59 protein-coding genes, 1 tRNA gene and 1 pseudogene (1 of these 61 running past the window's edge) are annotated in these 57671 nt (G+C 40.7%); 29 read left to right on the top strand and 32 right to left on the bottom strand.

All coding sequences use genetic code 11. The annotated features are described in order from the left end of the window. The 5 genes from mnmE to K1F36_RS10630 form a co-directional block, all read left to right on the top strand. Positions 1-649, top strand: the end of a protein-coding gene (mnmE, locus tag K1F36_RS10650; protein WP_220113802.1) for a tRNA uridine-5-carboxymethylaminomethyl(34) synthesis GTPase MnmE. 722 nt of this gene lie to the left of the window's left edge; the window shows 649 of its 1371 coding nt (coding positions 723-1371); the start codon falls outside the window, past its left edge; it ends in the stop codon at positions 647-649. A 141-nt stretch (positions 650-790) separates the two neighbouring features. Continuing rightward, on the top strand, positions 791-1954 hold the full coding sequence (locus tag K1F36_RS10645; protein ID WP_220113801.1) for a tyrosine-type recombinase/integrase: 1164 nt from the start codon (positions 791-793) through the stop codon (positions 1952-1954). A gap of 312 nt (positions 1955-2266) precedes the next feature. Beyond that, positions 2267-2548, top strand: coding sequence for a helix-turn-helix domain-containing protein (locus K1F36_RS10640; RefSeq protein WP_220113800.1), 282 nt, complete (start codon positions 2267-2269; stop codon positions 2546-2548). Between the two features lie 58 nt (positions 2549-2606). Further along, positions 2607-3812 carry a primase-helicase family protein gene (locus K1F36_RS10635; RefSeq protein WP_220113799.1) on the top strand — a complete coding sequence of 402 codons (1206 nt, stop codon included), beginning with the start codon at positions 2607-2609 and terminating at the stop codon, positions 3810-3812. A gap of 205 nt (positions 3813-4017) precedes the next feature. After that, a complete protein-coding gene (locus K1F36_RS10630; RefSeq protein WP_220113798.1) occupies positions 4018-4911 on the top strand; it encodes a toprim domain-containing protein in 894 nt (297 codons plus the stop codon). On the opposite strand, the gene K1F36_RS10625 is transcribed toward K1F36_RS10630, so the two are convergent. The 3 genes from K1F36_RS10625 to K1F36_RS10615 all read right to left on the bottom strand — a co-directional run bounded on the left by K1F36_RS10625 (position 4894) and on the right by K1F36_RS10615 (position 6718). Beyond that, positions 4894-5490 (bottom strand): BfmA/BtgA family mobilization protein, encoded by a 597-nt coding sequence (locus K1F36_RS10625; protein WP_220113797.1) that lies wholly within the window; start codon positions 5488-5490, stop codon positions 4894-4896. The genes K1F36_RS10630 and K1F36_RS10625 overlap by 18 nt on opposite strands. A 374-nt stretch (positions 5491-5864) precedes the next feature. Next, the gene (locus tag K1F36_RS10620; protein ID WP_220113796.1) at positions 5865-6314 is read right to left on the bottom strand and encodes a JAB domain-containing protein; all 450 of its coding nucleotides are present in this window, start codon (positions 6312-6314) and stop codon (positions 5865-5867) included. A 59-nt stretch (positions 6315-6373) separates the two neighbouring features. Beyond that, positions 6374-6718, bottom strand: coding sequence for a single-stranded DNA-binding protein (locus K1F36_RS10615; RefSeq protein WP_220113795.1), 345 nt, complete (start codon positions 6716-6718; stop codon positions 6374-6376). A 631-nt stretch (positions 6719-7349) separates the two neighbouring features. Here K1F36_RS10615 and K1F36_RS10610 point away from each other — a divergent pair. From K1F36_RS10610 to K1F36_RS10585, 7 genes and pseudogenes are all read left to right on the top strand, one after another. Then, positions 7350-7601, top strand: coding sequence for a type II toxin-antitoxin system ParD family antitoxin (locus tag K1F36_RS10610; RefSeq protein WP_220113794.1), 252 nt, complete (start codon positions 7350-7352; stop codon positions 7599-7601). After that, positions 7594-7893, top strand: a complete 300-nt coding sequence (locus K1F36_RS10605; RefSeq protein WP_220113793.1) for a type II toxin-antitoxin system RelE/ParE family toxin — start codon at positions 7594-7596, stop codon at positions 7891-7893. The genes K1F36_RS10610 and K1F36_RS10605 overlap by 8 nt, the downstream gene beginning before the upstream one ends. Before the next feature lie 456 nt (positions 7894-8349). Beyond that, positions 8350-8520: a helix-turn-helix domain-containing protein gene (locus tag K1F36_RS10600; RefSeq protein WP_220113792.1), complete on the top strand. Its 171-nt coding sequence runs from the start codon at positions 8350-8352 to the stop codon at positions 8518-8520. Beyond that, positions 8492-8584, top strand: a pseudogene (locus tag K1F36_RS20135) (transcriptional regulator); the annotation flags it as partial. The gene K1F36_RS10600 and the pseudogene K1F36_RS20135, both read left to right, overlap by 29 nt. A gap of 137 nt (positions 8585-8721) precedes the next feature. Further along, a complete protein-coding gene (locus K1F36_RS10595; protein ID WP_220113791.1) occupies positions 8722-9009 on the top strand; it encodes a DUF6922 domain-containing protein in 288 nt (95 codons plus the stop codon). A gap of 631 nt (positions 9010-9640) precedes the next feature. Then, positions 9641-9973 (top strand): DUF3291 domain-containing protein, encoded by a 333-nt coding sequence (locus tag K1F36_RS10590; RefSeq protein ID WP_220113790.1) that lies wholly within the window; start codon positions 9641-9643, stop codon positions 9971-9973. Positions 9974-10208: 235 nt separating this feature from the next. Then, complete coding sequence (locus tag K1F36_RS10585) at positions 10209-10769, top strand: PepSY domain-containing protein (RefSeq protein WP_220113789.1); 561 nt, start codon at positions 10209-10211, stop codon at positions 10767-10769. A 63-nt stretch (positions 10770-10832) separates the two neighbouring features. On the opposite strand, the gene K1F36_RS10580 is transcribed toward K1F36_RS10585, so the two are convergent. Together K1F36_RS10580 and K1F36_RS10575 are read right to left on the bottom strand one after the other, a co-directional pair. After that, positions 10833-12230, bottom strand: coding sequence for a M20/M25/M40 family metallo-hydrolase (locus K1F36_RS10580; protein WP_220113788.1), 1398 nt, complete (start codon positions 12228-12230; stop codon positions 10833-10835). Then, positions 12227-13111: a PPK2 family polyphosphate kinase gene (locus K1F36_RS10575; RefSeq protein ID WP_220113787.1), complete on the bottom strand. Its 885-nt coding sequence runs from the start codon at positions 13109-13111 to the stop codon at positions 12227-12229. The genes K1F36_RS10580 and K1F36_RS10575 overlap by 4 nt, the downstream gene beginning before the upstream one ends. 183 nt (positions 13112-13294) lie before the next feature. Between K1F36_RS10575 and K1F36_RS10570 the strand changes: the two genes are divergently transcribed. Beyond that, positions 13295-14005 carry a hypothetical protein gene (locus K1F36_RS10570; protein ID WP_220113786.1) on the top strand — a complete coding sequence of 237 codons (711 nt, stop codon included), beginning with the start codon at positions 13295-13297 and terminating at the stop codon, positions 14003-14005. On the opposite strand, the gene K1F36_RS10565 is transcribed toward K1F36_RS10570, so the two are convergent. The 10 genes from K1F36_RS10565 to K1F36_RS10520 all read right to left on the bottom strand — a co-directional run bounded on the left by K1F36_RS10565 (position 14006) and on the right by K1F36_RS10520 (position 23475). Further along, positions 14006-15169, bottom strand: coding sequence for a sigma-54-dependent transcriptional regulator (locus tag K1F36_RS10565; protein WP_108246513.1), 1164 nt, complete (start codon positions 15167-15169; stop codon positions 14006-14008). It abuts the gene before it with no gap. A gap of 11 nt (positions 15170-15180) precedes the next feature. Continuing rightward, positions 15181-16002, bottom strand: coding sequence for a DUF6268 family outer membrane beta-barrel protein (locus K1F36_RS10560; RefSeq protein ID WP_258539025.1), 822 nt, complete (start codon positions 16000-16002; stop codon positions 15181-15183). An 80-nt stretch (positions 16003-16082) separates the two neighbouring features. Next, a complete protein-coding gene (locus tag K1F36_RS10555; RefSeq protein ID WP_220113785.1) occupies positions 16083-16970 on the bottom strand; it encodes a mechanosensitive ion channel family protein in 888 nt (295 codons plus the stop codon). Positions 16971-16976: 6 nt separating this feature from the next. Further along, positions 16977-18314 (bottom strand): ABC transporter permease, encoded by a 1338-nt coding sequence (locus K1F36_RS10550; protein WP_220113784.1) that lies wholly within the window; start codon positions 18312-18314, stop codon positions 16977-16979. Next, a complete protein-coding gene (locus tag K1F36_RS10545; RefSeq protein ID WP_220113783.1) occupies positions 18304-19242 on the bottom strand; it encodes an ABC transporter ATP-binding protein in 939 nt (312 codons plus the stop codon). The genes K1F36_RS10550 and K1F36_RS10545 overlap by 11 nt, the downstream gene beginning before the upstream one ends. A 182-nt stretch (positions 19243-19424) precedes the next feature. Continuing rightward, the gene (gene dnaJ / locus K1F36_RS10540) at positions 19425-20540 is read right to left on the bottom strand and encodes a molecular chaperone DnaJ (protein WP_220113782.1); all 1116 of its coding nucleotides are present in this window, start codon (positions 20538-20540) and stop codon (positions 19425-19427) included. A 6-nt stretch (positions 20541-20546) separates the two neighbouring features. Then, entirely contained in the window at positions 20547-21122 is a 576-nt protein-coding gene (locus K1F36_RS10535) for a nucleotide exchange factor GrpE (RefSeq protein WP_220113781.1), read from the bottom strand. A 136-nt stretch (positions 21123-21258) separates the two neighbouring features. Next, complete coding sequence (locus tag K1F36_RS10530) at positions 21259-22203, bottom strand: TIGR01777 family oxidoreductase (protein WP_220113780.1); 945 nt, start codon at positions 22201-22203, stop codon at positions 21259-21261. A 133-nt stretch (positions 22204-22336) separates the two neighbouring features. Further along, on the bottom strand, positions 22337-23002 hold the full coding sequence (gene mnmC2, locus K1F36_RS10525; protein ID WP_220113779.1) for a tRNA (5-methylaminomethyl-2-thiouridine)(34)-methyltransferase MnmC2: 666 nt from the start codon (positions 23000-23002) through the stop codon (positions 22337-22339). Beyond that, positions 22999-23475 (bottom strand): DUF4920 domain-containing protein, encoded by a 477-nt coding sequence (locus K1F36_RS10520; protein ID WP_220113778.1) that lies wholly within the window; start codon positions 23473-23475, stop codon positions 22999-23001. Before K1F36_RS10520 ends, mnmC2 begins: the two co-directional genes overlap by 4 nt. A 106-nt stretch (positions 23476-23581) precedes the next feature. Here K1F36_RS10520 and K1F36_RS10515 point away from each other — a divergent pair, with 106 nt between their 5' ends. Next, the gene (locus K1F36_RS10515) at positions 23582-24649 is read left to right on the top strand and encodes a branched-chain amino acid aminotransferase (protein ID WP_220113777.1); all 1068 of its coding nucleotides are present in this window, start codon (positions 23582-23584) and stop codon (positions 24647-24649) included. Between the two features lie 34 nt (positions 24650-24683). Here K1F36_RS10515 and K1F36_RS10510 read toward each other — a convergent pair whose 3' ends face one another. Then, a complete protein-coding gene (locus K1F36_RS10510) occupies positions 24684-25070 on the bottom strand; it encodes a pyrophosphohydrolase domain-containing protein (RefSeq protein ID WP_220113776.1) in 387 nt (128 codons plus the stop codon). A gap of 543 nt (positions 25071-25613) precedes the next feature. Here K1F36_RS10510 and crcB point away from each other — a divergent pair. The 4 genes from crcB (at position 25614) to K1F36_RS10490 (ending at position 29097) form a co-directional block, all read left to right on the top strand. Further along, positions 25614-25982: a fluoride efflux transporter CrcB gene (gene crcB / locus K1F36_RS10505; protein WP_220113775.1), complete on the top strand. Its 369-nt coding sequence runs from the start codon at positions 25614-25616 to the stop codon at positions 25980-25982. Positions 25983-26254: 272 nt separating this feature from the next. Further along, the gene (locus K1F36_RS10500; RefSeq protein ID WP_220113774.1) at positions 26255-26593 is read left to right on the top strand and encodes a P-II family nitrogen regulator; all 339 of its coding nucleotides are present in this window, start codon (positions 26255-26257) and stop codon (positions 26591-26593) included. A gap of 34 nt (positions 26594-26627) precedes the next feature. Next, complete coding sequence (locus K1F36_RS10495) at positions 26628-27908, top strand: ammonium transporter (protein WP_220113773.1); 1281 nt, start codon at positions 26628-26630, stop codon at positions 27906-27908. Positions 27909-28059: 151 nt separating this feature from the next. Beyond that, positions 28060-29097: an outer membrane beta-barrel protein gene (locus tag K1F36_RS10490; protein ID WP_176620592.1), complete on the top strand. Its 1038-nt coding sequence runs from the start codon at positions 28060-28062 to the stop codon at positions 29095-29097. 56 nt (positions 29098-29153) lie between these two features. Here the strand turns inward: K1F36_RS10490 and K1F36_RS10485 are convergent, their stop codons facing one another. From K1F36_RS10485 to K1F36_RS10475, 3 genes are all read right to left on the bottom strand, one after another. After that, positions 29154-29792 (bottom strand): DUF1684 domain-containing protein, encoded by a 639-nt coding sequence (locus tag K1F36_RS10485; protein WP_220113772.1) that lies wholly within the window; start codon positions 29790-29792, stop codon positions 29154-29156. A gap of 56 nt (positions 29793-29848) precedes the next feature. Continuing rightward, entirely contained in the window at positions 29849-31276 is a 1428-nt protein-coding gene (locus K1F36_RS10480; RefSeq protein WP_220113771.1) for an alpha/beta hydrolase, read from the bottom strand. Positions 31277-31337: 61 nt separating this feature from the next. Then, on the bottom strand, positions 31338-31790 hold the full coding sequence (locus tag K1F36_RS10475; RefSeq protein WP_207032543.1) for an Lrp/AsnC family transcriptional regulator: 453 nt from the start codon (positions 31788-31790) through the stop codon (positions 31338-31340). A 122-nt stretch (positions 31791-31912) separates the two neighbouring features. Here K1F36_RS10475 and K1F36_RS10470 point away from each other — a divergent pair, with 122 nt between their 5' ends. Further along, on the top strand, positions 31913-32314 hold the full coding sequence (locus K1F36_RS10470) for a hypothetical protein (RefSeq protein ID WP_220113770.1): 402 nt from the start codon (positions 31913-31915) through the stop codon (positions 32312-32314). A 3-nt stretch (positions 32315-32317) separates the two neighbouring features. Here K1F36_RS10470 and K1F36_RS10465 read toward each other — a convergent pair whose 3' ends face one another. Beyond that, complete coding sequence (locus K1F36_RS10465; protein ID WP_220113769.1) at positions 32318-35776, bottom strand: methylmalonyl-CoA mutase family protein; 3459 nt, start codon at positions 35774-35776, stop codon at positions 32318-32320. A gap of 142 nt (positions 35777-35918) precedes the next feature. On the opposite strand from K1F36_RS10465, the gene purU reads away from it, so the two are divergent. The 4 genes from purU to K1F36_RS10445 all read left to right on the top strand — a co-directional run bounded on the left by purU (position 35919) and on the right by K1F36_RS10445 (position 40648). After that, positions 35919-36767, top strand: a complete 849-nt coding sequence (gene purU, locus K1F36_RS10460) for a formyltetrahydrofolate deformylase (RefSeq protein WP_220113768.1) — start codon at positions 35919-35921, stop codon at positions 36765-36767. Between the two features lie 62 nt (positions 36768-36829). Then, entirely contained in the window at positions 36830-39118 is a 2289-nt protein-coding gene (locus K1F36_RS10455) for a glycoside hydrolase family 65 protein (protein WP_220113767.1), read from the top strand. Between the two features lie 119 nt (positions 39119-39237). After that, positions 39238-39939 carry a DUF4197 domain-containing protein gene (locus K1F36_RS10450; RefSeq protein WP_220113766.1) on the top strand — a complete coding sequence of 234 codons (702 nt, stop codon included), beginning with the start codon at positions 39238-39240 and terminating at the stop codon, positions 39937-39939. Between the two features lie 517 nt (positions 39940-40456). Continuing rightward, positions 40457-40648, top strand: coding sequence for a hypothetical protein (locus K1F36_RS10445; RefSeq protein ID WP_220113765.1), 192 nt, complete (start codon positions 40457-40459; stop codon positions 40646-40648). Between the two features lie 16 nt (positions 40649-40664). Here the strand turns inward: K1F36_RS10445 and pyrF are convergent, their stop codons facing one another. The 9 genes from pyrF to K1F36_RS10400 all read right to left on the bottom strand — a co-directional run bounded on the left by pyrF (position 40665) and on the right by K1F36_RS10400 (position 49604). After that, positions 40665-41486, bottom strand: coding sequence for an orotidine-5'-phosphate decarboxylase (gene pyrF / locus K1F36_RS10440; RefSeq protein ID WP_220113764.1), 822 nt, complete (start codon positions 41484-41486; stop codon positions 40665-40667). A gap of 42 nt (positions 41487-41528) precedes the next feature. Then, positions 41529-42605 (bottom strand): peptide chain release factor 1, encoded by a 1077-nt coding sequence (prfA, locus tag K1F36_RS10435; RefSeq protein ID WP_220113763.1) that lies wholly within the window; start codon positions 42603-42605, stop codon positions 41529-41531. A 69-nt stretch (positions 42606-42674) separates the two neighbouring features. Next, positions 42675-43970, bottom strand: a complete 1296-nt coding sequence (locus K1F36_RS10430) for a DUF3570 domain-containing protein (RefSeq protein ID WP_220113762.1) — start codon at positions 43968-43970, stop codon at positions 42675-42677. A gap of 27 nt (positions 43971-43997) precedes the next feature. After that, positions 43998-44207: a DUF4266 domain-containing protein gene (locus K1F36_RS10425; protein ID WP_207032553.1), complete on the bottom strand. Its 210-nt coding sequence runs from the start codon at positions 44205-44207 to the stop codon at positions 43998-44000. Positions 44208-44219: 12 nt separating this feature from the next. Further along, positions 44220-45215 (bottom strand): FAD:protein FMN transferase, encoded by a 996-nt coding sequence (locus K1F36_RS10420; protein ID WP_220113761.1) that lies wholly within the window; start codon positions 45213-45215, stop codon positions 44220-44222. Then, the gene (locus K1F36_RS10415) at positions 45212-45649 is read right to left on the bottom strand and encodes a thioredoxin family protein (RefSeq protein WP_220113760.1); all 438 of its coding nucleotides are present in this window, start codon (positions 45647-45649) and stop codon (positions 45212-45214) included. The genes K1F36_RS10420 and K1F36_RS10415 overlap by 4 nt, the downstream gene beginning before the upstream one ends. Positions 45650-45669: 20 nt before the next feature. Next, positions 45670-46110, bottom strand: coding sequence for a QcrA and Rieske domain-containing protein (locus tag K1F36_RS10410; protein WP_220113759.1), 441 nt, complete (start codon positions 46108-46110; stop codon positions 45670-45672). A gap of 48 nt (positions 46111-46158) precedes the next feature. After that, positions 46159-47337: an AIR synthase related protein gene (locus K1F36_RS10405; protein WP_220113758.1), complete on the bottom strand. Its 1179-nt coding sequence runs from the start codon at positions 47335-47337 to the stop codon at positions 46159-46161. An 80-nt stretch (positions 47338-47417) separates the two neighbouring features. Next, the gene (locus K1F36_RS10400) at positions 47418-49604 is read right to left on the bottom strand and encodes a glutamine synthetase III family protein (protein ID WP_220113757.1); all 2187 of its coding nucleotides are present in this window, start codon (positions 49602-49604) and stop codon (positions 47418-47420) included. Between the two features lie 211 nt (positions 49605-49815). Between K1F36_RS10400 and K1F36_RS10395 the strand changes: the two genes are divergently transcribed. Beyond that, positions 49816-50826, top strand: coding sequence for a glutamine synthetase beta-grasp domain-containing protein (locus K1F36_RS10395; RefSeq protein ID WP_220113756.1), 1011 nt, complete (start codon positions 49816-49818; stop codon positions 50824-50826). 64 nt (positions 50827-50890) lie between these two features. Here K1F36_RS10395 and K1F36_RS10390 read toward each other — a convergent pair whose 3' ends face one another. Then, positions 50891-51829 (bottom strand): calcium/sodium antiporter, encoded by a 939-nt coding sequence (locus K1F36_RS10390; RefSeq protein WP_220113755.1) that lies wholly within the window; start codon positions 51827-51829, stop codon positions 50891-50893. A 151-nt stretch (positions 51830-51980) separates the two neighbouring features. Between K1F36_RS10390 and K1F36_RS10385 the strand changes: the two genes are divergently transcribed. The 3 genes from K1F36_RS10385 to K1F36_RS10375 all read left to right on the top strand — a co-directional run bounded on the left by K1F36_RS10385 (position 51981) and on the right by K1F36_RS10375 (position 54722). After that, the gene (locus tag K1F36_RS10385) at positions 51981-52340 is read left to right on the top strand and encodes a BlaI/MecI/CopY family transcriptional regulator (RefSeq protein WP_108246475.1); all 360 of its coding nucleotides are present in this window, start codon (positions 51981-51983) and stop codon (positions 52338-52340) included. Next, positions 52340-54055 carry a M56 family metallopeptidase gene (locus K1F36_RS10380; RefSeq protein ID WP_220113754.1) on the top strand — a complete coding sequence of 572 codons (1716 nt, stop codon included), beginning with the start codon at positions 52340-52342 and terminating at the stop codon, positions 54053-54055. Before K1F36_RS10385 ends, K1F36_RS10380 begins: the two co-directional genes overlap by 1 nt. Positions 54056-54578: 523 nt before the next feature. Next, positions 54579-54722, top strand: coding sequence for an SsrA-binding protein (locus tag K1F36_RS10375; RefSeq protein WP_220113753.1), 144 nt, complete (start codon positions 54579-54581; stop codon positions 54720-54722). Here the strand turns inward: K1F36_RS10375 and K1F36_RS10370 are convergent. Then, positions 54719-55231, bottom strand: a complete 513-nt coding sequence (locus K1F36_RS10370; RefSeq protein WP_176620609.1) for an adenine phosphoribosyltransferase — start codon at positions 55229-55231, stop codon at positions 54719-54721. The genes K1F36_RS10375 and K1F36_RS10370 overlap by 4 nt on opposite strands. A 62-nt stretch (positions 55232-55293) precedes the next feature. Between K1F36_RS10370 and K1F36_RS10365 the strand changes: the two genes are divergently transcribed. Together K1F36_RS10365 and K1F36_RS10360 are read left to right on the top strand one after the other, a co-directional pair. Continuing rightward, positions 55294-55367, top strand: a tRNA-Arg gene (locus K1F36_RS10365). Positions 55368-55590: 223 nt separating this feature from the next. Next, positions 55591-56826, top strand: coding sequence for a site-specific integrase (locus tag K1F36_RS10360; protein ID WP_220113752.1), 1236 nt, complete (start codon positions 55591-55593; stop codon positions 56824-56826). A 364-nt stretch (positions 56827-57190) separates the two neighbouring features. Here K1F36_RS10360 and K1F36_RS10355 read toward each other — a convergent pair whose 3' ends face one another. Continuing rightward, on the bottom strand, positions 57191-57610 hold the full coding sequence (locus tag K1F36_RS10355; protein WP_220113751.1) for a hypothetical protein: 420 nt from the start codon (positions 57608-57610) through the stop codon (positions 57191-57193). Between the last annotated feature and the right edge of the window lie 61 nt (positions 57611-57671).

Genomic DNA, 57671 nt, shown 5'->3' with positions numbered 1-57671 from the left:
GCTCAACGAGGAAAGAGCCATAGTAAGCGAGATTGCAGGTACCACTCGTGATACCGTCGAAGACCATATCAGCATCAAAGGCATCAATTTCAGGTTTATCGATACCGCAGGAATCAGGGAAACTGTTGATATTGTTGAAAAAATTGGGATTGAACGCACCTTCGACAAAATTGAAAAGGCCCGTCTCATCATTTACCTTTTTGACGGGATGGAATTTGACAAAGCAGAACTCGACCTGATTCAAAAACGCTACCCTAACAAACAATTGTTGCCAATCTGCAATAAAATGGATTTGCTGAGCCTTGGGCAGAAAGAAAAAATAACATCCGAAATACCCAATGTACTATTCCTTTCAGCAAAATTTAAAGAAGGGATTCCCGAACTTGAAAGCAAGCTTCTTTCTTTGGTGGATTCAGGGGCATTGAGCGGCGATACCACCATCATTACAAATAGTCGACACTACGATGCGCTATTGAAAGCTTTGGAAGAAATCCAAAAAGTAAAAGAAGGTTTGGACATGGAGCTTTCCAGTGATTTGATGGCCATCGATATTCGACAGGCACTCTATCACTTAGGGGAAATTACGGGAAGCGTTACCACTGATGACCTTTTGGGCAACATTTTTTCCAATTTCTGTATCGGCAAATAAGCGCCAATTTTTTTTGATTTAATTTGATTCGATTTGATGCTATATTATTAGTTATCAACACTTTATATTATAACTTTTTTGCCAACATCTTCCTTACTTACCCCTTTTTTAAGTAATTTTTACACCTCATTTACACCTCAAATGAAAATACACCTCAAAAAGAAAAAACTCAAAAGTGGAAAAACGAGCCTTTATATTGAATATTATAAAGGTCATAAAAGCACCTCCAAGAATAAAATTAAACATTTTCGAGAATTTGAATATCTAGATCTTTATTTAATAAATGACCCCCAAACAGCTCAAGATAAAAGGACCAATAAGGAACAACTAGAATTGGCCAAGAAAATCCTGGCGATCCGAAAAGCTGAAGTCTATCAAGGAAAATTCAAAATACAGAACAACTTCAAGGGTAAAACAACATTTCTTTCCTATTATGAACTTAAAAAAGAGGAACGCTATGAGACCAAGGGCAATTATGACAACTGGGATGCCGCTCAAAAGCATTTGGAAAAGTACTGTCCCGAACACATCACATTCCATGATGTCGATGTGGATTTCATAAAAGGCTTTAGAAAGTACCTGGACACTGTAGCGGTCACCAAAAGTGAGAAAAAATTATCCCAGAATACCAAGCATACCTATTTCAATAAGTTCAAGGCTTGTCTCAGGGCAGCATTCGATGAGGGATTCCTAAAAGAGAATTTGGTAAAAAAGGTCAAAGGATTTACCATGGCCGAATCTACCAGGGAATACCTCACTTCCCAAGAGCTTCAGAACCTGGCAAGAACAGAATGCAGATTCCCAAAGCTCAAACGCGCCTTCCTCTTTTCAGCCCTTACCGGAGTCAGATGGTCGGATATTAACAAACTCAAATGGGAAGAAGTACGTGATGAAGGGACCGATCAATCGGGAAGACCTATGTACCGTATTGTGTTCAAACAAAAAAAGACCGATGGAGTGGAATACCTATATATATCGAAACAGGCAAGAGATTTATTGGGTGAACGACGGAAACCCGAAGACAGGGTGTTCACTGGGCTCTGCTACAGTGCCCATATGAACATTCAGTTATTAAAATGGTGCATGCAAGCGGGAATCACCAAACATATTACTTTCCACTCCGCAAGACATACCAATGCTGTCCTACTATTGGAAAACGGTGCGGACATATACACGGTATCCAAGCGATTGGGCCACAGGGAAATCAGAACCACCCAAATCTATGCCAAGATCATTGATGAAAAGATGAAGCAAGCAGCGGAGATGCTTCCCAAGTTGAATCTGGAAACCATGGGATTGTCCTGAATTTAATTCCCGAATTTGGTCCTTATGTCCTTGAACCAATCCCTTATGCCCAAAAAATATATGTGATTCTATAATTACCTTGTTGATAACTCATACTTTTCAGCCCAACCCCTGATTATTTTTGTTGGACATTGAGGTCATTTATATTCAAACGACACCAAAACAATACAACTTACTGTATATCTGTATTTTGTGAATATTTTCACCAATGCCCACATATTTTAAACTGCCTTTTCTCCCTACCTTTATCTACAGAATTCTACCATAGGAAACAAAGCGCTTTGTTCATTTTGAATTTTTAAATCCGAAAAAATGAACAATATTGAATTAAACGAGAAACTCAACAACATCGAACGTCTTTTGTTGGGATCAAAAAAGGTACTCACTTTTGACGAGGCCTGTGACTACACAGGGATATCCAGAAGTTATCTCTACAAACTGACCGCCGCAGGTAAAATACCCCATAGCAAGCCCAACGGAAAGTTGATTTATTTTGACATCGATCGTCTCAACAAATGGCTGTTGAGAAATGATAGAAAATCCACCTGTGAAACCAACGACCAAGCGGTTGAATATATCCTGAGAAAGGGATAGCCATGTTTCATATCAACACCTCATGCTATTTCTCCAAATAGCTAAAAAATCATTACATATGAAAAATATTCCCTACATCAGGGTTGGGACCACTTTTTACAAGTTGGTCAGAATACCCACCATATCGGGACATTTCAATGAGCTACTGGTACCATGGAACGAACACATCATCAAACAGGACCACGGAAAGGATTATTTAAGCAATGTCCCAAAATACGATGGGTTCGCCTGTATTCCCAGCCATGTTGATTTCAAAAAAGAACACCATGGGTTTTACAATACCTACTCACCATTGGAGCACGAGCTCCAAGCCGGGGACTTTCCACATACCCTGTCCTTATTGAAACATATTTTTGGACATCAATTGAAATTGGGACTGGACTATCTGCAGTTATTGTACCAAAAACCTGTCCAGATACTTCCAATTCTGTGCCTGGTTTCCAAGGAAAGGAACACTGGGAAAAGTACCTTTCTCAAATGGCTCAAGGAAATTTTCGGGAATAACCTGACCTATCTGACCAATGACAGTTTCGGAAGTCAGTTCAACTCGGATTGGGCCAACAAACTATTGATTTGTATTGACGAGGTGTTGTTCAACAAAGAGGAACTCACCGAGCGCATCAAGTACCTGAGTACCACCAACCGAAACAAATTGGAGGCCAAGGGCAAGGACAAAAGGGAAGTGGAATTTTTTGGCAAGTTCATCCTTTGTAGCAATAACGAGGATAACTTTATCAAGATCGATGCCCATGAGACCAGGTTCTGGGTACGAAAAATACCACCATTAAAAAAAGAAGATACGGAGTATTTGGAACAATTAACAAAAGAAATCCCTACCTTTTTACATCACTTGACAAAAAGAAAGCTCCATTCCCTGCAACGATCACGGATGTGGTTTTCCCCAAAGGAAGTATATACCCCAGCATTAAAGAAACTGGTGTACAACAACCGTAATCGTGTAGAAAAGGAACTGGCCAGCCTCTTGGTCAGTGCCATGGAAAAATTTGATGTGGACTCAGTAGACCTCTGTCCCATCGATGCCCTACACCTGCTCAATCGGACAAGGGTCAAGACCGATCTGACCCAACTGAGGAGGCTGTTGAAGAAAGATTGGAAACTGGACAACCAGCCGAACTCCAACAAGTACCAAAAAATAACCATCTGGAACAACGGTGAGATCAATGCCGAAGATGCCAAAGGGAGGTACTTTACCATTAAAAAGGAATTTTTGGTCCAAAATTTTGATGATTTGATGACAGATTGAGAAAATCCCAATGTTTATAATGGTTTAGGCTATCATCACTTTATCATCATTTTGTCATCAAAATAAAAAATGATGACAGGGCCCATGAAGAAAAAAAATAAAACGATGAACCGATGATAAAACGATGACTTGGGAACCATCAGTGTTAATAGGACTCCCCAAAGATTTGTCATCAAATCATCAAAAATCACCCAACAACAAAGCCATGAAAGAAAAAAGAATGAACTGTGAAACGGCACGCAATCTTTGCATCTTATCTGCATTGGCGGATATGGGACATTTCCCGACTAGGGAATCCAAAAGGGAAGCATGGTTCCTCAGTCCTTTTCGAAAGGAGACCAAAGCTTCTTTCAAGGTCTCCAAAGTCCTGAACAGGTGGTATGACCATGGGGAGGGCGTTGGTGGAAACCTAATTGACCTGATGACGAGAATTACCGGTTCTTCCGTGTCCGAGGTATTGGAACTATTGGATGAAGGTTCATATTCCATGTCCCCTGCCCCGATAAAAGCAACGGCCAAGACCAAGAAAGGCATCATCGTTGGGGAAGTAATGGATATATGCCAACCTGCACTAGTGCAATATCTAGAGCATAGGTGTATCCCAATGGCCATTGCACGTTCCTATGTAAAGGAGGTTCATTTCAAAATGGGCAACCGGGATTTTTTTGCCATCGGCCTCGAAAATAGAAAGGGAGGATGGGAGCTCCGAAACAGCTTTCAAAAACTATGTTCCTCACCCAAGGCCATAACCTATATTAAAGAGGATAGAAAGTATTTAGCAGTTGTCGAGGGCATGTTCGATTTTCTATCACTAAAGGCCATTGGCCCGGCATGGTTGGTGGATTCGGACATAGTGGTCTTAAACTCCCTTGCTTTCGCCAACAACCTGAAAGGATTCATTGATGGTTACACTCACTGTAAGCTACTCTTGGACAACGATGGCGCCGGGGATAGCATGACCAAGTCTTTATTGGAACAGCATAGCAAATTCAAGGATGGAAGGGAACTATTTTGCGGGTTCAAGGACCTGAATGAAAAACTCCGATATGATCATTTGATGAAAATTGAAAAGGGAGTGGGCTTAAACCATATCCTTTAAATTTTTAAGCTTTCTTTTATATTTTTCAATTGCTCCAGGATTCAGGTCCATGATCAAATGTTTCTTAACCAATGGGTTTCTGCTCTCCACTACATGGTCAAGGACATGCCCAAAGTCACTTTTCAACTCCTCCAATTGCTCCTCCAAACGTTCGAATCTTATCCTCGGAACGGTAATCTCCCCATCAAAGGATTCCGGTTCCAAAGGCTTCCTGGTCTCCGTCAGTTGCTGTTCGATAAAGTCAAAATCATTGTCCAGTTCTTCCCCATTGGATTCCAGTTCCTGTTCAAAGAGCGCCTGGATCATACTGACCGTGGGCAGGGTCTGTTCCTTTTCGATGCTCCGCATGATGGCGACCATGGCATTGAAGCGGCGTTTGATCAGGTATTTGAGGCTGGCGATGGTCTCGTGCATCCATTCGTCCGGGGAGATCCCGTTATGTTCAAAAAACTCCACCATGGCCAACAGGGTCAGGGATTGGGAATGTCCATGTCTCCTGCAAAACCTTCGATACTTTAGGGCAATCGAAATTTTGATGCTCAGGCAGGTAAACTGCTCTTTTTCATAACCTATATCCATTTTTCCATTAAAAATTCCTTGGTTTTACTGGGCCCAGTGCATTTTTCCATTAAAAACAACCGGGCAGCTAATTTTCAATTTTCGAAAACACCCCATAAACAGGGACCTTGCGGAGCAAATATGATCGGTGGGACGCGTGAGCGTGCTACCCTCTTGCTCCTCCTTTTTGTCCCGCAAGGACAAAAACGCATCGCACTGCCCCTGAAAAAAAGGGCTTGACATATTCTTTGATCAATGGTACGGTCTTTTGGAAAGTCAAATCAGGAAATATTGCCGTACATTATTGGTTCACCATAAAGTTATGTTTTATTATAAAAAAAACCCAATCATAATGATTGGGTATGATTGTTCTTAATTGTTCGAACGGTCCTAGATTACATAAGCCCATGATCGGCAAAACTGTAATAATTGCCATCGGGGGCCAGGATAATATGGTCCAATACCTGGACATCGAACAATTGTGCCGCCCGTTGGATCTTTTGGGTCAATTGTTTGTCCATTTCACTGGCCTTCAACTGTCCCGATGGGTGGTTATGGGTCAGGATGATCCCCACGGAAAGCGTCTTGAGCACTATGGCAAAAAGGATGCGCATATCCACCAATGTTCCCGTGATACCACCATGGGACAATGGATAGATTCCTTTGACTTTATTGGAGCGGTTCAGCAATACGATCTTAAAAGTCTCGTGTAACCCAATGGTGTCCGCGTCCCAATTCCTGTACAAGAGTTGGGCCATCTCTTTGGAGTTCGTAATGGAGAGTGATTTCAGGGTACCAAGTTTTTCCCTATAACTTATCTGTATTTCGTTGACTTTGTGTTCCATGTTTTAGCCCTTGAAAGTTGAAAGAAAAAGCGCCCCATGGTTTGGGGCGCTTCCATCTTCTAGTCCTCATTGTTGCCTCCCAACAATAAGATCTCACTCACCACAACCTCGGTCACATAGCGTTTGTTACCTTCCTTATCTTCGTAGGACCTGTAGGTAAGTTTTCCCTCGACGGCAATTTCCTTGCCCTTGGTCACGAATCCCTCAACGATGTCCACCAGTTTTCCCCAACCGATCAGGGTGTGCCATTCGGTGTTGGTGATACGTTCTCCTTCGGCGTTTTTGTAATGGTCGTTGGTGGCCAGGTTCACCCGAACCATGCGCTTTCCGTTCTCAAAATCAGTGATTACCGGGTCCTGTCCAACGTTACCGATCAGCTGTACTTTGTTGCGTAAATTTCCCATGCTTAAAAGTTTATAAGATTAATAATTGTCCCTTAATTGCTTTGGTTGTTGTTTTCCAAATTTTAAGGGGGCGTTCGTTTGGTTTCCTTCGTGCACAGCACAATGAAAGAAGGGGGTTCTGTCAAGGCTTTTGACAAAAAATTGGGAGGGTACATAACGTAGTAAAACCCTTGGGTTTTCAAGGAAATGGATACCCTATTTGTTGGCAAAACAGGGCCTGGCCTTGAGAGGTTCCACAAGGGCCTTTGGGAATTCCATCTGACCCAATGGCAAGTGAGCGAACGGGAAGTTAAGCGAGTGAAGTCATTGGTGTCCTGATTGGAAGTTCCCAGGCACTGCCCTGTTTTCCGATGCCCCGGAAAACAAACTAGGGCTTCTTTTATTATAACCCCTTAAAATTTGATGGTGACATAACAGAATTTAAGTCTCTAATCGGTTAGTTTCAAAATAGGTATTTCAAATGGAGAGTATATTAGAATCCATTGTTTTCGCACTATTTTGAAAATTAATTAATCTGGCTTTTTTGAGCTTCCTGTGGAAAACGAGTCCTGATTATTATAAGATGCAAGTCTCAAGGTGTAATTTGCGAAAAATACCAAAAATTGGTATTTTTGAAGTAGAAATAGAAATTATGAGCAAGAACACATCAATATCACTTGGAAATTACTTTGACCAGTTTGTCAGTAACCAAGTTTCTGCTGGACGTTATAAAAACGTAAGTGAGGTAATTAGAGCTGGACTTCGACTTTTGGAAAACGAGGAAAGTAAAGTTATTGCGTTGAGAAACGCTATTCAAGAAGGAATTGACAGCGGAATTGCGCACGATTTTGACCCAGACAAACATCTTCAGGGATTAAAAGCTAGACGCAAAAAGAATGTCTAAATATGAACTGACCAATAAAGCGGTTGAGGATTTGACTGGAATTTGGGAATACACAATTGAAAAATGGTCAGAACAACAAGCTGATAGATATTATAATTTACTATTGGACAGTTGTCAGGATATTGCAGATAATCCCGAATTAGGGAAAAATTATGACGGAATCACAAATGACTTATTCGGACTTAAAACTAGTAGACATATAATTTTTTACAGGAAACGAAATGATTTCCCCATAGAAATTACGAGAATTTTACACGGACAAATGGATTTGAAAAATAGAATAACCGAATAAAGGTTTATCTGGCAATGATGGTACCATTCAATTTATCATTCTAATTGTGTAAGATACCGTTTGCCTAATAAAGGCACAAATAAGCCAACTATTAGAAAAGGCATACAATTTCAGAACATATACAAAACATTTTTAATGAATACCAACTGGATTATCAACTGGTAGTCCTGAAATCCTGGTCTACCATTGAGCATGATGACATTGTGGAAACGCCCGACATTGTATACCACTCTGGTCGGATAATATTGAGCACTCCTAGACTCAACACACAAACCTAACATTCAAATCACTACGGCCAAATATTCCATGGCTCAAACTTTCCGATTTTAATGATCCCGACCATCCTACTCATCAAAACTCTGCTTTATCAAGCTGAAGACAATTTACCTTTGATGTTGGAAAGGTCTAGAAATGGATTTACCATAAAATGTAAACAAAATTGTTTATATATGTGGTATGGTAAGTTATGCGGAAAAATATAAAGGAATACACCAAGGATTGATTCTGGAAAGGGAATTGAAGAAAAAATCGTTAAAGCAACGTCCATTCGCCTTGTCCATAAATGAACATCCGCAAACCATTAACGCCATTGTCAAGGGAAGAAGAGGAAAACAAAAAGCTTTATGAACGTCTTGTTCAAGCGGAAAAAGATAAGGTTAGTTACTTGGAAAAGCTTCTTAACAAAAAATGATTCTGCCTCGCTCAGCATCGTATCATTACCGTATTTTTTCGCATCATATCGTTTCATTAATTCATTTGACAATATGACCATGGCACTGAATTTGATGGATTTACGTTAAATAAGAAATTGATTTTTACCTTTACGTCATGAACAGAAGGCAAAATATAACCGCTATTTTCCCAAAACACCTTTTTTGGGAAGTGGATATGACCAGGTTAAATCCTCAAAGGGATAAAAACCTCATTATCCCCAGAGCTTTATTTGCCTCTACCGAAGATACTTTTATTGATGATATTGAGCATCTGGAAGAACTATATTCTAAAAATGAGATTTTACAAACGCTACGAAGCACCAAAGAACGTATCAGTAACACGGTTTGTGAATTGGTTGCCAAAAGATACCACGCCAAATCCTTCGCTCGCTTTGCTTTATGAGTGCCGTTAGTCCTGCACTTGCCAAAACCATAACAGAACTACAACTACTCAAAACCCTTGGGAAGTTTGGGCCTTCATAAAAGGAGGATATTCAGGGGCACATGGACAAGTTTAGGCAAGCCCGATAAACCTCCCAATAGGAATTAGACTTAGTTCAATACTGTAGTTGCTCCATAAATAAGGTGAATTTATTTATAACATAAACATAGCTTTGACTTCCTTACGCTCCATAGCAACCAGACCAAATTATTTTTTTATAGAAAATTCCTATATTCATAAATGTTCGAATAAACGATAACTGTACCATATCATAGAATAACAAATCAATTACAACTATTGCAAAACGGTTTTAATCAACTTAAAAGATATCAACAAGGTTTGATTTTCTTAACTTTTTTACACCCCTTTTACACCTCAAACTCTGGGAACCCCCATAAAATAAGGAAAAGTACATATGTATCGGGAAATAAGGCACGAGTGGCAATTCGAGCCCACCACCATCCGGTTTTGAGCACATTTCTATTCCAAGCGTAACTTTTTCAAGTGTGGTTTAGCTCTATTTTTCAACAAAACGTATATTTACCCCTGTTGCGCCGACCCCGTTTTTTAACAAACACAAATACATCTATTGATGAGAGCAACCATTACGTCCATTGAATTAAAAGGGCCGTTCAAATTCTTTGCACTATCGGCAACTGCATTAAAAATTCTAAAACAACTAAAATCTACCCATTGCAAGGAATTCAAAAAAAAGGGGATCTGGACCACACATTACACCATGACGCTCTGGAACACAGAAGAGGAATTGAAAGAGTTTGCCCGTAGCGGTGCACACCTTGAAGCCATGAAAAACAGCGGAAAGATTGCTAAGGAAATACGTACCATTACAATTGATACCGAGGTACTTCCGAATTGGTCTGCAGCAAAAAAACTGCTTGAAAAAGGAAAAGTGCGGAAGTTTTGAAAAATTACGGGAAAGTAACTTTGTACTGCTCTTTCTTGATGTATGGGCCGAATTGACCGTGGGTGTATTCAGCACCCCATTTGCTCTCAGTTAGTATTTTTAAAAGGTTCTTCCAGCTTAGCATCATTACATTCAAAAATTTATGTTAAATACGGACTTGTTCCCCAAAATCTGACTGTGACACGTATTATCCTTCCATAAATTTTAATGATCTTTAGGATTTTTAATAGGACGAATGGGCAAAAGGAAGAAGCAAGCCAAAGTATTACGCATATTTAGAAAAGTACACCGAACCACAGGAGCATTATTATTCATTTTTTTCTTTTTTATTTCTATATCCGGACTCATCTTGGGATGGAAAAAGAATTCCAACGGATATATTCTCCCCAAGACACAAAAAGGTACAACTGCCGACCTAAAAAAATGGCTGCCCGTTGACAGTCTTCATACCATAGCCATCAATACAATTCAAAATGAGTTTAGGGACAGAACTTTTGAAGTTGATCGTATTGATATTAGAAAGGAAAAGGGCTCTGTAAAATTTATTTTTGTCGACTCCTTTTATGAAATCCAGTTGGATGGTGCTAATGGCAATGTACTCTCCATCGGAAAAAGACGGTCTGATTTTTTGGAAAACGTTCACGATGGCTCTATTGTGGACGATTATCTAGGCTCCAATGGGTATATTAAATTGGTTTATACAACTGTAATGGGCGTTTCCCTATTTATTTTTACCGTAACCGGTTTTTGGCTTTGGTACGGACCAAAACGAATGAGAAAAGCCAGCAAAGCGTAATTCTTACCAAAAAGAAAACCGTTCAAACATAGTGATTAAACTGCTTAATTTTAGTTTTATCTTTTATCCCTTGATTTTTTTCACAGGAACCGTACCGTATTTATCGATAAGATAAACAAGGCTGGCCATGGTAGCAGCACCAAGTTCCAATTCGCGCTTGTTCACATGCTCAAAAGTATCATTTTCCGCATGGTGATGATCAAAATAGCGTTGGCTGTCAGGTCTGAGTCCGGCCAAGACCATTCCTTCCTCCTTTAATGGCCCTATATCCGCACCACTGCCGCCTTCATAAAACATATGAATCAAATACGGCTCGAATAAGTCTCGCCATCCTTGGATCTGCTTTAGGTTTTCTTCGGAAGCGTCTATGGAAAAACCTCTTGGAGTGAAGCCTCCTGAATCACTTTCCAAAGCAAATATGTGGTCTTCTCCTTTATTTCGAGCCACCTCGGCATACTTATTACCGCCTCGCATACCGTTTTCCTCGTTCATGAACAGCACCACGCGCAAAGTACGTTTTGGTTTATAGCCTGTTTCTTTTAACAGCCTTAGAACATCCATACTTTGAACACAGCCTGCACCATCGTCGTGCGAACCGTCACCCAAATCCCAAGAATCCAAGTGACCTCCTACAACCATAATCTCTTTGGGATATTCACTGCCTGTAATTTCTCCGATAACATTGTATGACTGTACATCTTCAAGCTGCTTACAGTTTTGTTTAAAGTAAAACTTGGCATTCGGATTCAATTTAATGGTCGCACTCAACAAATCTGCACCATTGGTACTGATTGCCGCCGCCGGTATACGCTTATCTACTGGAGTATCACCATATCCCATGGAGCCGGTGTGCGGATAATCGTCCAAACGAAGGTTCATAGAGCGAACAATCACACCAAGGGCACCATATTTTCCAGCCTCAGCCGCACCTGAATAGCGTTGGTCCACACATCCTGAATAGGCAGAAAAGGTGTTGATCATGGTAGGATCCATTGGGCGATTGTAGAAAACTATTTTTCCTGCGATTTTGTCTCTCCCAAGTTTCTCAAGGTCTTCAATTCCATTTACCTCGATTACACTAGCTTTTAATCCCCCGGAGGGTGTTGCCACAGAACCGCCAAGTGCGCAAATGGGCACATTGGTGGTTAATCCTGGCTTGTTTTCGATATATGCAAACTCAGGAACTCCCCTCACCCATTTAGGAACCATTACCGGCTGTAACCAAACCTTGTCAAGTCCCAGAGAGTCCAATTGAGCCTTTGTATAGTCGACCGCCTGCTGCGCCTGCACGGACCCGGAAAGCCGCCCACCAATTTGATTGGACAAATAGTTGAGCCAATCGTATGCCTTACCATTGGTCAATGCTTCATCATAAATTGCTTTTAATTGCTTTTCGTCTTCAGTTTGAGAAAAAAAGGGTGTGCTGACCAACAAAAAGGCCAGTATCAGAACAGTTCTCATGTAGTTTCTTTTTCCAGTTCTTGTTTAAAGGTTTCTAAATTAGCCTTTATTTCATCGTCCAGCTCAGGTTCCTCTATATCTTTGTACTTTTTTAACGCTTCCATCATTATGGAGGCCACAATTAAACGAGCCGCACTTTTATTGTCCGCTGGAATTACGAACCATGGCGCATGTTCCTTTGAAGTTTTGATCAGGGCTTCCTCATAGCAAGCCCGATATTTATCCCAAAGTTTTCGTTCCTCAAGGTCGCCTGGCGAAAATTTCCAATTCTTTTGTTTTAATTCAATTCTTCGTAAAAGACGCTGTCGTTGTTCCTCTTTGGATAAGTGAAGGAAAAATTTAAAAATTATGGTTCCATTATCGGAGATATGCTTTTCAAAATCATTGATTTGATTGTAACGTTTTTCCCAAAACTCATCATCAATATCCTCTACCGAATCAATCTTTGGAATGTTCTCGCCCAAAATATATTCAGGATGCACCTTGGTGACCAAAACATTCTCATAGTGTGTTCGGTTAAACACAGAGAATTTTCCTCTTTCGGGCAAAGCAACGTAGTGTCGCCAAAGATAATCGTGCTTTTTCTCTTTAGTTGATGGCACTTTGAAGCTATGCACTACCACTCCCCTAACATTAAAATCTTTGAACACTTCCCTAATCAAGCTATCCTTGCCCGCAGTATCCATTCCCTGCAAACAGACGAGGACCCCATATTTTCCATGGGCATAGAGTGTATCTTGAAAATCCCCAAGGTCTTTTCTGATATTTTTCAACTCCTTTTTAAGCTTCTTCTCGGATTCGTTAAAGTCCTCGTAGGTATCTATTTCGGACAACTTTTCTTTGCCGGTCACTCTATAATCCTCTGTATTGATTTCTTTCATAGGATTGAATATAATTCATTTTGACTACTCATTCAACCCAACCATAACTTAAAGATGTAATTCATCGATACTTTTACCTCTTATACCTTAAGATGGTTATTTAATCGATCTATTTGCCCTTCAAAACCATGAAAATGTAACTTTATGGAAATCAATACGCAAAGTCCCAAATCCTAAAGCGTTATGAAAAACAATAAGATTATCCTACTTGTAGTCTTTGTCATCGGCTTGCTTATTCTATGGCTTATGGCTTCCTTTACCACCCCTGCAAATGCTTGTGAATATGCAAGTTCCAACATAGAATACATTAAAAACAAGATTGAGGATGCGGTGATGGCCGACGATTTAAACATGGCCAAATATCATGCTTACAAAGCCCTGAACGGCATTGAAAAAACCAAGGACAATTTCTTGGACTGCGGTTGCGAGGGAGCTATAGAAAGTCTGGAATTGACGCAGGATTATTTAAAAACAGCTACCAAAGCTAATGTCCTGGCCAAATCGAAATTGGTTTTACACAAAGCCTTGGAACGCACTATTATTGGCATCAATGTTCTTAAAGAGTTTGAACAGGAAACATCCAGCGATTACGGAAGCAATGTACTGGTTATGAACACTACAGATGTACTTGATTTCAATCATGGTATGATGCTTACCCAAGGTGCATCCATAAAAAAACAAGTTCACCAGTGCTTATTGAGTTTTCAATCTTCCTTGGACAAAGTAGTTTCTGATGTGGATTGTAAAGATGCACGTAGGTTCGTTACCAACATTTATGAAGAAGCACGGCTGACGTTGTTGAACACCAATTTATCCCAACACAAAAAGGAATACCACCAAAGGGTAAAAACTTTGGCAAAAGAGGCATTGGATAGCCTTGGAAATTGTAATTGATTATTTACTGGCGAACAGCTTTACATCCTCTTCCGACACTTCCTTCCCGCCCAATATGATCAATCGCTCCACTACGTTACGAAGTTCACGAACGTTCCCGGTCCAATCATAACTTTTGAGCAATTCCACGGCTTTTTTGGAAAAACTCTTTTGTCCTGTACCCTGTTCTGCAGCGATTTTTGTAGAAAAATGTTCTATGAGCAAAGGAATGTCATTACGCCTTTCGTTCAAGGCGGGGACCTTTATCAAAATTACTGCTAAACGGTGGTATAGGTCTTCTCGGAACTTTCCCTCTTCTATTTCCTTCTTTAGATCTTTGTTGGTCGCGGCCAATACACGAACATCGACTTTAATATCCTTATCGGAACCAACACGCGAAATCTTGTTCTCCTGCAATGCCCTTAGCACCTTGGCCTGCGCCGAAAGGCTCATATCCCCGATCTCGTCCAAAAAGATGGTTCCTTTATTGGCGGCTTCAAATTTGCCTGCACGATCTTTAACGGCTGAAGTAAATGCCCCTTTCACGTGACCGAACAATTCACTCTCTATCAATTCAGAAGGAATTGCTGCACAGTTTACTTCTACAAAAGGGGATGATGAACGTGGGCTTTTTTCGTGGACCCAATGTGCCACCAGTTCCTTACCTGTTCCGTTGGAACCTGTAATCAAAACACGTGCATCGGTAGGCGCCACCTTTTCTATCATTTCTTTTATCGCTTCGATTTCCTTGCTCTCTCCGATCATTTCGTAATTCTTGGAAATCTTTTTCTTGAGCACCTTGTTCTCAACTGCCAATTCCTTTCTGTCCAAAGCATTCCTTACGGTGGTAAGCAATCGGTTCAAATCTGGCGGTTTGGAGATGTAATCGTAGGCTCCCAACCTCATGGTATTCACTGCCGTATCCAGGTCACCATGGCCCGATATCATGATAAAAGGTATCTCTGGCTTTATTTTTTTGGCAGCTTCAAGAACTTCTACCCCATCCATTTTTGGCATTTTGATGTCACAGAGCACAAGGTCAAAATCTTCTTTTTTGATAACATCTATTCCTGCTAGGCCATCCTCTGCTTCTACCACATTGTAGCTATCGTTCTCTTCGGCCAGTATTTTAACCAATACTCTTCTAATTGCCGATTCATCTTCTATTACCAAAATTTTTGACATATGCTGCTTTTTTAAAATATTCCGATCTTGAAGCCTGTCCTAATATAAAAATTTGGGTCTTTATTGAACAAAAATACTTCTCCTCTTTCTTTGTTCCGTAATTTTCCTTCTTGTATCAGGGTAGTCCCTGCTATTGCAAAAAAGGAAATACTTTCCGTAACATTATACTGATATCCCAAACTCCCGACCAATGTATTAAACGATATCCGTGATGCTACCGATCCATTATCCAAAACAATATCGTTTTGCAAATTCATAAAATAACCATCCAAGAACGATGCCAACTCAAAACTGTGCTTTTTATCCAGATGATATTTTAGGTTGGATTTTGGCACCCCCAGTACAAACGACCAATCTGGATGAAACCTTCTATAATAATGTATAAGGGGTAATGGCACTGGAACTCCTGCAGTGCTATTATAGGTTAATCCCAAAACGATCCTAAAAGGCTTATCCGCCTTCGGTTTCTCTTTCCAAAAGGCCGCCGAGGCATTCATAAAAAAATCTTCCTTAATTATCCCATCCAACAGATTGGATGCAATGCGCGGGGTCAAGATTGTCACCAAGTTCCAATCTTCGTTCCATTTTTTTATCAACCCCAAATTGAAATCAATGATATGGAACCTGATCATCTCCTTCTTATCAAAAGGAAGATCGGCAGTATATCCCATATCAAAACGGTTATATTCACCACCTATGGCCAAATATTCATCCTTTTCGTTGAGTTTTATTGGAACATTGAGGAGGGCTTTGTACCGTTGGGTCTTTACTCCACTTTCATTTTCTGGTATGTTTAGGTATTCCAATCTAAAAATATCCGTGCTTTGTGCCAATAGGCTTTGGCTACAAAGTATTACAACGAAAGCGAACCACTTCCAAATTGTAGTATGGTGACTTGATTTTTTTATGTCTTTTATTGTTTGGGCTGAATAATATGTATATCTCGTTGTGGGAACGGTATACTAACGTTGTTTTCTTTGAATTTGGTATTTATTTTATAGCGCATCTCACTTTTTATGCGCGGGTCCCTAAAGGTATCATTCGTAAAAAAATAAATGGAGAAAACCAATGCGGAATCCCCAAAATCCTCGAACAGAACAAAGGGTTTTGGATTCTTGAGTACTTGCTTTTGTGTATTGGCCACCTCTTCCAAGATTTTGGTCACAAGGTCGACATCACTACCGTAGGCAACACCGACAGTTACTTTCTCTCGGGTGGTTCTATGGTTTTGCGTATAGTTGTAAACAATATCGCTGATAAATTTATGGTTGGGAAGAATCAATACTTTGTCGTCCCGGGTTATTGCCCTTGTGGTTCGGAGTTTAATCTCGAACACCTTGCCTACTTTACCATCGACCTCTACTACATCACCAACCTGTAGGGACTTATCAACTATAATAAAAATACCTCCAAGAATATCCTTGAACAATTCCTGTAAAGCAAGACCCAAACCAACAAACAGTGCTGCGGATGCCGTAATTACCAAGGTTATGTCCACCCCCGCCGCACTTAGGGTCACTAAAACGGCAATAAGGTAAATCACATAGTTGATGAACTTAAAGACACTGGTAAACTTATGCTTGTCCTCTTGCTCCATTTTGCGCGTAAATATCAAGCGCAACCACTTTAACAAGAACTTTGTCACCACAATGGTAACCGTTAATAATAACAAAAGCCCAATGGTAAGATCTATGGATTTGTCCCCAGTGCCAATATGGAACCCAAGATCCAAAAAATCCTTTATGGACCCCCAGAGATCCTCGGTGATTATTTCTTTTATTTCTTCTGCACCGTCTTGCATACTATTCTAATATCTCAACCATTTTATCAATTCTTTATACGTTGGCTTTTTTCCATACATTAAAATACCTGTTCGGTAAATCTTTGCCGCTAGGGATACAATACCCAAAAAGGTAACGATCAATAGAAAAACGGACAACAAAAACTGCCACAAAGGTACTCCTCCTTCACCTATCCCCCCTGGCAAACGCATCAGCATAACAATGGGTGATGTTAACGGAAACAACGAAAAACCTACAGCTATTGGACCATGAGGGTTGCTAAAAACGGAAAAGAACCCGACATAAATAGCCAACATTAAAGGTAATATAATAGGAAAGATAAATTGTTGTGTATCCGTTTCATTATCCACGGCCGCTCCAATGGCTGCGTAAATGGAACTATAAATAAGGTAACCAAGTACAAAATAGATAAAAAACGATACAATGAGCAAGGCCCAAGGAATATCATAAATTTCCTTGGCGTACATCATCATATCGCTGTCCATTCCGCCAAACTGAGACATTCCGGCCGCTCCCGGGGTCATAATGCCATCGTTTGAAAGCGCGCTAAGGTCAATACCAAAAATCAGCACAGTCATAAACAACAATGCCGAAGCTGAAATGATCCAAATGGAAAACTGGGTGATTCCGGCCAAGGAATTTCCGATAATCTTACCGAGCATCAGTTGGAACGGTTTCACTGAAGAAATTATCACTTCAATGATTCTGCTCGTTTTTTCCTCGATAACGCTACGCATCACAAAACCTCCGTAGATAATAATGAACATCATGATCGCGTAGCCAAATCCGCCTCCGATAAAGGCTTTGATCTCGTTGATACCACGCATACTTTTTTCGCCATCAAACGTGGAGAGGTTGATTTCAAACGGTTTTTCTACCGTAGAGAACTGTTCGGAGGTGACCCCCAATTTTTGGAGTCTATCTTGCCTTAACTGATTTTGAAAAACATCCTCAAGCTCCTTGGTAATCGATGTATTGGGATTGTCCTTGGTAAAAAGATAGGCAGAACTAGATACTTCTTCCACCGTTTTCCCCTCGGGAATGTATAGCAGTCCATAATATTCCAATGCATTGGTTGAATCCTTTGCCTGCTCCAAGGTCAAATTATCCATATGCACGTAGGAAATATTTTTGGAAGGATAGAATTCGCTCTGGAAAAAAGAACTTTTGTTCAAAACACTCACTACCCTGGTTTCGTCATCATTTACTTTGGCCAAAAAAGCAATGAGCACAATCATCCCTACCATTAAAAGTGGGCTCAAAACAGTCATAACAATAAAAGAACGGTTGCGCACTTTGGCCAAATATTCTCTCTTTATGATCAACCCAAGTTTACTTGCCATTGTCCTTGTTGTTTACGGTTTGAATAAATATGTCGTTAGCAGATGGAATGGTCTCTTCAAATCTGTTGATGTTAGCAACTTTGGATAGTTCTGTTAAAATATCGCCTGTGTGCCTCGATGCCAACTGTACTTTAAAATTCAATTGGTTTTCAATGGGGTCTATTTCTGAAGAAAGGATATTGAACTTTTCCTCCAAGGATTTCAAAAAGTCTCTAGGATCCTTTTGCATCTGAACTCCAACATTGAAAATATTGTTTTTATATGCTTTTTTGATGTCCGACAATTTCCCATCCAAGATTTTTTCGGACTTATGAATAAGGGCAATGTACTCACAAAGCTCTTCCACGGATTCCATCCGGTGCGTGGAAAAAATAATGGAGGTTCCGTTTTCCTTTAATTGAAGAATCTCGTCTTTGATGATGTTGGCATTTATGGGGTCAAAACCACTGAAAGGTTCATCAAAAATCAACAATTTGGGTTCATGGAGTACGGTAACAATGAACTGGATTTTCTGGGCCATCCCTTTTGAAAGCTCCTGAATCTTCTTGTCCCACCAATCACCAATATCCAAACGGTCGAACCAGTATTTGAGCCTTGTTTTTGCTTCACTTTTGGACAACCCCTTTAGCTGTGCCAAATACAATGCCTGCTCACCCACCTTCATACTTTTGTACAGTCCTCTCTCCTCAGGCAAGTATCCTATGGATGCAATATGCTTTGGGGCCAAGGGCTCTCCATTAAGCAAAATCTCACCTGAGTCTTGATGCGTGATTTGATTGATTATTCTGATAAAAGAGGTTTTACCCGCCCCATTCGGACCCAAAAGTCCGTAAATGCAATTCTTCGGGATTTGAAGTGAGATGTTGCTCAACGCAGTGTGATTACCATATGTTTTGGTCACATTTTTGGCAACAAGGATATAATCCATGTAAACTATTTTTTCAAAGATATGTAATTGCTAGCTACCTGTTTTCCCATAAAAACAAAAACCCACCCTTAACAAAATCAAGGATGGGAAAAAAATTGCTATGAAAAAGAAAATTAGATATCGGTTACCCAACATCAGTTCCAAATATACGTTTTTTATTTAAACAGAAGATTTTTTTTCTTTTAAGAGAACATATCTTTCACTTTCTCAAAAAAGGATTTGTCCGATTTTTCAGGTTTTGGGGCAAAGTTTTCATCATCCTGCATACGCTCAAAAAACTCCTTTTGCTCTTTGTTTATGCTCTTTGGCGTCCAAACATTCACATGAACCAGCAAATCTCCGGCTCCATAACCGTTCAAACTGTTGATACCCTTTCCTCGAAGTCTTAAAATTTTTCCGGATTGCAGACCTGGCTCCAATTTTATACGGACTTTTCCTCCTATGGCGTCAATTTCCTTGGAGCTACCTAGAACCGCTTCTGGAATGCTTATATATAAGTCGTAATGTAAATTGTCTCCTTCGCGCTTTAGGGTATCGTGTTCAACGGTTTCTATGGCCACCAGCAAATCTCCTGCGATACTGTTCCCCGGGGCATCGTTTCCTTTTCCGGTAACTTTGAGCTGCATACCATCCTCAACACCTGGTGGAATTTTGATGGATACGGTTTCTTCCACCACCTTGAGTCCCTGTGCATCGGCATCGGAAGGCTTTTTATCTATTGACTGACCGGCTCCACCACAAGTGGTACAGGTAGTCGCTGTTTGCATTCTACCCAAGATGGTGTTGGTGATTTTTGTAATCTGTCCCGTACCATTACAGGTTGGACAGGTTTTATAGGTTACGCCATCCGCTTGGAGCTTTCTACGCACCTTCACCTTTTTCTCGACGCCATTGGCAACTTCTTCCAAGGTTAACTTTACGCGAATACGCAAGTTACTGCCCTTGGCTCTACGCTGTCCGCCGCCAAAGCCGCCAAATCCGCTGAATCCGCCGCCAAAAGCTCCTCCAAAAATATCACCGAACTGACTGAAGATATCGTCCATATTCATACCTCCGCCACCAAATCCTCCACTACCATCGAAGGCGGCATGGCCAAATTGGTCATACTTTGCCCTTTTGTCAGGGTTGCCCAACACCTCATATGCCTCGGCAGATTTCTTGAACATTTCCTCCGCCTTGGTATCTCCTGGATTTTTATCCGGGTGGTACTCAATGGCCTTTTTTCGGTAGGCTTTCTTGATTTCTGCAGCAGAGGCTCCTTTGGAGACTCCTAATATTTCGTAATAATCTTCCTTCATACAACTTTAGTTTCCAACAACAACTTTAGGATGTCTAATGATTCGGTCTCCCAGTTTAAACCCTTTTTCCACTACATCTATGATCTTCCCTTTCATTTTCTTGTCAGGTGCAGGTATTTGGGTGATGGCATCGTGCACTTCTGCATCAAATGCATCCCCTGGCTCTACTTCAACCTGCTCAAGACCTTTGTTCTTAAGGGTTTCCCTAAATTTATTACTGATGAGTTCCACTCCTTTGAACATCTCTTTGTCCTCAGATTTGGAAAGTTCTTTTAATGCACGGTCAAAATCATCCAAAATGGGGAGCATGGCCACTATTACTTCTTGTCCAGCAGTCTTGAACAAATCCATACGCTCCTTGGAGGTTCTTCGCTTGTAATTTTCAAATTCCGCAAAAAGCCTCAAGAATTTCTCTTTTTCTTTGGCCAAATCTTCGCGCAATTTTTCCTCTTCCGAAAGCTCCTCCTCGTTTTGTTCCGCGTTTTCTGCCTCTATATGTTCTTCGTTCAGCTCAGTACTCTCTTCGGTTTGCCCTTTTTTAGGCTCATCTTCCATTTCCTCAACCTTACTTTTATTGCTCATGTTGTATTGTTTTATTCTGATTTGAAGTGGCAAAAGTACTGCCAATTGTATAAAAATGTCAAAATGTCACCGCAAAACATAAAAAAAGCCGCCTAAGCGGACTTTCTATATTTAAATATGTTGAAATTTAAACGTATTAAGCTTCAACGGATGCAGGAATTCCTTCCTCTTGTGAAGCATATAAATTTTTAAGTGCCTGACAGATATTGGCATATTGAAAAGCAAAACCTTCCTCTTCAATTTTTTTTCCACTTACCCTTTGGCTGGCCAATAATAAAGTGGACATGTCGCCCAACAATGCTTTTAGAATGAAAGCGGGCACATTTGGCAACCACAGGGGACGATCTAAAATTCTTGCCAATTCCTTGGTCAGCTTAGTGTTTGTTACCGGATTTGGCGCCACAGCATTGTAAACACCGGTAAGATTGTTCTCAACGGCAAATACAAACATTTGTGCCAAATCTTCGATATGAACCCAAGATTGCCATTGATCCCCTGTACCAATCGGTGCTCCAACAAAGTTTTTTACGGGAATGGCCATTTTTGGCAATGCTCCCCCTTCTGAAGAAAGAACAAGGCCTATTCTTATTTTGGTGACATCGATTCCAAGCGCCATAAAAGTATCGGCCTCTGTCTCCCATTTTGTCACGACATCTCCCAAGAAACCATCGTCTACCTTTTTGGTATCCTCATCAAAATACTCACAAAGAGAGTCCGGGTAAATACCTATTGCAGATGCAGAAACAAGGCATTCCACCTCCTTATTGCCAGACTTTTCCAAACCCTTTTTCAAGGTTTGAAGGCTATTGATCCTACTGGAAAGCACTCTCTTTTTATGTTGGGGAGTCCAACGTTTGGCAATACTTGCGCCGGCCAAATTAATGATGGCCTGAACATCATGAAAACAATCCAAATCAATCTCTCCTTTGTTCGGATTCCAATAAAATCCTTGGAAATCTTCGGAAGAATCTATCTTATCTTTGCTTGTAGTCAAATAATTTACTGGAATACCCTTTTGGTGCAACACCTTTACTATGGCTTGCCCCACCAGTCCAGTAGCTCCTGTTATCAACACCTTCATATATCATCCTTTTGTACAAAGTTATAGGTTTAATTGACTGTTTATGAGACCTTAATTTAGGTTTAACATATTTGTTTAAACTTTAGATCTATTTATGACACTAAAAGGATAAAACTTAACAGCTTATTGGCATTTATGAGGTTTTTAGGGCTCTGAGCATTTCTCTTTTGCCGGGCGGTCCGGGCAATCGCTCCACGGTAAACCCTACGGCCTGCATAGCCCTGCGCACACTACCTTTGGCAGCATACGTGACCAAAACGCCATCGATTGCAAGTGCTTGGTACATTTTTAAAAAGATTTTCTCTGTCCATAGTTCTGGCTGTACGCGGGCACCAAATGCATCAAAATAGATAAGGTTGAACAAATCTTGCTGGTCGATTTGCTTAAAATCCTTTTTTTGTTTCAAAAGAGAAAAATCGGTTGTAATCGAAATGACTTCTTCCCATGGACAACTGTGCATTTTTTGAAACATTTGCTCTAATCCTTCAAAACCCAATTGCTCGCAATAGTCCAACTGATTCACTTCTTCCATGGAAACAGGAAACGCTTCCACACCAACATAATCGATTTGCAGGTTTTGTCGCACTGCTTCGTGAAGGGTAATGAGGGCATTCAGTCCTGTTCCGAAACCTATTTCCAGCAGATGGACTTTTCGATTCTGAAATAACCTTAGGCCATGCTCGATAAAAACATGGTAGGCTTCTTGAACCGCACCATGTTTGGAATGGTACTGCTCGTCCCAATCTTCTATTTGGATGGTCTTGGAACCATCGCCCGTGGTGATTATTTTTCGTTTCAAGGTTGGCTGGCGATCAATACACCATCAGCTTCAAACCTAAGCGTTTTCTTGGGGGCGGTAATTTGGGCCAGTTCATCTTCGGAAGCACCCTCATCCTCAGCGTAATGCCTTTGGTCTTCAACAGACATTTCTTCAAAAAAAGCTGCTCCGTTCATCACCACTTTTTTTCCTGCGGCATCCTTTGGTACAAAGAAACCATAATCCTTAAAGCGGACAAAAACCTCATCATTGGACTCCAATTTCACCTTCATCCAGCATCCTTTGGCTTGGCAAACTTCCTTGATCTCACCAACTATTTGGGTCTGTAAGGAATCTTTTCCAGAAATTTCATCAAATGGAGCCGATGTTTTGGAAGCCTCCCCGGAAATTTTGAATTCTTCTCCAAAGTAATCGCCCTCTATGGTTTCTTGCTTACACGAAACCAGTACCATACCTAGTAAAATAATAGTAGCAAAAGTGTTAAAAATCCTCATTTTTGATAACATTTAAATAATTGTGGGTCAAGTCCAATATTTAGATTTGATAAACGTCCAAAACTAACAATAAATAGCTAATTTTATCCCTGTAAATGTAAGTGATATGGAAACATTAGCGAATAAAATAGCTATAGAAAGAGCCAAAAGCTCAAAAATCCATGATGTGGATTTTGACAATCTTTCCTTTGGAAGTGTTTATTCCGACCATATGTTGGTCTGTGATTATAAAGATGGTGAGTGGTCCGCTCCTAAAGTGGTTCCATACCAACCCATTACCCTGGACCCATCTGCAAAGATTTTCCACTACGGCCAATCTATTTTTGAAGGAATGAAAGCTTATAAGGATGAGAACGGTAAGGTCTGGCTTTTTAGGCCCGAAGAAAACTGCAAACGGTTGAACAAATCTGCAGAGAGACTTGCCATTCCACAAATCCCCGAAGCTTATTTTATGGAAGGGTTAAATGCCCTTATCCAAGTGGAAAGTGATTGGATTCCCCAAAACCCGGGAAGCTCCCTTTACATTAGACCATTTGTTTTTGCATCAGGAAACGGATTCCATGCTTCCCCAGCAAACGAGTATAAATTTATAATTGCCTGTGCTCCATCTGGATCCTATTTTTCTGGAAAGGTGAAAGTTTTGATAGAAGAAACCTATTCCCGCGCAGCCAATGGAGGTGTAGGTTACGCCAAAGCAGGTGGTAACTACGCCGGACAGTTTTACCCAACAAAGTTGGCCGCTGACAAGGGTTACCAACAAGTAATCTGGACGGACGACAACACCCATGAATTTATTGAGGAAGCTGGTGCAATGAACGTTTTTGTACGCATTAACGATACCTTGATGACCGCCCCTACCAGCGATCGTATTTTGGACGGAATAACCAGAAAGAGCATTTTGGACATTGCCAAGGATGAAGGTATTACAACCGAAGTTCGCAAAATATCCGTTCATGAATTGGTGGAAGCTGCGGAAAACGGCTCGTTAAAAGAAATGTTCGGGGCAGGTACGGCAGCTGTAGTTTCTCCGATTTCAGGTTTTGGATATCATGGAAAGGATTATGATTTGCCAGAGTTGGAAGAAAGCTATGCTTCTTTATTGAAAAAAAGAATGACAGATATTCAGTACAACCGAGCAGAAGATAAATTTGGATGGCGACACGAAGTCATCTAGACCAAACCAAAAAGGCGCCGATCGGCGCCTTTTTTTATTTATCTATAATAGTTTGAATGTCCGGTTTAAAGTAATTTGGCCCTTTTAGCACCTTCCCATCTTCACGATAAATAGGCTTTCCATCGGCACCGAGCTTGCTCATATTACTCCGCTGAATCTCCTCGAACACTTCTTCAATCTTATATTGCATGCCGTGCTCCAATATGGTTCCGCATAATATATAGAGCATATCCCCAAGCGCGTCGGCCACCTCAACCAAATCATTATTGTTGGCGGCTTCCAAATATTCACGGTTTTCCTCGTCCATCAAATTAAACCTGAGTTTGTTCTTTTCTGCTCCTAAATCCGCTTTGGGTTTTTGCGACACTCCCAGACCAAACGAATTGTGGAAGAGCTCCACTGCCTTAATTTTACTTTTCATTACTTAATTTTGATTTAGCTTTGCATAAAAATATAAAATATGTTCAGCACAGGACAGGTAATTTTTGCAGCCCTATTCTTTATTGTCTTTGTCGTGATTATCGCTTCATCCTACCGAAAGGACAAAAAACTGCATAAAAAAAATTACAGAGGTGTAATTTGGATACTGGTTTCCTTTATATCTTTCATAATCATCCTCTTTCTAATTAAGTACTTCCTTAAAAATTAACAGTTTATTTGCAGTTGCCACAAAAATTGTAGCTTTTACAACAATAACAAGCATTCGATTTCCTTCCGATAAGAAAAATCGTACTTTTGTCTTACCATTAATTAAGCACCTAACCTATAATGACTGTATTTTTTAGCATCCTGTTTGTTTTGCTTGCTGTTAATGCAATTCTATTGATTTTCAGCGTGAATGGAGCCAAAAAAAGGTTTACAAAACCAATTCAACGGATTTCCGACATCTCAACCACCAAACTCTTCCCCCGAGAGACTGTTGAAACCGAGTACAAAGAAGCGGTTTAGTTTGTACCTTTAGGGCATGAAACAAGCCTTACTTGTCTTTTTGGGCGGGGGATTAGGAAGTGTTTTACGCTATCTTATTTCAAAACCGCTCAACCCTCTTTTCCATAATTTTTTTCTAGGAACATTCTTGGTAAACATTATTGGGTGTTTATTGATAGGTCTTTTTCTAGGGTTGTCAGCTAAAGGCAATATACTGAACAACAACACCTTATTTCTTGCCACTGGATTCTGCGGTGGCTTTACTACCTTCTCCGCTTTCGCTTTTGAAAAACACTCTTTATTAAAGGACGGCGACCTGCTCAACTTTTCTATCTACATGATTTCCAGCATTGGTATCGGCGTTTTGGCCGTTGTTCTGGGATTATGGATCGCCAAACACATTTAGTAGTTATAAATTGTATTTTTTAAGTTAAAATTTGTTAAAAAACGAACATTTATCACTTTTTAGGCGCTCAACCTTGTGAAAATTGAGCTCAAACACATTAAATGTTAACTTAAAATCAATAAATACCCAACAAACATTAACATAAAATTAAATACCCCTAAAATTTAAGGGGTATTTTTTTTATACCCATAAAAATAACCGACACCCCCCATACTTTTTTATGGTCTTGACTTTTATCCTATATATTTGAGACATCAATTAACTACTTAATTATGAAAAAAGTCGAGGCAATTATTAGAAAATCCAAATTTGATGAGGTAAAAAAAGCCCTCCATCAAATTGAGGTCAACTTCTTTAGTTACTGGGATGTAACGGGAGTTGGAAATGAAAAACAAGGACATGTCTATCGTGGCATATCGTACAGCACTAGCGATATTCAACGAAGGTATTTGGTTATCGTGGTTAGCGATGACTTCCTGGAAAAAACCGTGAACGTTTTATTGGACACTGCGAGCACTGGCAACGTAGGTGATGGAAAAATTTTCATCTCCGATGTTATCGAAGCCTACAGGATTAGAACCAAGGAAAGCGGAAGCGCAGGAATCAACTAACATTAATAGCCAAAAAACTTTAAAAACTTAGATTATGATTATTCAAGAACAAGAAGCGATAGACAAAGCCGTTGAAGCCATTACTGGCGACATGGGGGCCCTCTGGATCACCCTTGCGGCTATATTGGTGTTTTTTATGCAGGCAGGTTTCACCCTGTTGGAAATAGGTTTTACCCGTAGCAAGAACACTGGTAACATTATTATGAAAAACGTAATGGACTTGGCCGTTGGTTCGGTCATGTTCTGGGCATTAGGTTACGGTATCATGTATGGTAGCGACCTTGTAGGTGGAGGATTCTTTAGATCTAGTCCATCCGATCAAGGATATTTCTTTTTTAGTGCCGATGATTGGTACAACCTATTCTTCCAGACAGTATTCTGCGCTACAGCAGCCACTATTGTATCGGGAGCAATTGCTGGTAGGACCAAATTTTCGACCTATTTGATCTTTTCCGCTGTCCTTACCACCATCATCTACCCGATTTCAGGTAGCTGGTACTGGCCATTTGATGACGATGCATGGTTGAACACCGCAGGATTTGTTGATTTTGCCGGTTCTTCCGTGGTACACGCCGTAGGTGGTGCAGCTGCATTGGTTGCCGCCATTTTGGTAGGACCTAGAATCGGAAAATACGTGGATGGAAAAGCACAAGCAATCCCTGGACACAACATGGCCTTTGGCGCACTTGGTGTATTTATTCTTTGGTTGGGATGGTTCGGATTCAACGGAGGTTCCCAATTAGCTTGGGGCGGCGATGATACCATCGCAGCAACCAGTGTTATCATAAATACAAACCTAGCCGCTGCGATAGGAGCCATAGCTGCCCTATTTTTTACTTGGGCTAGATATGGCAAAGCTGATATTTCCATGACCCTTAACGGCGCTTTGGCCGGTTTGGTGGGGATTACTGCCGGATGTGGAGCCGTGAATGCTTGGGGAGCCCTTGCCATTGGCTTGGTATGCGGTATAATAGTGGTAGTCTCCATTGAATTTATCGATAAAAAACTTAAGATTGACGACCCAGTAGGAGCCATCTCCGTTCACGGAGTATGTGGTTTCATTGGAACTGTGCTGATCGGCCTATTTGCACTAGACGGCGGATTATTGTACGGTGGCGGAGCCAAACTACTGTGGGTTCAGACCTACGGATCGTTGTCCTACATTCTTTGGGCGGCCCTAGCATCCTTCATAGTACTTTTCATCTTGAAGAAAACTATTGGACTTAGAGTATCTGAAAAAGAGGAAGTTGAAGGTCTTGACCTACACGAACATGGTGTAGAAGCATACCCAGAACACATTTCCCAGGACAAATAGTCTTTAGGAAACTCTTAATCAAACTCACAAAAGATTGTAAAAAAAGGAACGGAGCGTTCTGCCAAACGCTCCGTCTAATAACCTTTTCAATCAAACTCACAATTATTACAACTAACTGTCCTTCAATAAAGGACAACTAAACGATTATGATATGAAAACGATTATAAATACAAATTTCGGAAAAATTTTGGCTATCGCCATTATTTCAATGGTAACATTTTCAGCCTCTGCACAGGAGGAAGAGACTTCCAAATTCAGTCTCAGTGGATCTGTTGACGCTTATTACAGAACAACATTCCATGACGCCGGAGAATCAACAACCGGCACTTTTACATCATTTGCCAACCAAACAGGTTTTGCATTAGGTATGGCCAATTTAATCGGCACCTACGACATGGGAGATACCGGTGTTGTCGTTGATTTGGTTTTTGGCCCTAGAGGTACCGAGGCCACTTTTAATAACGATGTTCTTAATGGCATAATCAATCAGGCGTATGTGTATTGGAATGTTTCCGAAAGCACCACACTTACTATGGGTCGTTTCAATACCTTTTTAGGATACGAGGTAATTGCTCCTCAAGCTAACTTTAACTATAGCGTTTCCTACCTTTTCTCCAATGGACCATTTTCACATTTGGGTCTTAAAGCAGATTTTGCACTTTCTGATGATGTAAGCTTAATGCTTGCTGTTATGAATCCATGGGATACAAATGATATCAGTGAAAGTGGAGAATATTCATTAGGAGGTCAGCTAGGATTTTACGATCAATTTCTGAACCTTTATTATGATAGCGGAAGAAATGGTGGTTTAGGGTTTGAAATTGATTATACCGGAGGATTTGACTTAACTGAAGATTTCTTCTTTGGAATCAATGCGGCCTATAATGACAATTCCGAGACAGGAACCGGTTTCTATGGTGCAGCCATTTACCCTCAATTCACTACTTCCGATAGCTTTGCCGTTGGACTCCGTGGAGAATACATGACTTTTACTGATGATGCAGTTGATGATGACTCCCCCGTTCTTGGATTAACATTGACCGGTAGCTTTACAAAAGATAATCTTATCATTAAACCAGAGGTTCGTTTGGACACTTGGGGAAATGATATAGAACCTTACGTGGACAGTGATGGAGCTTTCAGTAGCAACCAAGCTTCATTCTTGATTGCTGCGATTTACTCCTTCTAAAAATAATATTGATATGACACGAAAAAAGCCTTATTCCAATAGGATTAAGGCTTTTTTTAGTCCTTGTTAAAATTTTTCACTCCTGCTCTCACTTTAGTTCTCAAATAATTTTGCCTTGGCACTAGAGGGCAGGAGTACTTTTTGTTATACACACAATAAGGGTTGTATGCCTTGTTAAAGTCAATCACCAAAGTATCACCTTCAGGAATCGTCAAATCAATATATCTTCCCCCTCCATACGTCTCTTCCCCGTTGGTATTATCTAAAAAAGGCAAGAACAGATAATCTTCATATTCTTCATCATCCATCATATCCAAACTTTGGTATACCTCTAACTGGTGTTCGTTCCCGTTCAATTTAAAATGTGCGATTCCGTAGACCACTTCTTGCGTTTGCCTATCCGTAGTGCTGGGCATTAAAAAAGGTTCTGCATCTGGAGTACGCACAAAATGCGCCTTTACTATATAGTTGGTATCGGGCTCAAAAAAATCGAGCCCCTCGAAATCCTTACGGTATTTATCGGGCAAGGGGGATGAATCGGGGTCTTTAAAGCTCTCGTTCTGTTCTTTTTGATATTCCAAAATATCCGCTATCAAATCCGATTTTACGGCAACGGATTTCTCTTCATCATGGTATTTTTTACCCTGACCACAAGACATCAAAAAAACTACCAATAGTAAAAGTGCATATTTCATCCTGAAGCTGTTTTTACAAAAATACAGCTTAAACCCGTAAGAACTAAAGTCTTTGTCTACGGTCTATTTTCATCGAGTTTGATGTCATAACGTGCATCGTCAAGGTACTTGGACACCATTTCGTTGAACTCCGGGGTAATGCGGAACAAGGCTGTATGTTCCAGACTGTAGAGCTTTTCCTTATCCTTAAACCCTTTTTTCAAAAGTTCTTCCAAATAGAAGAGCGATGTTCCAAAATCATCATTCTTTGCACTGAGGGAAATGGTCTTGAGGTAATATTCATGATTCTCGGGCTCCAGAATGGTTTTCAGCATGTACAAAAATGCCAAAGCATCTTCATCCACCACTTCTTCGGAAGCTATTATCCGAATGTTATCTTCCGCCAAGGCATTTACAAAGCCCTTCAACCTATGGCCCATCTGCTTTTCATAGGGTTTTGATCCTGAAATAAACTTGCTAATCTCGCCCATTTGATGGTTCCACCATCCCAGATTGTTGAAATTATGGGTGTACACATCTTCCTCCATATAATATTGGTAATCCTCCTTGAGCAAGGATTCTTTTAAAAAGGCAGCGTTTTCTGCTCTTTTCATCGCTTTGAAGCCCCTATCCTTCCTCAAATCTTTCTGCACAGACCGGAGGGAATCCATATTTTTTAGAGCGCCGTACATGGACACCATTTCGGTCATGTATTGCTCTGCCCACAATAAATCACCAATGCTTTTCAACTGCTCCAATTTGCCCAAATCTTCTTGATAGGCCTTTTCTACATAGGCAGGGTCATTTGGAATCCATTTCCTTCCCATGGCATCCAAAGTGAATAGTTGCATTCCTTTTTCCAAGTATGAAACTCCAGGCCATTCCCCGCTTCCATCGTACAACAACACTTGATTGCGGAACTTATACCTGTCCAAAAGCTTGGCATCCGTCAACATAAACGGGTAATTAAAATTCTCTTTATTAACAATCCCTACAAAATGGAAAGGATTTTTGGTATTTATCAGCTCACGATTGGCCAAAGAGGCTCCAATGGACATTGTCCCGTTAACACCTGTGATCAAAACCGGAACCAAACTGGCAAACTGGCCTCCGGACTCACTACCTGCTGCATAAATCCTATCACCGTGTATGGGCAACATACTTGTAACCTTTTGAATAGATTGGCTTACCACCACCATATTCTTTGTCAGAGAAACACTGTCCAACAGTTTTGGAGCAGCCAGAACATACCCCTCATTTTCTGCTGCAACCACAAACATGGAAAGTGCCTTGGTCTCATTTCCCTCCGTATCCAACACCACCATCAACGGCCACTTTTTCTCCATGGAAAAGGTCTTGGGTATGTAAATGGAGTAGGTATTCTCTGTGGAATCGTTAATTGAAAGATTTTCAACAATCTCCCCTTTTTTTAAGACCAATTGTTGTGAGAAGATGGATAGTGCACAAAAACTGGTCAAAAGTGATAGCAAATATGTTTTTTTCATAACTCTATTTTAACAAAAATCTAGCCAAAGTCTGTTTCTAAATCATCAATTTAACAAGAAACTATTTACCGACTTTACTTTTTTTAATGGGGGAATTGGCTACTACATTGGACAACACAATGTGTGTTCTACATTCTCCGTATACGATGAGTTCATCGATAAATTTTTCCAAATGGGACTGATCCCGAAGCACCACCTCCATAATAATGTTTTCATTACCGGTGATACGGTAGCAATTTTCTACCTCCTGAAATGTTTTTACCTTGTCCAGAAAAGGCTTCAACTTACCCATAAAGGCACGCAACATGATTATCGCCTTCAGCTGGTATCCCGCCTCTACATAGGAAATGTTGGCACGATAGCTTTCAATGATGCCAAGGTCCTCCATTTTCTTAACGCGTTCCGCAACCGCTGGTGGGGTTAGTCCAATCTTTCTCCCAATATTGGCAAAAGATTCCCGTGCATTTTGCTGCAAATGATTCAAAATTTGCCAATTCAAGTCATCTATCTTCATATGGAAAGAAATTTACCGCTATTTTTTTGTTTTCGAAAGTAAAATCGAATTATAGCTTTCGTAACAAAAGTAAAAAAATTTGATTCGTGCGTAATTTTATGATTCAAAATTGCTAGAAAAACATGGAGAGAAATTCTCTTAACTCCCTTGGTGTATACCGTAGATCTTTGGCCCTTCGCGACATGAGCGAAGCGGTGGCTGCTTACTTTACCCAAAACAGAGAGATTTTGTCACTTCGCAAAATCGATTCTTTCCGAGATGATATCTCCCAATCCCTTTTGGTAGATGCCGACCTGATTACCAAGGAATTGGAACAGGCCGCATTGAGCAATTGTCCATCTGTACGTATGAGAAGCCTTTCTTACGTAAATATTATGACACGCAATATTCTTGCATATTGCAATGGTCTGGAAAGGGACGGCGTAAAAGAGAAGGAATACCTGAACTTGCTTAGAAAAGAGATTCGCATATTCCGTATTTCCTTTAAAAAATGGAGAAAGTCCTTGATCAACAAAAACGACTGATTCCTACATATTTCTTCGGTACTGCCCCCCTACTTCAAACAACGCTTCGGTAATTTGCCCCAATGAGCAATATTTGGCTGCCTCCATCAATTTTTCAAAGATATTCTCATTGTTGATGGCAACCTCCTGCAATTCATTCAACTGTTTGGAAGCTTCGTCCTCTTCCCTTTTGTGAAGGTTTTGCAAGGTCTTTATCTGATTTTCCTTTTCCTTTTCCGTAGCGCGGATGACCTCAGCAGGGAGAATGGTCGGTGAACCTTTGGAGCTCAAAAATGTGTTTACCCCAATAATCGGATATTCACCCGAGTGTTTTAGGGTTTCATAATGGAGACTTTCTTCTTGAATCTTGGAGCGTTGGTACATGGTTTCCATAGCTCCCAGCACACCCCCACGTTCGGTAATTCTATCAAACTCCATTAAAACAGCTTCCTCGACCAAATCGGTTAACTCTTCAATAATGAACGCCCCCTGTATCGGGTTTTCATTTTTGGTCAAGCCTAATTCTTTGTTGATGATCAACTGTATGGCCATGGCCCTACGGACAGATTCCTCGGTTGGTGTGGTAATGGCCTCATCATACGCATTGGTATGCAGCGAGTTACAGTTATCATAAATTGCATACAAGGCCTGAAGCGTGGTACGGATATCGTTGAAATCAATTTCCTGTGCGTGCAGGCTTCTTCCCGAGGTTTGGATGTGATATTTGAGCATTTGCGCCCTTGGATTGGCACCATACTTTTCTTTGAGGGCCTTGGACCAAATGCGTCTAGCTACGCGCCCTATGACCGCATATTCCGGGTCCACTCCGTTGGAAAAGAAAAACGAAAGATTCGGCCCAAACTTATTGATGTCCATTCCTCGGCTCAAGTAATATTCTACGTAGGTAAAACCATTGGAAAGTGTAAACGCCAACTGTGTTATGGGATTGGCGCCCGCCTCGGCAATGTGGTAGCCCGATATGGATACGGAGTAAAAATTGCGCACCTGTTGCTCAATAAAATACTCCTGCACATCGCCCATCAATCGCAATGCAAACTCCGTCGAGAAGATACAGGTGTTCTGTGCTTGGTCCTCTTTTAAAATATCGGCCTGTACCGTACCACGAACTTGGTTCAAGGTCTTAGCTTTTATTTCTTGGTAAACATTTTCGGGAAGCACTTGGTCCCCGGTTACACCCAAAAGCATTAGACCAAGACCGTTGTTCCCTTCGGGAAGTTCGCCGTAATAGGTGGGCTGCGCCACTCCTTTTTCTTTAAAAATGGTTTTGATTTTTTCATCGACCTCTTTTTGCAGACCATTTTCTTTGATATATTTCTCACAGTTTTGGTCAATGGCAGCGTTCATAAAAAAGGCTAAGAGCATTGGTGCAGGACCATTAATGGTCATACTTACCGAGGTCATTGGGCTGCTCAGGTCAAAACCAGAATACAATTTTTTGGCATCGTCCAAACAGCAGATGGACACACCTGCATTTCCTATTTTCCCATAGATATCAGGTCGGTGGTCCGGGTCGTTTCCGTACAAGGTCACAGAATCAAAAGCGGTGGACAAGCGTTTGGCCGGCATATCCATACTCACATAATGGAATCGGCGATTGGTGCGCTCCGGTCCACCCTCGCCCGCGAACATTCGCGTGGGGTCCTCCCCTTCTCTTTTGAACGGGTAAAGTCCCGCCGTGTAGGGAAACTCTCCTGGTACATTTTCTTGCAAAATCCACTGCAAAATATCGCCCCAAGCTTGGTATTTGGGCAAGGACACTTTTGGAATCTGACTGTGCGACAAGGATTCGGTATGCGTTTTTATATTGACTTCCTTGTCCCTTACTTTAAAGGAATAGATTTCCGATTTGTAACGGGCCACTTTTTCCCGCCATTTTAAGATGGCTTCCCAATTATGGGGATTCAAGTGCATTTTTACGCGGTCAAACTCTTTGATGAGGAGGTTGACCAATGCTTTGGATTCTTCATTTTTGATGTGCTTCCCGATTTCATCTTCATTCAAGCCGGATTTATCCAAAAATGACTTTTCGGCCTGTTCTTGGTCCATTTCCAACGTTGAAGCCAATGTTAAAAAGATACCGTAAAGCTTTTGGGCTATTTTGGATTCTTCCTTTGCCTTGGCATCATAACTTCTATTGTTTTCGGCTATTTCTGAAAGATATCGGGTTCTTGCTGGCGGAATCACATAAATTTTCTCCGCCATTTCCTGGGTAATCTCAATAGTGGAATTCAGAGTCGAACCTGCTTTCTCCATCAAGGTATCCATCACCTTTTTATAGAGACTGTTCATCCCAGGGTCATTGAACTGCGAAGCAATGGTACCGAAAATGGGAAGTTCATCTTCGTTGGTATGCCATAATCCGTGGTTGCGGGCATATTGCTTTTTCACATCGCGAAGGGCATCCAAAGCACCTCGTTTATCAAATTTATTGATGGCTACGATATCCGCAAAATCCAACATATCGATTTTTTCCAACTGCGTGGCCGCACCAAATTCGGGAGTCATCACGTAGAGCGATACATCACTGTGCTCCAATATTTCGGTATCGGACTGACCTATCCCTGAGGTTTCCAGAATAATCAGGTCGTATTTTGCCGCTTTCAGTACTTGTACAGCTTCCGAAACATGTTTGGACAGTGCCAAATTGGACTGCCGTGTGGCCAAGGAACGCATGTACACCCTTTCGCTATTGATGGCGTTCATTCGGATTCTATCGCCCAAAAGAGCACCTCCTGTTTTTCGTTTGGAAGGATCTACGGATACAATTCCGATGTGTTTATCCGGAAAATCCATTAAAAATCGACGCACCAACTCATCTACCAAACTGGACTTACCTGCCCCACCTGTTCCTGTGATTCCCAAAACGGGAACGCTATTTTTTGATTCTTCAATAATGGTTTGATACTTCTCAAATTCCTCGTGACGATTCTCTGCCAATGAAATTAAACGGGCCAAAGTGTTCGGATGCTTCTCTTCCAGCTCGTTCTCCAAGCTTTTTCCTTTGGAAAGATTCAGATCTGGAACGACAGTGTCGCATCTCTCCACTAAATCGTTGATCATACCTTGTAGACCCATTTCCCGGCCATCGTCGGGGGAATAAATACGTTCGATACCGTAATCCATCAGCTCTTTGATTTCTTCTGGAAGAATTACACCGCCACCACCGCCAAATATTTTGATGTGACCCGCTCCTCGTTCCTTCAACAAATCGAACATATAACGAAAGTATTCGTTATGCCCGCCTTGGTAAGATGTCAAAGCAATGGCATTGGCATCCTCTTGAATGGCACAATCCACCACTTCGGCAACACTCCTATCGTGCCCCAAATGAATCACCTCAACTCCTGTGGCCTGAATAATTCTTCTCATAATATTGATAGCCGCATCATGACCATCAAAAAGCGAGGCCGCGGTAACAATTCTGATTTTATTTTTGGGTTTGTAGGTTTTTATTTGTTCCATCTGCAATAAAAGGTCTGATTTTGCACTGCAATTTACAGAAAATGCAATTGAAAATTGATTTTGATTAAGATTGTATAAAAAATATTAAATCTTTGGGCTTGCTTTTTTGAATACCATAATTTTATCCGCTCAAATGTGTCCCATGAAACTGACCATTCTTATCAACTGCCCGGACCAATCCGGAATCATTCGTTCCGTTACCACCTTTGTGCACCAGCAAAAGGGAAACGTGGTATATCTGGATCAACACGTGGACAAACAGGCCGGTGTGTTTTTTATGCGCCTTAAAAGCGAGTTTGAACAGGAGATTGACCTATCCTCCTTCAAAACGGATTTTGAAAAAGAGTTGGCCAGTGAGTTCAACATGGAATGGGATGCATACACCGACGATTACAAGCCCAAAATGGCCATTTTTGTTTCCAAATACAATCATTGCCTCTACGATTTGCTAAGTAGGTACAATTCTGGGGAATTATCGGTGGACATACCATTTATATTGAGCAATCACACGGATTTGGAATATGTTGCGGAGCAGTTCAACATCCCCTATTTTCATATTCCCGTAACCAAAGCGACCAAGGAGGAGGCCGAGGACAAACAGTTGGGACTTTTGGAGCAATATGGGGTGGATTTTATTGTTTTGGCCAGGTATATGCAGATTGTATCTCCAAAGGTGATAGATGTATTCCCGCAGAAAATCATCAATATCCACCATTCGTTCTTACCTGCCTTTGCCGGGGCCAAACCCTACCATGCTGCTTTTGAAAGAGGTGTAAAAATTATTGGTGCCACGAGCCACTACGTAACAGAGGACTTGGATGCCGGACCAATTATAGAGCAAGATGTCACTACCGTTTCGCATACCCATTCGGTTAAGGATTTTATAGCCAAGGGAAGGGATTTGGAGCGTATTGTACTTTCGCGGGCGGTTCAACTTCATGTAGCGCGAAAAACGATGGTCTACAATAACAAGACCGTGATTTTTTCATAATCAAAGATTATGTATCTTATAATCAACGAGCAATAAACAAACAATTCAATCAATAGCCTAAAATGCATCAAGATTATATACAACCGAACCCATGGAGTATTATTGAGGAAGGTTTCGATAAAGGTCGGGTAAAATCTTCCGAAAGTCTTTTCAGTATAGGCAATGGGGCCATGGGGCAACGTGCCAATTTTGAAGAAGCCTATTCTGGCCCCACCTTTCAAGGCAGCTATATCGGAGGGGTTTATTATCCTGATAAAACCCGGGTAGGATGGTGGAAAAACGGCTATCCTGAATATTTTGCCAAGGTATTGAATGCTCCCAATTGGATTGGTATTGATGTAGAGATTGATGGCTCCGCTTTGGATTTGGCCACCTGCTCCAACATTAAAAATTTTAAACGCGAGCTGAACATGAGAGAGGGTTGGTACCAAAGAAGTTTTGTGGCCAACACATCCAAAAACATTGAAATAGAGGTGGTTGCGACTCGTTTCTTGAGTTTATCGCATGACGAAGTGGGAGCCATCAAGTTTGAGATTACTCCGCTCAATTCCGATGCCTCAATTGTTTTTAAACCCTATATCGATGCAGGTATTACCAATGAGGATAGCAACTGGGACGATAAGTTTTGGAATACTACAAAGATAACATCAGAAAAAAACAGGGCTTTTATTGCATCCCACACCATGAAGACAAATTTTAAGGTGTGCACATTTATGCAGGCCCATTTGTCGTATGGCGACAACCTAAAAGTAACGCCAGATGCAGAAAAGAAAGAAGAATTATCTATTGGTTTCGAATTCTCTCAAAATGTAAAAAAGGGCGAAAAAGTAAGTTTGACCAAATTTGGTGGATATACCGTGGACCGCAACCACCCGCCCGAAAAATTGACCGAAGCAGCAAATACTGTTTTAGACCAAGCATCATCACTTGGTTTTGAAGGGCTTTTGGAAGAACAGAAAAAAGCTTGGGCGTCCATCTGGGACATGAGCGACATTACGATTGAAGGTGACATAAAAGCTCAACAAGGCATCCGATTCAATATTTTTCAACTGAACCAAACATATACAGGTACTGATTCCCGATTGAACATTGGCCCGAAAGGATTTACGGGCGAAAAATACGGAGGTAGTACCTATTGGGATACCGAAGCGTACTGTTTACCATTTTATATGGCGACCAAAAACCAAGAAGTAGCTCGGAAATTGCTCAAGTACAGGTACAACCATCTGGAAAAAGCCATTGAAAATGCCGAAAAACTAGGTTTTAAGAACGGTGCCGCACTTTATCCGATGGTCACCATGAACGGAGAGGAATGCCATAATGAGTGGGAAATCACTTTTGAGGAAATCCATAGAAATGGGGCAATTGCCTACGCCATTTTTAACTATACCAGATACACTGAAGATTACAGCTACATTCCAGAAATGGGGCTTGAAGTCCTAATCGGTATAGCCCGTTTTTGGCAACAGCGGGTCAATTGGTCCGAACACCGAAACAAATATGTGATGCTGGGTGTGACCGGGCCAAACGAATATGAAAACAACGTACACAACAACTGGTACACTAACTATTTGGCCAAGTGGTGTCTGGAGTATGCTTTGGAACAGTTGGAACAGGTGCAACAAAACCATCCTGCGGATTACAAAAGGGTGATGGAAAAAACCAAGTTGACCAACGACGAGACAGGACTTTGGAAAAAAGTGGCTGCCCACATGTATTTCCCGTATTCCGAAGAGCATGGTGTCTATTTGCAACAAGATGGGTTCTTGGACAAGGATTTGGTCCGTGTGGCCGACTTGGACAAAAAAGAACGCCCCATTAACCAACATTGGAGCTGGGACAGAATTTTACGCTCACCCTACATCAAACAAGCAGATACGCTACAGGGATTCTATTTTTTTGAGAATCACTTTACCGAGCAGGAACTGGAAAAACACTTTGATTTTTATGAGCCGTTTACCGTTCATGAATCTTCGCTTTCGCCTTGCGTTCACTCGGTGCAGGCAGCCAAATTAGGCAGAATGGAACAAGCTTACACATTCTACCTGCGTACTTCTCGATTGGATTTGGACGATTACAATAAGGAAGTGGAAGAAGGATTGCACATTACCTCCATGGCAGGAACTTGGATGAGCATTGTTGAAGGCTTTGGCGGTATGAGGGTTAAGGACGGAAAACTTTCTTTTACCCCTAAAATCCCTGAACAATGGGAAATGTATTCCTTCAAAATCAATTTTAGGGAAAGAGTTATAAAAGTGACGGTGAGCCAAAATGGTGCTGATTTGGAGATTGACGGAGGCGAACCCCTAGAAATCGTCGTCAACGAAAAACCAATCACATTATCCGCTTAATCCATCAAATAAAAGAACGAAATAATTTTCGGATCGAGGTGATTTCAGCTAAAAATTGATAAAATCAATCAGTTTTAAGTTGATTCGAGCTATTTTCATATCAACTTAAAAATTTAACCATGAAAAGATTATTGCTATGCGTATTGGTATTCCAACTGGTGGGCTGTGCTGAACTGCAACAAGTGGTCAACCAATTGCCCCAAGGTACTGGAATCGGAAATGATCAAATAGCCCAAGGACTCCGCGAGGCCCTAAATATGGGAATTGAAAAACAAGTTAACAAACTTACGAGCGAGAACGGGTTCTATAAGAACGAACTAGTAAAAATCCTGCTGCCGGAAGAACTTCAAAAAGTGGACAAAACTTTGCGTGATATCGGTCTGTCCAGTTTGGCCGACGAAGGATTAAGAATTATCAACCGTGCCGCGGAAGATGCCGTTGGAGAAGCCACACCAATTTTTGTACAGGCAGTAAAGGGCATCACTTTTAACGATGCCAGACAAATACTTTTGGGGAACGATAACGCAGCGACTCAATATTTACAGCAAGCGACCAAGACACAACTGTACAACAAATTCAATCCGGTGATAAAAAATTCGTTCCAAAAAGTAGGCGCGGACCAAATCTGGAGCAATATTATCACCAAGTACAATAGCTTGCCGTTGACCAATGATGTAAACCCTGATTTAACCGATTATACCACCAATGAAGCCTTGGAAGGAGTGTACGCCATGATTGCGGTAGAGGAAAAGGAAATTAGGACAAAAGTTTCGTCAAGAACAACAGATTTGTTAAAAAAGGTCTTTGCTCTTCAGGATTAATCATAATTTTTTGATAAAAACGCAATAACTCAAAAAAGAAGACGTTATAAACTCAATAATTAAGTATAATTATAACAAAATCCTAAAGTTAAATTAACCTTGGCCTCAAGGTTAAACTTGAATTTTGTACAAGTTATCTGAGTTAGCATTTTTTTGAGTTAGTTAGTTTAAAAACCGGTGTTCCTCACCGGTTTTTTTCTTTATCGGTATCCCAAAAACGTTGAATCCTACATTTGAACCAGGAACATTTCAGTTTGAGCTCAAAAAACAACACTCCTCTCTTTTGAGTTAACAGTAGAACGGATTAAAGCATATTGTTCCGACAATTTGAACCAAATTACGCCCGTAAAAAGGATACGTTAATATTGTCCAAAACTAGTGTTAGCGAAGACTCCGAAATTGGCTGTATACGTTAAATTTTAGATAAATTACCTGATTTATAGACGTATACCTGCAACCAACGTAGTCCACCAGCATCTTTTGAACGTATCTTTGTTATTAACAAATCTTGAGAGCTATGAATAATCAAAATTGTAAAGTAGGGGCCGTAACACCGATTACAGGTTTAAGCCAAGCAGCTACCATTTTGGAGATAATGCACCAAAATTTTATGGAAAAAGCAGCCAGTGTAGCTGCAAAGGAGAATCAGTTGGATGAGTTTTTCAAAAGAAAGGCACAGAACATCAAAAAGATTTTAGAAAGCCTATAATCGGCATTGCTATGTTCTATTTGATTTTGTTCAGTTCAATTTGCATTTCTTGCTGGATTTCGTGTGCCTTTTTTGCAGCGGCTTCGGCAAAGTCATTGCCCGTTGATGCATAAATAATTCCTCTGGAAGAATTCACCAACAAACCTACATTTTTGGTGATTCCATACTTGCATACTTCTTGCAAACTACCTCCTTGTGCCCCTACTCCTGGAACCAATAAAAAGCTCTCAGGTACAATTTTTCGAATATCTTCCAAGTAAGAAGCCTTGGTGGCCCCGACCACATACATCAATCGTTCTGAACCTTTGTAGGTTTTGGAAACGGACAACACTTCTTTGTACAATTCCTGCCCATCAACATTTTTGGTCTGAAAATCATACGCGCCCTGATTGGAAGTCAATGCCAATAGGATGGTATGCTTATCCTTAAATTCCAAAAAAGGTTCAACGGAATCCTTGCCCATATACGGCGCAATGGTAATGGAATCAAAATCCATGGTCTCAAAAAAGGCCTTGGCATAGCGGGTAGATGTATTTCCGATATCTCCACGTTTGGCATCCGCAATGGTAAAAATCTCAGGATGCTCGGTATTTAGATATTCCATGGTTCGCTCCAAGGACTTCCACCCATCAATTCCATAGGCTTCATAAAAGGCAATATTGGGTTTATAGGCCACGCAATAGGAATGTGTAGCATCTATAATAGCTTTGTTGAAAGCGAAAATGGGATCCTCTTCTTTTAGAAGGTAATCAGGAATTTTATCCAAATCAGTGTCGAGACCAACACAGAGGAATGATTTTTTTTGACGTATCTGGGCGATTAAATCTTCTATCTTCATTGAGGTGCGTTCTCGAAAGTACTAAAAAATGTATGCTAAACATTAAAATATTTCTGAAGCTTCTTTGAGTTTTTCCGTGTTTTCCACCAACATCAACTCATCGATAATCTTTTGGACATCTCCGTTTATAATGTTCTGTAAATCGTAAAGGGTAAGACCTATTCGGTGATCGGTAACTCTTCCTTGCGGATAGTTATAGGTACGAATTTTGGCCGAACGGTCCCCGCTACTAACCTGAGAGTTACGTTTGGCAGCATCTTCGGCCTGTTTTTTGGCCAATTCCATATCATACAAACGTGCACGGAGCACCTTGAATGCCTTATCCTTGTTCTTGTGCTGGGATTTTTCATCCTGACATTGCGCCACAATTCCCGTAGGTTCGTGGGTAAGCCGTACGGCAGAATAGGTCGTATTCACCGACTGACCACCGGGTCCTGAAGAACAGAAATAATCGATACGAACGTCTTTGGGATCAATTTGAACGTCGAATTCCTCCGCCTCCGGAATTACCATTACGGTTGCGGCACTGGTGTGTACCCGACCTTGGGTCTCGGTCTGTGGTACACGTTGCACACGGTGCACCCCTGCTTCAAACTTGAGGGTTCCGTACACATCTTCTCCATTTACTTCAAAGTGGATTTCCTTGTATCCACCGCTGGTTCCCTCGCTCAAATCGATAACGTTGGTCTTCCATCCTTTGGATTCGCAATATTTGGTATACATACGGAACAGGTCGCCTGCAAAAATACTGGCTTCATCTCCACCGGTACCTGCACGGATTTCCATTACAACGTTTTTGGCATCTTCTGGATCTTTAGGAATCAGAAGAAACTTGATTTCCTCTTCCAATTTGGGCAAGGCACTTTTGGCCTCGTCCATCTGCATTTTGGCCATTTCCACCATTTCGGCATCACTGCCGTCCGAAATAATTTCCTCTGCCTCCTCTATGTTATTGGTAAGGGTTATGTATTCGTCACGTTTGTCGCTCAGCAATTTAAGGTCCTTATACTCCTTGTTCAGTTTTACGTACCTTTTTTGGTCCGCGATAATATCCGGCTGTATGATCAGGTCCGAAACCTCATCAAAACGCTGTTTTACAATGTTGAGTTTGTCTAGCATAAATCAATCCTCCTAATAGGAATGCGAATTTACGATTTTTTAATGGGATTATTTTCTAACCAAATGAGGTCAGTTACCAACAAAAGTAGTTCCAAAGGTAACAATGAAAGCATCAAGGCCGTCGCTACGATTATATCGGCTAAATTGAAGGTTGATGGTCTTTAAACCAAAATTGAGCAGCCGGGCACTCGTAAAAATATCCTTGTATTGCACTCCTACCCCGTATTGATGGGCATCATAATTGGACAAATCATAGTCCGAAGTATAAAAGTCGTAGGTAGACAATGCTTGCTCTTTGGGATAAAAATAATCCGCCGCTGTTTGGGTGTAGTAGCGGTAGCTGGGATATACGGTAAACTTATCCGAAAGTTTGACCGGGGCTTCCAGACTGGCTGTGTGTGAATTTACACCCCAATCATCCCAATAAAAGCGATAGTAAGATCGCAGGATCACCAAATCGTTCAAATAATAATTCAAACGACCACCAACAGGTAGTTTAAAACGACTATCTGGCAATTGCTCCACATTGTCCGCCAATTGAAACTCATCAATATAAAAATCCTCAAAATCCGAAAAATACACCCGCTGGAAGGGCGTGCTCAACAATCCGTGCTGGGATACCACATCCATAAAAAGTGCTCCTTGCAATTTTTGGCTCAAAATCTGGGAAAAGCTCAGGGAAAGCGAATAGGAGTTCCTGTTCTCATCATCAAATTCCGTAAAAATAGGGCTGTAATTCCCGTTCCCCGAGATACGATTATCAAAAAAACCTTCACGTAGTTCTATGGGATACTGTGAATTCCATTTATCCAAAAACACGCGACCGCTCAGGGTAATTTCTGTATTTTTTTCGTTGAACAATTTAGTAAAGCTGCCACCAAACCCTATGGAAGAATAATCGTATTCCGATGAAAAATAGGCGTTGGCACTCCAAATGGTGTTTCGGTCATCGGAACTATGTTGGTATGAGGGGTTGATATAGACCAGCATATCCTTTCGAGATTCTCCCGAAGAAGCGTCAAAAGGAGTAACATTGAGTCCACCGTCCAAAGGATTCACGTTACTGGAAGAAGCAGAGGTATAGGCGGACAGACCAACATCCACCGTTAAAATATCGTCTTCGTTCATAGGCATTCTAAGAACTATGCTCGAAGTCGCATCAGTTAACTCTTCGGTACCTTCCCCACCAGTTACTGCTGCATTTTGCCCATCCTGATTATAATAACTGAACAATACGTCGATTTCACTTGTCTCCAAAACCCTTCTCTTGTACGAAGTGTCCGCTTGTTGCGACCAGCCGATGAATGTTATCAAAAAGAAAAGGATTACGAAAACGGATTTTACTGATCTGGACAACTGCGTCATAAGGTTTTAGGTTGATTAAGCTAGCATCTAATTACATCCGCATCCGCCCCCTGTTTTGCCACCATTGGCACCGGAGGACGCCTCCCTATAAATATGGAAATTGGTCTCGAACCGTTCGCAAGGCCTGGCACTCAACTGCATCTCTTCAGCGTTCACATAGACTTTATCATACTCTCGCACTACAACGCAAGAGCTCGCTAAGATTAAAAGGAACAATAGAGCAATAAGTTTTCCCATACCATAAATGTACTAATTCGTATCGAACATAATCCCTGAACTTCGATGAACTTTGTTCTCAGAATCTACCACAACGGCCTCTACCCCATCAATCTGATTGATCATATGCAAACCAACATCGCGCCCCATTGTAAAAACTGCCGTTGCCAAAGCATCGCACAGCTCGGCTTGTTTGGCAAAAATGGAAACACTGTTGATTCCCCGCGTAGGATATCCCGTTCTTGGGTCGATAATATGGGAGTATTTTTCACCGTTGAGCGTGATGTATTTTTCGTAATTCCCCGAAGTGGCGACCGAGGACTCCACTACAGGCAACCAACTGAAAACTTTGCCCTTGCTCAATGGGTTGGCAATTCCTACCAACCATTTTTCCCCGGTTACCTTGGTTCCCCATGTAGTTAGGTCGCCAGAAGCGTTTATGATTCCTCCTTTCACATCCTTGGACACAAGTAAATCCTTCGCTTTATCAGCAGCATACCCCTTACCAATGGCCCCAAATCCGATTCTCATTCCTTTTTCAGGGAGATACACAGTCAGGTTTTCCGCATCTAATTTGATTTTTTTAAATCCCACTTTTGACACAGAATTTTTGATTTCGGCCTCACTTGGCATCTTATCCATGGTACCATCAAACTTCCAGATATTGTCCATGGAAGCATAAGTGATATCAAAAGCACCGTCTGTAATTTCAGATATTTTGATGGCTCGCTCAATCAATCCAAAAAGCTCTTGACTTACTTTAATGGGTTTTATACCTGCATTTTTGTTGACGAGGGAAGTTTCGGAGTTGTCGTCCCACGATGAAATAATCCGTTCTATCCGCTCAATTTCGGATACAGCTTCATCTATATTGATGTAACCTATTTCCTCGTTTGGTGCCACCACGGTTATCTCGAACCGAGTACCCATTAATTTTAAGGTCTTTTTTACGGTAACACCTGTTTGCCCCAACTGCCCGAACGACAGCAGGCAAGATAGACTGCACACTAAGGCTACGAGGATTTTCATTTTAAGAATTTATTGAGGGTATTAATATATTTTTCAGGACTGGTCCGGGCCACAAAGCCGGTAGTGCCCAATACATGTTGGTCTTTGTCCATAACCACCACCAATGGAAAGTATCCTTTGGTATTGTATTTTTCGGCCAAGGCCTTATTCTGGTTCATTTTGGCCTCTGGAAGTTGATTTTGTTTTTTCCTGGGAAAATCTGCGTCGTACATTACATAATGCTCCAAAGCATAAGCCTTGAACTCATCACTATCAAAAATATGTTTCTTTAAACGGATGCAAGGAGCGCACCAATCCGACCCTGAGAAAACCAGAACAATCGGTTTGTCCTCCGAAGACGCTTTGGTAAGTGCATCATCAAAACTTTCTTGCCACTGTTGTGCCTGAAGCATACCACAGCAAGTGAATAGTAGAATGTAGATTAATTTTTTCATTCGATTTGGGATTCAAAAAACTATTCATAAACCCGTAAAATGGAACCATCGAGTTCCGTATTGTAAACTGTTAGTGCCCTGGCCGGGGTTCCATCCACCTGATTTAACGGGGTTCCATCCTGACCAAACCTTGAACCATGCACATCGCAATAAAAAATACCGCCGCTCTGGTCCACAAAACGCACCTGATCATAAGATTGATGACTGCAAACTTGGCTCGCCGCCACATATTCTCCTTGTAGGTTTCTGGCAACGACCACTAAGTTCTTTAAAATAAAACCTCCGTTTTCGGAAAGATTCGAAGCTTCGGCTGAAGTAAGGTCAATGGTAAAGTCGATTCCTGTAGGCTCATCGACCAAGTTGCCATCAATTTCATCCTTGGAACACCCTTGTAAACAGGGAAATGTAAGGGCAAATGCGGCGCCAGCTCCCAAACTTCGGAGAAACTCTTTTCTTTCCATAGCATTAAGGTTTATATATTAAAACGCTATTTCCAGAGAAATCGTATGCTAGTATTCAAACTTGCCATACTCGCTTTGGATGGTCAATTTTTTGGTTTCGGATGGTTCTACCCGTCCAATAATCCGTGCATCTACATCAAAGCTTTGAGAAATAGCAATAATTTTTTTTGCAACCCGCTCATCCACATATAGTTCCATTCGATGGCCACAGTTAAAAACTTGGTACATCTCTTTCCAATCGGTTCCAGATTGTTCTTGAATCAATTTGAACAGGGGTGGAATCGGGAACAGGTTATTTTTGACTATGTGCAGATTGTCCACAAAATGAAGAATCTTGGTCTGGGCTCCGCCACTGCAATGCACCATCCCATGGATTTCATCGGAAGAATATTGCTCCAATATTTTTTTGATGATGGGTGCGTATGTTCGCGTAGGCGACAAAACCAATTTCCCTGCATCAAGGGGTGAACCGGGCACCTCATCGGTTAGTTTTGTATTGCCCGAATACACCAATTCATCAGGAACAGATGCATCAAAACTTTCCGGGTATTTTTCTGCTAGATATTTTGAAAAAACGTCATGTCGCGCGGAAGTCAATCCATTACTGCCCATTCCGCCGTTATATTCGGTTTCGTAGCTCGCCTTTCCGAAGGAGGCCAACCCAACAATTACATCTCCAGCCTTGATATTGGCGTTATCAATGATATTTTTTCGTTCCATTCTGGCCGTTACGGTGGAATCAACTATTATAGTACGCACCAAATCGCCAACATCTGCAGTTTCACCTCCCGTGGAACGGATGGTGATGCCATGTTTGTCCAAATCGGATATCAATTCTTCGGTACCATTGATAATGGCCGAAATTACTTCCCCTGGAATCAAATTTTTGTTCCTTCCTATGGTAGAAGAAAGCATAATATTATCTGTGGCTCCGACGCAAATCAAATCATCCACGTTCATGATAAGTGCATCTTGCGCAATCCCTTTCCAAACCGAAACATCTCCTGTTTCTTTCCAATACATGTATGCCAAAGAGGATTTTGTTCCCGCACCATCGGCGTGCATTACCAAACAATGGTCTTCGCTACCTGTTAAATAATCGGGTACAATTTTACAGAACGCTTTAGGAAACAGTCCTTTATCAATATTCTTGATGGCGTTGTGCACATCTTCCTTCGAGGCAGAAACACCTCTTTGAGCATATCTTTTACTGGTATCCGATGACATATGAAAGGTTTGGGCAAAAATAACGGAAAGCCATCAAACTATTGATATGCTTTCCGTGTTTTCAATTTTTCTTGAGTGTTCTATTTGGAAAACAACATTTCGCGGTATTTGGTAAATGGCCAGAATTCATCGGCTATCAATTTCTCCAAGGCATCGGAATGCTCCCGTATCTTCTCAAAATACGGCTTTACATTGTTACAGTATGCCTGGGCCTTTTTATCCACTACGGACATTCCGTTGGCCCTTTTACGGGCATCGGCCATTTCATCGGTCAATCTTTTTATTTCAACAATATGTTCCCCTATCTGCTCCAAAATGTTCAATTGTCCCTCGGCCACTTTTTTATGAGCTGCCCCATAGACTTCTTTGAGACCACTGATGTTTTCCAGCAGCATATTTTGATATTTTACTGCTGCAGGAATGATATGATTATAGACCATTTCACCCAATACACGGCCCTCTATTTGGATATGGAAGATGTATGCTCCCAATTCCACCTCTTTGTGGGCCTTGAGTTCCACTTCGTTCATCACATCCATCTGCTTGAAGAGGTCGATACTCTCCTTTGCAGTGATTACCTGAAGGGCCTCTGGTGTATTTTTATTGAAGCTCAGTTTTCGCCTTCTTGCCTCTTCCTGCCATTCTATTCCGTAACCATCACCTTCAAAACGAATACGCTTGGAGGTTTTGATATACTCCCGAAGCACATTGAAAACGGCTTCGTCCTTTTTCAGGTTTTTCTTGTCTATCAATACATCAACCTCCTTTTTAAAGTCGGTCAGCTGTTTGGCCATGATCGTATTGAGCATGGTCATGGGCTTGGCGCAGTTCAACTTGGAGCCCACACCCCGCATTTCAAACTTGTTGCCCGTAAAGGCGAACGGTGATGTTCTGTTTCTATCGGTGTTGTCCAATAAAATTTCAGGAATCTTACCCACCACGTTAAGCTTAAGCTCTGTCTTTTCCTGGGGCGATAGCTTTCCTTTGGAAACACCCTCCAATTCATCGAGTACATCGCTGAGTTGTTTACCAATAAATATGGAAATGATCGGTGGCGGTGCTTCATTGGCCCCCAATCGATGATCGTTACTTGCGGAGGCAATGGATGCCCTCAACAATTCTTCATAGGTGTCCACGGCTTTGATGGTATTCACGAAAAACGTCAAAAACTGTAGGTTTTTCATGGGTGTTGTACCCGGGCTCAACAGGTTGACCCCTGTATCGGTGGCCAACGACCAATTATTGTGTTTACCCGAACCGTTGATTCCCGCAAATGGCTTTTCGTGGAACAACACCGAAAAATTATATTTATCGGCAATCTCTTCCATCACATCCATAAGCAATAGGTTATGGTCTACGGACAGATTGGCTTCTTCAAAAACCGGGGCCAGTTCAAACTGGTTTGGAGCCACCTCATTATGACGGGTTTTCACGGGAATGCCAAGTTTGGTACACTCTTTTTCCAGTTCACTCATAAAGCCCAGTACCCGGGCGGGTATCACACCAAAATAATGGTCATCAAGCTGTTGACCTTTAGCGGAAAAACTTCCCACCAGGGTACGGCCGGTTACGGAGAGGTCCAATCGGGAATTGGCCAGTGCCTTGTCTATCAAAAAATATTCTTGCTCCCACCCTAATGTGGCGTGGACTTTTCTTACATTTTTATCAAAATATTGCGCCACTCCTGTTGCAGCTTGGTCAACTGCTTGCAAAGCTCGAAGCAAAGGAGCTTTGTTATCCAAAGCCTCGCCTGTGTAGGCCACAAATATGGTGGGGATACAAAGTGTTGTCTTATAGACAAATGCCGGTGAGGTTGGATCCCATGCGGTATATCCGCGTGCTTCAAAAGTATTTCGGATTCCACCGCTCGGAAAACTGGAAGCATCTGGTTCTTGCTGTACCAATTGTGCTCCCCCAAACTTTTCCATTGCCTTGCCGTTGGGCAGAATATCAAAAAATGCATCGTGCTTCTCTGCCGTTGCACCTGTCAAGGGCTGAAACCAATGCGTATAGTGCGTAGCTCCCATGGAAAGTGCCCAGGCCTTCATGCCCTCGGCTACTTGGTCCGCAATCTTTCTATCTATTTTTGTGCCTTGGAAAATAGCTGATTTTACTTTTTCGAATGCTTCACCGGTAAGAAATTGAAGCATCTTATCTTCATTGAAAACATTTTTCGCAAATAGGTCCGATCTTTTGCCTGTTTCATCAATATTGATATGTTCCCTATTGCGGCTTTCGACCAAAGCTTGAAATCTTGTTTTCGGCATATTCAATAATTTTTAATTTTCAAATCTACAATTAAGAATTTAATAATTTAAACTTCAAAAATTACTTTTTTTTCATTGATCCCTTTCAAAAACAGGGGTAATATAAATAATAAAGGGAAGTTTGTGATTTTACCCCCTTAAAACATTGATAATTAAATGAAAAAACTATTTTTGTTAATCATAAAATTGAGAACGATTAACTACCAGAATTATGAGCAAATCTAAATTAGAGTATCTATGGTTGGATGGTTATGAGCCAACAGCCAACATTAGAAGCAAGACTAGAATTGAGGAAGATTTTAGCGGTAAATTGGAAGACTGCCCTACGTGGTCCTTCGATGGTTCTTCTACCAAACAAGCCGAAGGTGGTTCCTCTGACTGCCTGTTGAAGCCTGTTGCGATTTACCCTGATCCAGCAAGAAGAAATGGTTATTTGGTAATGACCGAGGTGTTGAACCCTGATGGAACTCCACACGCGAGCAACTCCAGAGCTACTATCGATGATGAGGATGACGACTTCTGGTTTGGATTTGAGCAGGAATACTTTATTATGGACACTGCAACTCAGTTGCCACTGGGCTTTCCTGTTGGAGGTTATCCAGGACCACAAGGTCTATACTACTGTTCCGTTGGTGGAAGAAACACTTGGGGCAGAGACCTAGTTGAGGAGCACGCCGACCTTTGTTTGGACGCTGGTCTTCAGTTCGAAGGTATCAACCAAGAAGTTGCCGCTGGACAGTGGGAATTCCAATTGTTCGCCAAAGGTGCCAAGAAAGCCGGTGATGAAATTTGGGTTGCACGCTATATGCTACAAAGATTGACCGAGAGCTACGGTTACTATATTGAGTACCATCCAAAACCTATCAAAGGTGACTGGAACGGTTCCGGTATGCACGCCAACTTCTCCAACGAGCTTTTAAGAACTTGCGGGTCTAAAGAAATTTACGAAAAAGTATGTGAAGCTTTCCGTCCGGTGACCAAAGAGCACATTGCCGTTTATGGTGAGTACAATGATGAGCGATTGACCGGTAAGCACGAAACTGCTTCCATTAGCGATTTTAGCTACGGAGTTTCCGATAGGGGTGCTTCCATCAGAATCCCTATTATGACCGTTGAAAGAGGCTGGAAAGGATGGTTGGAAGATAGAAGACCTGCTTCCAATGCCGATCCTTACAAAGTTGCGGCCGTTATCGTAAAAACGGTTAAATCCGCAAAAGTATAATAAACACGTATATAAATTAGTTGTTGATTATAGATGAAAACCGTCCCGCTTTTTGGGGCGGTTTTTATTTTATGGTAAAATAAACAAAGGTGACGTAAAAAGCCAAGAGAATCAATCCGTCTCTCCAGCCCAAACGCAATCCCTTGGGAAAGAAAACCAAAGGAAGAACAAGAAAGGATATTCCCAACATCCAAAAAATATCACTGGACAATAAACCTTGGTCCATAACTGTAATTGGAGTAATAATTGATGTTATACCCAGTACGGCCAACAGATTAAAAATGTTGGAACCAATCAAGTTCCCAAGAGATATTGCTTTTTCCTTTTTTAGTACCGCGATTACCGATGCCGCCAATTCCGGAATGCTTGTGCCTACCGAGACTATTGTGATTCCAATTATACGATCGCTTACCCCAAAAGAGGATGCCAATCCTACGGAGCCATCTATCAACAATTCCGAACCTCCCCAAAGCGCCGTCCCCCCTATTCCCAAAAAGAGAACGATCTTATACAGAGGCAAAGGCACATCATCCTCTGGCATTTCATCCACAACAGCTGTTTTCTGAAATCTTAAAAGGTAGACCAAAAACACAAATAGAAAGGATACTAAAATAATCCCTTCGTATTGCTGAAGCTCTCCATCAAAATATATAAAACCACCAAAGAGCAAAGAAGCAAGCATCATAACGGGCCAATCCGTAGTATAGAAGCTCTTTCTTACATCTATACTACCCATTATAACGGTAATGGCCAAAACCAGTCCTAAATTAGCTATGTTGGAACCGACCACATTACCTAGTGCCAAGTCGGGAAAACCATCAAGGGCCGCTTTTATACTAACTATCAGTTCAGGGGCTGAGGTGGCAAAGGAAACCACCGTCATGCCGACGACAATCTTGGGAATATTCATTCTAAGGGATAATGCCACTGCCGATTTTAACAACCAGTTTCCGCCTGCAATCAACAGTACCAACCCCAAAACAATAAAAAGTAAATTTCCCAAAAAGTAATTTTTCGGTCAAAGATAAGGGAAGAAACCCGCAACCAAGAAGGTTATCTAAAAAATAAAAACTATAAAAATAGTTAATAAACTATAAAAATAGTTGTTTAACTAAATTATTAGTATTAGGTTTGAACCATATAAGTACAGAATCATGCAAAAATTGACCAATAAGGAAGAGGAAATCATGAAAATTCTCTGGGAGCTCAAGAAGGCTTTCGTTAAGGAAATCCTAGAGGAGATTCAAGGTGAAAAACCGCATTACAATACGCTATCTACTATTGTTAGGAATTTACAGGAAAAAGGGTTTGTTGACTACGAAGCGTTCGGTAACACTCATAGATATTTCCCCGTAGTAACAAAGGAAGAGTATAGAAAAAAGTATGTGAACGCTGCCATTGCCGATTATTACAACGACTCTTTTAAAAGTTTGGTCTCCCACTTTGCGCAGGAGGAGAAAATTTCCATTTCGGAACTCAAAGAAATCATTGACTTAATAGAAAAGAAGAAGTAATGGAACCGATATTCATGTATCTTTTACAGTCCATCGTTATCTCTGGAGGTTTTTTGGCGGTGTATCATATTTTCTTAAAACATGAAACCCTTTTCAAAGAGAATAGATTGTTTCTTTTATCGGGTTTGGCATTGACCTTTTTGTTTCCTCTGATAAAAATCAAGAGAAACATTGTGGTTGACCGACCTATATTCACTGAAACCGGAGAGCAGTTATCCCAAGTGGCTCAAACAGCTTCTGAAAGTGTTTGGCACTCACCAGAAAACATTCTTCTTACCTTATACATAGGAGTCTGTATATTCTTAACGAGAAGATTTATTTTGAAGCTGGCTTCACTAAAAAAACTGGCCCAAAATGCATATCGAAGAAGAGAAAGACCGTTTTTGCACATGCAAACGGAAAAGAGAATCTACCCCTTCTCCTTTTTTAATTACATTTTTTACAATCCTAGTCTTTTTGAACCCAACGAGCTGCACTCGGTTCTAGAACATGAAAAAGTACATGCCCGGCAGCTTCACACCTTGGACATATTATTATTGGAAGTTTTAAAAATATTTTTCTGGTTCAACCCTGCATTGTGGTTTTACAAAAGTGCCGTAAAACAAAACCTGGAATATTTGGCCGATCACTTTGCCATTGCAAACGCAGGCGACAAAAAATCCTACCAGTATCTGATGCTAAAACAAGCGGTAGATACTCAGGAATACACTTTAGCCAATTCATTTTATAATTCATTAATCAAAAAGCGAATAGTCATGTTAAATCAAAATCAATCCAAAAAAATCAATGTGCTCAAAACGTTAATGGTCGCACCATTATTAGGGCTGCTGTTGGTCAGCTTTAATATTGAGGAAAATTTTCTCTATAAAGATCTGGACAGCATAGATAGTGTTATCGGCAACGAAACAGCCCCAAAAGATAAAACGGTGGAGTTGACGATCGACAAAAACACTACTGATACCGAACTGGACAAAATAAAAAAGGATCTGGCCAAAGACGGTATCGACTTTAGCTACACGACCGTTAGAAACGATAACAAGGAAATTATTGATATTTCCCTACAAATGAGCGGTAAAAACTCCAAGGGGAAAACGTTTAGCGGCAATTATAGTAGCAATTCCGATGACGCTATCGACCCCATAACGGTATTGTTTGATGATGAGAGCAACGCAGTTTCTTTTTGGAATGCAAGAAAGAAAAACGTAAGAATCCATAAAATTAAGGGAACAGGCACTATTAGCACCGGTGACAGCACCAAAATAATCATTAGGAAGAGGGATGATAAAAAAATAGTGATCGTGGACGGTAAACAACTGAGTGATGAAGAGGTTAAAGAACTTCATATTGGCAGTAACTCATCTCTACATGTTATTGATGAGGATTCTGACTTGGAAAACAAACATGTTACTATCCGAAAAATCGAGAAAAAAGGAAAAGGGAACCATGTTATGGTCATCAGGGATTCTGATGACGATAAGGACATTGAAGTGATAAGCGGGGACGATGACTCGAGCTATTTTTTTATAGACAATGACGGTAAAGGGGAGTCACTATATTATGTGGATGGCAAAAAGGCCAAATCAGAGGATATCAAAAAAATTGACCCCAAAGACATTGAGCGTATGGATGTATTAAAAGGCGATAAGGCGGTTGAAAAATATGGCAAGAAAGCCAAAAATGGAGTTATTGAAATAACAACGAAAAAAAGCAAATAATTAAACTAGAACCGTATTTTGAATTGTCCGTAGAACCGTCTTAGTAAGGCGGTTCTTTTTTTATTATGACAAACGAAAACCTTAAAATAGGCTCATTTATAAACGAAAGTCCTCTAGGTTTTCAAAGAGAAGGCAAAAAAGCCCCTACAAATATGACATTTTCAAATATAAAAGTCATTTTAACCTTACAATTTAAAACTTTTTTCAAGGACAGATATTTCAGTTGAAGAAACAAGTCGTTTTTAAGGATACAATCTCGTATTCAATTACATTATTTATTGCCTAATCACTTGGAATCATGATATCTATCATTATATATTCGAAGAAACAACAATAAAATAACTGTTTTTTCAAACCTAAAATCAATCAAAAAATGATAGCAATTGTAAAGTTTTTCATCACACTTCTAGTGCAACTCTTAACGCTTATATTTATTTAGGACCGTTAAGGGTTGCTACATTGTTATTAATGACAACCTCTTGTAAACTGGTTTACCTATATTTGTGAAAAGCAACGTATTCTTATGTTTTACAAGATATTGGCAAAAATCAATAAGGCCCTGCTTCCATCATACACTAAAAAGGGATTGGACCTCGCCAAAGCTTCCAAACTACAATTGGCCATTATAGGTTGGCGCTACTACGTTACCAAAAATGCGTTGGATTAATATTGGAGCAATACCTCTTTTTGGTATTCTTTTATTTTTTCTGCTCCGTTCAAAAATGTTAGTTCAATCAAAAAATTGCACTGGACCACTTCGCCTCCCAGTTTTTCCACCAATTTACAAACCGCCCTTGCTGTACCTCCCGTAGCAAGTACATCATCGTGCACCAAGACCCTCTCCCCTGCCTCAATGGCATCCGAATGTATTTCGAGTGTTCCTGTGCCATATTCCAAATCGTAAGGTTCCGAAATGGTTTTGTACGGAAGCTTTCCGGACTTACGAACGGTTACAAATCCTGCCCCAAGTTTTTCGGCCAGCATGGGCGCAAAGATAAATCCACGACTATCCACTCCGACCACTTTATCAATTTTCATATTGCTTGTAAAACCCAATAAGGCCTCCCCTGCTTTTTGGAATGCGAATGGGTTTTTCAATAGTGGGGTAATATCCTTAAAAACGACTCCTGGCTTGGGGAAATCCTCAATATCTCGAATGTAGGGTGCAAAATCCATTTTTTGTATGCTAGGGTTTTGTGGTAAAGTTAAAAAGAAATATATTTGCAGCCCTTAAATAAGGCCGCGTGGCGCAACTGAATAGCGCATCTGATTACGGCTCAGAAGGTTGCAGGTTTGAATCCTGCCGCGGTCACTGGGCAGCAATGCCAAACAAACGGAAAACCTTACAGACTATATAACTGTAAGGTTTTCAGCATTTTTAGGGTATCATTTAATTTGTTTTGATTTCATATCATTCGGTGACAAATCGGTCAACAAAATCAAATCGTCAACACTGTTGACCGAATGGAGCTCTAAAATACTGGTATATAGTTGATTTGACTTTCATCTTAACGTTTAACCCTAAGATGACAACTATGAAAACATCACACACCTTTTCTATCCTATTCTGGATCAACAAATCACGAGCTATTAACAATAAAGCGGAAATCTTTGTAAGAATCACCGTAAATGGGAAAAGAGCAAATATTGGTGTCAAGAGAAAAATTGATATTGACCTTTGGGACAACCTAAACAAAAAAGTCAAAGGAAAAACAAAAGAGTCAAAAGAAATCAATCGATATTTAAACCTTGTTCAAGCTAGATTATTAGGTATTTACCAAGATTTAAAATACAAGGGAGAATTGATAACACCACAATTAGTCAAATCACTTTATCACGGTGAAAATATCAACTCCAAAACTCTTTTAGAATTACTGGAGTACCATAATAGAAAAATTGAAAACACTCTGGCTCCAGGCACCATTCGAAATTTTGGAATCACCGAGAATTACATTAACAGATTTCTGAAAAAAAATCTCAAAACAACTGATGTTTATCTACGTCAGCTTAACTACAAGTTCATTTCAGATCTTGAAATGTTTTTAGTTAATTATTATCCAAAGGGTCATCCAAAGGCAATGAGCCACAACACCGTCATGAAGCATCTCCAAAGGCTTAGAAAAATAATCAATCTTGCTTATCAACTGGAATGGATTGAAAGAGACCCTTTTTTGCGTTGGAAACCAACATTTGAACAAAAACAAAGAGAATTCTTAAGTGCAAACGAACTAAACAATTTAGAAACATATAAATTCTTAATTGATCGATTAGATCGAGTTAGGGATCTTTTTGTTTTCAGCTGTTATACTGGAATCAGTTACTCAGACATTATGGAGTTAACGAACAACAATCTAATTATTGGCGAGGATGGGAATAATTGGATTGTTACAAAAAGATTGAAAACGAAAACTTCGGTCAGAGTCCCACTATTAGGTCCGGCTAAAAATATCCTGTTCAAATACAAAAATCACCCTGTCACAACGCACTCGGCAACACTTTTACCGAAAATCACCAACGAAAAAACCAATCTATATTTAAAAGAGATTGCAGATGCAGTTGGAATTAAAAAGAATTTAACCTTTCATATGGCACGACATACATTTGCCACAACGGTAACTTTATCAAATGGTGTACCAATTGAAACTGTATCCAAAATGTTGGGACATACCAAATTGGCTACTACTCAAATTTATGCTCGTGTTTTGGACAAAAAAATATCTGAAGATATGTTAGCCTTACAAAAGAAGCTAAAAATCAAACCAATAATATAATAGTTTATTTGAACTTTATAAATGTAGGAATTTCCCATAAATACCTGTTTGGTCAAATTCCGATAGATCTGGAGTTTTTAAGTTTATGAAAGTTTAGAGACGATCAGATTCCAAATAACCATTGTGATGGAACGCTTTTCAATTAGACATAGAATTAAGAAAAAGTTGATCAGTCCAAATCCTATAACCAACATTCCCGCCAAATATATAGAAGCCCAGCCCTTCTTTCCTTTGTATTTTCTGTAGTAGTATCTGATTACAAATACCAGGGCTATTTGATACAATACAAATTCAAATATCTCCATTGGCTAAGTCATCATTTATTTGAACTTTTGTTGCTCTCAACACTGATTTAAGAAATAGGTTAGAATACAAATACTATTCTGACGACTATCCAAGCTATCATTAATGTTGTGGCAAAAAAGAAGAGGGTTTTACCTCTGGCACGGTCCTCTGATGAATACGAATATACTTTATTACCGTCTGGAAGTGTTTTCTTTGATGTCCACAAAAAGTAGCCTATGATAATTCCTATTATGCCTCCAAGCAATGCAAATATATAGCCGGCATAGAGCCAAGGTTTTTGATTTCCCTCAGGTTCCGAAAGAGTCTTTAGCCTTTCTTTTTTAAATGTACTTAAAAGTTCCTGATCTATCGATTTCCCCCTATCTGTCAAAATTTTTTGAGCAAGTGTATAGTCAAACTCATTCCATTCATCAGCCTTTATTAGGATCTCATATAATTCTTCATTTGTAAATTCGAACAGATAATAATCGTTGTCCACTTGATTTATCAAATTCTTTGTGTAGCCTTCCCTAAAAATAGGACAGTTTAAAATTCAGATT

The organism is Flagellimonas abyssi, assembly GCF_019457905.1.
GTDB lineage: Bacteria > Bacteroidota > Bacteroidia > Flavobacteriales > Flavobacteriaceae > Flagellimonas > Flagellimonas abyssi.
Note: the sequence above shows the minus strand (reverse complement) of the source record. Positions and strands in the feature narration are given on the sequence as shown.

Bases quoted from the DNA above. Each gene is read 5' to 3' on its own strand.
- K1F36_RS10645 (WP_220113801.1), top strand. From the start codon at position 791: ATGAAAATACACCTCAAAAAGAAAAAACTCAAAAGTGGAAAAACGAGC.
- K1F36_RS10640 (WP_220113800.1), top strand. From the start codon at position 2,267: ATGAACAATATTGAATTAAACGAGAAACTCAACAACATCGAACGTCTT.
- K1F36_RS10635 (WP_220113799.1), top strand. From the start codon at position 2,607: ATGAAAAATATTCCCTACATCAGGGTTGGGACCACTTTTTACAAGTTG.
- K1F36_RS10630 (WP_220113798.1), top strand. From the start codon at position 4,018: ATGAAAGAAAAAAGAATGAACTGTGAAACGGCACGCAATCTTTGCATC.
- K1F36_RS10625 (WP_220113797.1), bottom strand. From the start codon at position 5,490: ATGGATATAGGTTATGAAAAAGAGCAGTTTACCTGCCTGAGCATCAAA.
- K1F36_RS10620 (WP_220113796.1), bottom strand. From the start codon at position 6,314: ATGGAACACAAAGTCAACGAAATACAGATAAGTTATAGGGAAAAACTT.
- K1F36_RS10615 (WP_220113795.1), bottom strand. From the start codon at position 6,718: ATGGGAAATTTACGCAACAAAGTACAGCTGATCGGTAACGTTGGACAG.
- K1F36_RS10610 (WP_220113794.1), top strand. From the start codon at position 7,350: ATGAGCAAGAACACATCAATATCACTTGGAAATTACTTTGACCAGTTT.
- K1F36_RS10605 (WP_220113793.1), top strand. From the start codon at position 7,594: ATGTCTAAATATGAACTGACCAATAAAGCGGTTGAGGATTTGACTGGA.
- K1F36_RS10600 (WP_220113792.1), top strand. From the start codon at position 8,350: ATGGTAAGTTATGCGGAAAAATATAAAGGAATACACCAAGGATTGATT.
- K1F36_RS10595 (WP_220113791.1), top strand. From the start codon at position 8,722: ATGAACAGAAGGCAAAATATAACCGCTATTTTCCCAAAACACCTTTTT.
- K1F36_RS10590 (WP_220113790.1), top strand. From the start codon at position 9,641: ATGAGAGCAACCATTACGTCCATTGAATTAAAAGGGCCGTTCAAATTC.
- K1F36_RS10585 (WP_220113789.1), top strand. From the start codon at position 10,209: ATGGGCAAAAGGAAGAAGCAAGCCAAAGTATTACGCATATTTAGAAAA.
- K1F36_RS10580 (WP_220113788.1), bottom strand. From the start codon at position 12,230: ATGAGAACTGTTCTGATACTGGCCTTTTTGTTGGTCAGCACACCCTTT.
- K1F36_RS10575 (WP_220113787.1), bottom strand. From the start codon at position 13,111: ATGAAAGAAATCAATACAGAGGATTATAGAGTGACCGGCAAAGAAAAG.
- K1F36_RS10570 (WP_220113786.1), top strand. From the start codon at position 13,295: ATGAAAAACAATAAGATTATCCTACTTGTAGTCTTTGTCATCGGCTTG.
- K1F36_RS10565 (WP_108246513.1), bottom strand. From the start codon at position 15,169: ATGTCAAAAATTTTGGTAATAGAAGATGAATCGGCAATTAGAAGAGTA.
- K1F36_RS10555 (WP_220113785.1), bottom strand. From the start codon at position 16,970: ATGCAAGACGGTGCAGAAGAAATAAAAGAAATAATCACCGAGGATCTC.
- K1F36_RS10550 (WP_220113784.1), bottom strand. From the start codon at position 18,314: ATGGCAAGTAAACTTGGGTTGATCATAAAGAGAGAATATTTGGCCAAA.
- K1F36_RS10545 (WP_220113783.1), bottom strand. From the start codon at position 19,242: ATGGATTATATCCTTGTTGCCAAAAATGTGACCAAAACATATGGTAAT.
- dnaJ (WP_220113782.1), bottom strand. From the start codon at position 20,540: ATGAAGGAAGATTATTACGAAATATTAGGAGTCTCCAAAGGAGCCTCT.
- K1F36_RS10535 (WP_220113781.1), bottom strand. From the start codon at position 21,122: ATGAGCAATAAAAGTAAGGTTGAGGAAATGGAAGATGAGCCTAAAAAA.
- K1F36_RS10530 (WP_220113780.1), bottom strand. From the start codon at position 22,203: ATGAAGGTGTTGATAACAGGAGCTACTGGACTGGTGGGGCAAGCCATA.
- K1F36_RS10520 (WP_220113778.1), bottom strand. From the start codon at position 23,475: ATGAGGATTTTTAACACTTTTGCTACTATTATTTTACTAGGTATGGTA.
- K1F36_RS10515 (WP_220113777.1), top strand. From the start codon at position 23,582: ATGGAAACATTAGCGAATAAAATAGCTATAGAAAGAGCCAAAAGCTCA.
- K1F36_RS10510 (WP_220113776.1), bottom strand. From the start codon at position 25,070: ATGAAAAGTAAAATTAAGGCAGTGGAGCTCTTCCACAATTCGTTTGGT.
- crcB (WP_220113775.1), top strand. From the start codon at position 25,614: ATGAAACAAGCCTTACTTGTCTTTTTGGGCGGGGGATTAGGAAGTGTT.
- K1F36_RS10500 (WP_220113774.1), top strand. From the start codon at position 26,255: ATGAAAAAAGTCGAGGCAATTATTAGAAAATCCAAATTTGATGAGGTA.
- K1F36_RS10495 (WP_220113773.1), top strand. From the start codon at position 26,628: ATGATTATTCAAGAACAAGAAGCGATAGACAAAGCCGTTGAAGCCATT.
- K1F36_RS10490 (WP_176620592.1), top strand. From the start codon at position 28,060: ATGAAAACGATTATAAATACAAATTTCGGAAAAATTTTGGCTATCGCC.
- K1F36_RS10485 (WP_220113772.1), bottom strand. From the start codon at position 29,792: ATGAAATATGCACTTTTACTATTGGTAGTTTTTTTGATGTCTTGTGGT.
- K1F36_RS10480 (WP_220113771.1), bottom strand. From the start codon at position 31,276: ATGAAAAAAACATATTTGCTATCACTTTTGACCAGTTTTTGTGCACTA.
- K1F36_RS10475 (WP_207032543.1), bottom strand. From the start codon at position 31,790: ATGAAGATAGATGACTTGAATTGGCAAATTTTGAATCATTTGCAGCAA.
- K1F36_RS10470 (WP_220113770.1), top strand. From the start codon at position 31,913: ATGGAGAGAAATTCTCTTAACTCCCTTGGTGTATACCGTAGATCTTTG.
- K1F36_RS10465 (WP_220113769.1), bottom strand. From the start codon at position 35,776: ATGGAACAAATAAAAACCTACAAACCCAAAAATAAAATCAGAATTGTT.
- purU (WP_220113768.1), top strand. From the start codon at position 35,919: ATGAAACTGACCATTCTTATCAACTGCCCGGACCAATCCGGAATCATT.
- K1F36_RS10455 (WP_220113767.1), top strand. From the start codon at position 36,830: ATGCATCAAGATTATATACAACCGAACCCATGGAGTATTATTGAGGAA.
- K1F36_RS10450 (WP_220113766.1), top strand. From the start codon at position 39,238: ATGAAAAGATTATTGCTATGCGTATTGGTATTCCAACTGGTGGGCTGT.
- K1F36_RS10445 (WP_220113765.1), top strand. From the start codon at position 40,457: ATGAATAATCAAAATTGTAAAGTAGGGGCCGTAACACCGATTACAGGT.
- pyrF (WP_220113764.1), bottom strand. From the start codon at position 41,486: ATGAAGATAGAAGATTTAATCGCCCAGATACGTCAAAAAAAATCATTC.
- prfA (WP_220113763.1), bottom strand. From the start codon at position 42,605: ATGCTAGACAAACTCAACATTGTAAAACAGCGTTTTGATGAGGTTTCG.
- K1F36_RS10430 (WP_220113762.1), bottom strand. From the start codon at position 43,970: ATGACGCAGTTGTCCAGATCAGTAAAATCCGTTTTCGTAATCCTTTTC.
- K1F36_RS10425 (WP_207032553.1), bottom strand. From the start codon at position 44,207: ATGGGAAAACTTATTGCTCTATTGTTCCTTTTAATCTTAGCGAGCTCT.
- K1F36_RS10420 (WP_220113761.1), bottom strand. From the start codon at position 45,215: ATGAAAATCCTCGTAGCCTTAGTGTGCAGTCTATCTTGCCTGCTGTCG.
- K1F36_RS10415 (WP_220113760.1), bottom strand. From the start codon at position 45,649: ATGAAAAAATTAATCTACATTCTACTATTCACTTGCTGTGGTATGCTT.
- K1F36_RS10410 (WP_220113759.1), bottom strand. From the start codon at position 46,110: ATGGAAAGAAAAGAGTTTCTCCGAAGTTTGGGAGCTGGCGCCGCATTT.
- K1F36_RS10405 (WP_220113758.1), bottom strand. From the start codon at position 47,337: ATGTCATCGGATACCAGTAAAAGATATGCTCAAAGAGGTGTTTCTGCC.
- K1F36_RS10400 (WP_220113757.1), bottom strand. From the start codon at position 49,604: ATGCCGAAAACAAGATTTCAAGCTTTGGTCGAAAGCCGCAATAGGGAA.
- K1F36_RS10395 (WP_220113756.1), top strand. From the start codon at position 49,816: ATGAGCAAATCTAAATTAGAGTATCTATGGTTGGATGGTTATGAGCCA.
- K1F36_RS10385 (WP_108246475.1), top strand. From the start codon at position 51,981: ATGCAAAAATTGACCAATAAGGAAGAGGAAATCATGAAAATTCTCTGG.
- K1F36_RS10380 (WP_220113754.1), top strand. From the start codon at position 52,340: ATGGAACCGATATTCATGTATCTTTTACAGTCCATCGTTATCTCTGGA.
- K1F36_RS10375 (WP_220113753.1), top strand. From the start codon at position 54,579: ATGTTTTACAAGATATTGGCAAAAATCAATAAGGCCCTGCTTCCATCA.
- K1F36_RS10370 (WP_176620609.1), bottom strand. From the start codon at position 55,231: ATGGATTTTGCACCCTACATTCGAGATATTGAGGATTTCCCCAAGCCA.
- K1F36_RS10360 (WP_220113752.1), top strand. From the start codon at position 55,591: ATGAAAACATCACACACCTTTTCTATCCTATTCTGGATCAACAAATCA.